The following is a 57,671-nucleotide window of genomic DNA, read 5'->3' on the forward strand; positions in this document are numbered from 1 at the left end:
ACGGATTCTCTTATCACTTTTATTGTGAGTTCTTCGTGGGAGTCTGGGATCACGGCCTCTGATACGTGTGAGAATGGCCCGTGGCCTAGATCATGTAATAATGCGGATACCCTTAGTATGCTTTTTTTATGTTCGTCTAATCCTAGTTGGTCTGCTAGTTGGGATGATAGATGCATGGTTCCGATGGAATGTTCAAAGCGGGTATGGTTTGCACCTGGATATATTAGATTGGTGAAGCCTAATTGTCTTATCCTTCTAAGTCTCTGGACTGGGGGTGTGTCTATTAGTTTGACCTCGAAATCCTCTATTTGAAGGTTGCCATGTATGCTGTCCCTTATAAATTTCATTTCAACCTCCCAGAGTGTGGGGGTGTTTATCCGCCTGAGAGGATAACCCTACTACCTTCCTTTGTATATTCTTCTTTTCTGAATCCTACCTCTTTTTTCGTTCTTTCAATTATCTCACTGAGGGCTTTGAGGGTTTCTTGGCGGTGTGCTCCAGCCACAACAACCATGAATAATGTCTCTGTGGCTTGAAATTCGCCTAGGAAGTGTACGAGTGCAATATCCTTCACTTTATGTTTCCTTTTTATCTCTTCTGCTATTTTCTCTAATTTCTCCTGGGCTTCTTGGGGGTTTTCATGGGATATTTTAAGTTTTTCCACTACTTCTTCTTTCCCTGTTTTCCTCATTATACCCTCAAATGTGAATATGGCCCCGGCCTCTTCGATATAGGGACTCTTTTTCACGTGTTCTATGAGTTGGGGTAGTTTGTATTCATATTTGTCTGTTGTGATCTTCACAAGCATCCTCTAGCACCTCACTTAATTCTTTCCTTGAGAGGTGTTTCAATCTTTCAACACCTTTTATTTCTTTTATGACTTCTGCAACAGCCCCTGGTACGAGTGATTCCCAATCGCTGTCGGTGAGCATCCTCTCCCTGACAGTTGTACCTGAATATTTCTCCCTGGAATATAATGGAGGTGCTGTGACCTGATAGCCAGCCTCCTGGAATAGTCTTTGAACAAGGGGGTTTCCACTATAAACTTTATCAAATGGCGGTGTTAACATTTCAATATGGGCAACCCATACAGCATTACATTCGATATCTTGAACCGGTATAACATAATAGCGTGAAGCTGGTATACCGTTCTCGCTGAGGGCCTTTGTCACCATCATGATTCGTTCACCTGCTGTGAATGGGTCTCTGAGTGAATGGCTCAATTGTGCGCTGCCTATACATATGATGAGTTCATCAACCTCCTCTAAGATCCTCTTTATAACCTCTAGGTGTCCTTTATGGAAAGGTTGCATCCTACCCACGAGTAATCCTCTCATCCCCAACACCCACCCAAACTAGGTCATATAGGATTATTAAGATCTATAACTCAATATATATGTGGGGATTAATCAACTTTATCGACTAATAATTACAAGGTGATCCAAGTTGATAAAGATAGAAAATCTTTCAAAAACTTACAAGTTAGAGACGGGGGAGAATTTCAAAGCACTAGATAACATTAACCTAGAAGTCAAGAAAGGGGAGATTCTTGGGATAATTGGTATGAGTGGAGCAGGTAAAAGCACCCTACTCCGCATACTAAGGGGTGTTGAACCATTCGATCAGGGGACAGTGATACTTGATGATATAAAAGTAACAGCAAATTCCAATCCATACGATTTCACCAAACTTAAAAGGGCCACTGCAATCCACCTCCAAAGAACCTTCGGATTATGGGCCGAGACAGCCATAGAAAATGTTCTAAGGAAATTCTATGGTGCAAAGTATGGTGACGAGTCGCTCACAGACTTTAAAAGAGCCTATGACGAATTCGGCGAAGAAGCCATGAAACTCCTCAAAGTTGTGGGACTCGACCACAAGGCAGACCATTTCGCCCCGGTACTCAGTGGCGGGGAGAAGCAACGTCTCATAATCGCCAGACAACTCGCCAAGAGACCGAAGGTCTTATTATTGGATGAGCCGGCCACAATGTCATGTCCAAAAACCAAACAGGAAATACTAGACGCTATAAAGAAGGTTAACAAGGAACTTGGAATCACAGTAGTTCTCGTATCACACTTGCCAGAAGTCCATGAGTACCTAGCAGACAGGTTAATACTCATGGAAGATGGTAGAATAGTGGATGAAGGAGAACCTAAATGGATCATAAGAAAATTCCTCAAGGATATAGAGCCTCCAGAAAAAATAAAGATTAGGAAATGGGATGAACCAATATTAAAAGTTAGAGATCTCCGTAAAAAATTCGTACTAATAAAAGGTGGAACAGTACTTGAAATGGAGAACATAAACTTCAACGTGAATCGGGGGGAAATAGTATCCATCATAGGACCCAGTGGAGCTGGTAAAACAGTATTATTAAGGATGGTGGGTGGATTAGACTACCCAGAAGATGGAAAAGTGGAATTCAAATTAGACGATGAATGGGTTAACATGCACGAACCAGGTATAAAAAGGATGCGTATACGCAGAAAAATGGGCTTCATGCACCAGGAATTCGCTCTGATACACCATGCAACCATCAGGGACCAAATAGCAGCACGACTGGGCGTAAAAGGTGAAAAGGTTGTGGATGAGGCCAAGAAGAGAGCTGAGAAGATGGGTATAAGTGACAAAGTCCTCGATGTCCTTTATCAATTAACAGACCTCCCAGAGGAAGAGGCTAAACAAAGACTAGAAAAATTAGGACTATCATCAAAAATCCTAGAAAAATTATTCCCCAAATTCCCAGACAAAGAGGTTAAAAAGTATGCGGAACCAGTCTTCGAAGCACTAGACCTATCATTAGACATCCTAGACAGAAAATCTTATGAACTTTCAGGTGGCCAGAAGGTGAGGGCGGCCCTAGCACTTGTAATGGCATCACAACCAGAGGTTCTAATATTGGACGAACCATTCGGGGACCTAGATCCTATAACATTAAGGCTAGTCTCAAATTCCCTTAAAAGGATAAACAGGGAATTCAACACAACAATAATAATGGTAAGCCACCACATCGACTTCATCAAAGAAATAAGTACAAGGGCGGTGATGATAGAAGACGGTAAACTAACAATGGATGGAGAACCCGAAAAATTATGTGAAAAATTTATCGAAAAAAGTAAAGCAGAATACCTGCTAAAGGCACAAACACACATATAATAGGAGGATTTACATTGAAATTTACTGAGTTCCCTATAAAAGATTCTTACAGGCTTTTAGCGCCACGGCCCACAGTTATAATAACAACTGTCAACAAAAAAGGAGAGATAAATGCGGCCCCCTTTTCTTTTGTAATGCCAATATCCATGGACCCGCCAATCATAGCATTTGCTTCAATGCCAGAACACCACACTTCCAAGAATGTTGAAGAAACCGGAGAATTTGTGGTAAACCTCACAAGCCTCAACATATTAGATAAGATGTGGATAACAGGAAAAAGTATACCATATGGTGAAAACGAACTTGAAAGAGCAGGTTTAGACTGGATACCATCAGTTAAAGTTTCGCCTCCACGCATCAAAGAGGCAGCAGCCCACCTAGAATGCGAATTATTAAGGATGAATGAAATAGGAGACCATAACCTTTACACGGGATCAGTAGTCCATGCAAGCATAAAAGAGGGTTCAATAAAAGAAGGTCTGCTCCATGTTGAAGAGGTGAAACCCATACTCCATGTGGGTGGTAACAAGTTTGTAATAGGCGATAGGGTTAAATTCGTCAAATAGGGGTCTATAATGTTTAAACGTATAATGGTGCCGACCGACGGCTCCGAACAAGCCCAGAAAGCCGAAAATATCGCCATAGAACTTGCAGAGAAACTAGATGCTAGGGTCATAGCAGTCCATATCATGGACGAAAAACTCATCTACCCATTCGAAGTCCTAGAAGAAGAAGGAAAAAACATCCTAGCGAAAGTACAGGAAAAGGGGAAAAGAAAGGGCGTCAAAGTAGATGAAATCCTAATATACGGAAATCCAATACATGACATGAAAAAGATCGCAGAAAGAAGCAAAGCCGACCTAATAATAATGGGCCATGGAAAAAGTGGCCTTGAAAAGTTTCTAATGGGTAGTGTAGCGGAGAACACCCTAAAGAATGTTAAAATACCAGTCTTAATAGTTAAATAACACAAATTGAAATGAAAAGTCAAAAGTATCCTACATCGATTAAAAATATTAATAATAAAAGTTTACATATAAAACAATTATATGGTACATATCCTCCTTGTAAGTAGAGATACCCACATCACTGAACTTATAAGATCTTGTGGATATGATCCTATCATAGCAGATAGTGAAGAAGATATTCTCGAAGCTGAATCAAAAGCTGGACTTATTATAATCGACACATCAAAGCCCACAATCAACAAAAGAAAAGCCATCAACTTGGTAAAAAAATCCAATCTACCCATCATACTAGTCACAGAACCTCTAGAGGAGAGGACAACACAAGGTATAAAAGTGGCAGCACATCTCAAAAAACCAATAGATCCACAACAGTTCATAAACGTTGTAAAAACGGGCCTTTTCAAGTATAAAATGGAAAGATTATTTCTGGATAATGAGCAGATATACCAGCATATAATTAACACAAGCTTAGAGGGCATTTGCATTTTCGACAATTCAGGAAACATATTATATTGTAACAAACAACTAGGGAAATTTCTAGAGTGTCAGCCAAGCGAACTTATAGGAAAAAATATTCTAGAAATTGTACACCCAAATGATAAAGTGATCGTCGAAAGAATACTCAATCTCTGCAGAAAAGGGATGCAGGGAAAACAGGAGATACGCTTTATCAAAAACAATGGGAAACCATGCTGGTTATTATTTTCTGGAACACCAATAATAGAAGATTCTGCCTTCAAGGGCGGATTCTGCATGTTCACAGATATAACGGGACAGAAAATACTCGAAGAAGAACTTATAAGGACCACCAAGTTCCTCACACTCCTAAACAAGGTCAACAATTCCATAATAAAATCCAGGAACATAGAAGAAATGATCCAAAGAGTATGCAATATACTCGCTGAATACAGACCATACAAATATATCGGCGTATTAGACAAGGATCATAAGCCAATCCATGAAATCGGAGAAAGACCCGCCAAATTCGAAAACATCCTAAAATTACGTGTAAAGGATAAACTATGGGGTCTGCTCGGCATAAAAGGAAACCTTGAACCTGAAGAACTAGCCATACTAGAGGAGATAGCATCCACACTCTCATTCACAATAGAAAAAATGCTAGCAGAGAAAAAATTAAGAGAAAACGAACTTGAATATAGAGAACTCTTCGAAAGTGCAGGTGACGCGCTATTCATCATGAAAAAGAACACTATAATAACTTGTAACAAGAAAGCCCTCAAACTTTTCCAGGCAAAACCTAAGGATATAATAGGCAAACACCCATGGGAATTATCGCCAAAATACCAAGAAGGCGGAGAAAAGTCAGAAATTAAAGCCAAAAAATTAATAAGAGAGACCATCAGAGAAGGTGAAAGACAATTCATGTGGATTCACAAGAAAAAGACTGGAGAACCATTTTATGCCCATGTATCTCTCACATATCATCCCCACAGAGGCCAAATCATAGCAGCCATACGTGATATAACAGGCCAAGTAGAGATGGAAAAACTTTTAAAAGCAGAGCACCGGAAATTCAAGGATCTTATAAACTCATTACCCGATGCAATTTTTGCAGTGGATAAAAAAGGGCGCATCATAGCATGGAACAAGGAGATAGAGAAGATGACAGGAACCCCCGCAGAGGAGATGCTAGGAAGAGGCGGCCACGCATATAGCATACCATTCTATGGGAAACCCAGACCAGCACTCCTCGACCTACTGTTTCAAGATCTACCAGAGATAGAAAAATTTTATGAAAATGTTAGACGCGAAGGCCACAACATCTACGGTGAAATTTACCTTCCAAACATTTACAATGGACGCGGAGGCCACCTACAACTTAAAGTCTCACCATTATATGACGAAAAAGGCGATATAACAGGGGCAATCGAAATCATAAGGGATATAACTCCCCTCAAAATCACGGAGAGGAAATTAAGAGCAGAACTGATGGTCACAAGTACCATAAGTAGATTATACCCTGTGATAGTATCGCCAAAAGCGACAAAAAAGAAATTGGCCAATAAAATCCTCACAGAACTTTTAAAAATCACAGGAAGCAGTGGGGGGTTCATCACATTCAAGGGTGAAATCCTCGCATCCAAAGGAAAATGTAAAAACCCAGAATCCACACCAATCAGTATAGGAGATGAAATAATCGGCCACATCAGCCTAGAAAAGGACAAAGGCTTTAATAAATTTGATATTAAAGTTATTAAAAGGTTTGTTGAATATTTTGGACTTGCAATTCACCGCATAGAATACGAAAAAAGGCTTATAAAACACCAAGCAAAGCTGAACATACTTAACAAGGTCTTAAAAGCATCAAAAACAGATAAAATAGAAAATTTCCTCACAAGTATACTTGATATCATAATAGATGATCTAAAATTTGAAAGTGGAAGCATCATAGTTAATGGAAAAATAATATACAAGAGAGGATCCATCATACCAAAAAAGGAGATCCCAGAACATACCATCCTTAAAAAGGAGGGTGGAAAGAAAGTCCTCATGATACCTCTAAAGTTCCAAGGGGACATATTTGGTGTGATAGAAGCCTATACTAGCAATAAAACGCCTAAAATGGAATTTATCAGATTATTTGCTGATGAAATAAATGAAGCTATTTCGAAGATAATAACCCAGATGAACCTCCAACAGTCACTCCATGAAAAGGAGGCTCTGCTAAAGGAAGTTCACCATCGCGTGAAAAATAACCTACAAGTCATATCAAGTCTATTATCATTACAGGCTAAATATTGTGGAAATGAGGAAGTGAAAAATATCCTAGCAGACAGCCAAGCAAGGATAAAATCCCTAGCACTAGTACATGAGAAACTTTACAAGACAGAAAACATAACCAATATAAATTCCAAAGACTACCTGGAAAGTCTTGCACGAGACCTTATAAACTTCCAAGCCCCAAGACCAATAAAAATACGCCTAGAAACCGATATAGATGATATACCCCTTGAAATGGACAAGTGCATACCCCTTGGACTCATAACAAACGAACTTGTAATGAACTCCCTAAAACATGCTTTCCCAGAAAAAGAAGGGATAATAACCGTGAAATTTAAATGCCAAGAAAATAAATGCAACCTTGAAATATCAGATAATGGTAAGGGCCTGCCAGAAGATTTTGACATAGAAAGATTATCATCCCTTGGCCTGCAGATCGTTCTAGGCCTTGTAAGACAATTGGATGGAGAACTCAAGATAGAATCAGATGGTGGGACATCATTCATTATGGACTTCCCACTCTAGCCTCCCCCTTAAAGTTTCTAAAAGTATGCTCTTTTCAATTCTTGTAATGAAAACCCTCATCTTTAAAAGCTGATCAGGGTTTGTTGATATGCCATCCACGCCCATTCTTATAAGTTTTTCCACAATATTATAATCTGTTGCAGCATACCCTGCTATACAAGTTTTTATTCCCTCCCTAGAACATATTCTAATAACATTCTCTACGAGTCCAAGAAGGGCCGGATGGGTTAAATCGAATAGTTTTGCAACCCTCACACCCCTCCTGTCCACTGCTAGGGTGCACATGGCAAGATCGCTCATACCAATAGATACAAAATCAAGACCATAACCTATAAATTCCCTAATTTGTAAAGCGGCTGATGGCGTCTCCACTGATAACCCAACTTCAAGGTCACGGTGAGGTTTCAAACCACACTCTTCTAATATTTTCTTAGCGGACAAATATTCGCTCCCATCCCTTACAAAAGGGAACTTGAGGCCAAGGTTGGAATACCCATCATCTATAAGCTCTTTTATCGCCATGAACTCTGCCTTTAGCACTTCAATGTCCCTAAGATCCTTGTATATGCCCCTGAAGCCAAGTAGTGGGTTTGGTTCTTCTGGTTCCACATCCCCCCCTTGGAGGTTCCTTAACTCATCAGTAGGGATGTCAAATGTTCTAAACCATACAGGCTTAGGATAAAAGGATTCGAGGACGAACTCAAGACCCTTTTTCAGAACATCAGTTAACCTACCCTCCTCCAAGAGCCTATAAGGGTGTTTACCTGTTTCTATAACCATATGCTCTATCCTAACAGATCCTATACCATCAGCATAATCTGCTATTCTATCAGCGATTGATGGTATATTCAAGTTCGTCATTAGAGTGGTTGCAGTCTCCTCAAGTGGCAGCTCCTCTATGATTTCCTCCCATTCCATCACACCCTCATAAATGTTACCAGTTTTACCATCAACTGTAACCACCATATCATCCTCTAGGATCTGGGTGGCTTTCTCAGTCCCTACTACACATGGTATTTTCAGTTCTCGGAGTGTGATGGCAACATGACTTGTGAGGCCACCATAGTCTGTTACAACAGCCCCTACCCTTTTTAGTTTTGGGAGCATGTCCCTTGATACTCTTTGCGTTACTATGATCTCCCCACCTTCAATAGACATCATATCCTCGAAGGATTCTATCTTTTTCACCCGTCCACTTCTAATATAAGGGCTGGCCCCTATACCCTTGATGAGTTCCATATTTCCATTTATGTAAATTCTGATAAAAAAGGATATTGTTAATATTCAATGTAGTGGAACTTCTTCTCGATTAGGAAAACTATGAAGAACCCGATGATAGCTATTATAACTGCGAAGATCAACGAAGGTGTTGATTGTATGATGGACATTTTACTATATGGGAGTCTCAGGGTTCCTATCATTAAGCCTACAAGGAATGCCATTGTCACGGCCTCATGGTTCCTGAGGAGATAGTCAAGGAACCTGGAAAAGCTTATGATCCCGATAGCCGCGCCTCCGATGAATGTTATAATATCTGGGATTGAGAACTTGGCAAGAGCTCTGAGCATGTATTCATACTGGTTAAGGAGTAATAACATGAAAGCTCCTGAAATCCCTGGTAGTATCATCGCACATATGGCAATAGCCCCTGAAATGAATATTATGGGTAGGCTATGGTTTGCCTGGATAGGATTTAAGCCCACAAAGAAAAAGGCAAACAAGAATCCCATGATAGCTGAGATGAGATTTTTTAATGAAAAACCATCTATTCTATTGAAGACTAAATAAGCTGAGGCTAATATAAGCCCTAGGAAGAATGAGTAAGTGTATGCCACATAATGGGTTATGAGGAACGATATAATCCTTGATATTGTTAAAATGGCCGTTCCTATCCCGAGAAGGAGTGGTATGAATAATTCGAAGTCTATTTCTTTTTTAGCCAATTTTATGGAAGATTCAAACTCGGCTTTGAGGAGGGGTTTTAGGAATCTGAATCTGATTTTACTTATAGCATGGACTAATCTTTCATATATTCCGGTTATAAGTGCCATTGTCCCCCCTGAGACTCCTGGGATCGTATCAGCTGTGCCCATGAGAAAACCCCTCAAAAATATTCCAATGAAACTTGCAATCCCCATATTTTAACCTCCTCAACATTATAAGGTTACACCATGCCAATAATATGTAGGTAAGCTGCAACCCCCTTTTACAATAATTCTCCACATAATATTATACTTTTTTTTATCCGATCTTTTCGACTTCAAGGAACCTTTCACCTGCAATTCTAACCGTCAAAGCGCCAAGGGGTGCTGTGAATATTATTGACAGTACAGCCATGGCCAATATCAATTCCCCGTGGGCCACCCCCATGGATAATGGTATTGCACCTATGGCGGCTTGTACTGTCGCCTTTGGTATATATGCGAATATGCAGAATATCCTTTCCTTTAAATTTAATTGCGTGCCCAAAAGTGATATGTAGACGCCAAGGCTCCTCCCTAAAAGTCCTATGACAATAATCGCAATACCTATAAAACCGGCTTTTACGAGAAGGTTGAGGTCAACTTGCGCGCCTACAAGGACAAAGAGGAGTATCTCGGCGAATATCCATATTTTATTAAATTTCTTTGACAATTTTAATCCAACTTCAGGCATTTTCTCCAATATTACAAGGCCTATGACCATGACACCTACGAGTGCTGCGATAGGAATGTATGAATTGAGAATGTCTCCCATATTCTTAAGGAGGATTGCTGTCGCAAGGACTATGAGGGTCTTCTCACTATCTCTTATCTTGAATCTCTTGAAAACTTGGATGAGGAGAAAACCCATGACAACTCCTCCCAGTATACCTAAAAGTATAGATAAAGGTACTCCCAAAATTTCCTTCACGATATTTATCTCTTTTCCTGTGTAGATTCCAAGGAATATTGAAAATATTGTTATTGAAATGACATCATCTATTGAAGCTCCTGTGAGGATTAATGTTGGTATGCCTTTGGCTGTTCCCATCCGCCGTTCAATAAATGATAACATTTGAGGGACTATAACTGCCGGAGAGACAGCTGCTATGACAAATCCAAGTATACCAGCTTCTACTAAAGGCAGACCCAATAAAAGGGAAGCTATTATCATTATGGTGAAACCTTCAATGCAATCAGGGATGAAGCTCATCTTAACTGCGGCCATCCCAGCCTTCCTAAGACTTTCAATGTTTATGCCGAAGCCAGCTCTTAACAAGATTATTATGAGGGCTATGATCCTAAGGTCGCCTGAAATGGCTAATATATTCTTCGAAATAAGATTTAAGCCATGGGGGCCTAATAGCATGCCAAGAAGGAGTATTCCTAGAAGTCCTGGTAATTTGATTTTTTCGAATATTCTACCTAAAAGAAGTCCTAGGATGATAATAATAGCTACGCTAAATGCAACATACTCCATTGATAGAACCTCCATGCTCTCTTTTTGAAAGCAGGAGTCATCAGCTAAAAAATAGCAGTTAAAGGTGGACTCCATCACCTTTCTGATACATCATATCTACCATAAGATAATATATAAAGTTTATGGGGGGGATCGTTTCAATTCCCATGGGGGTGAAAATTTTTGGTTGTGGGGGGAACATTTAAATAGGATTTAGGTTCACCTAATACTGAGGTTGTGTGATGATCACCTTAAAAAACCTTAAAACAGGAAAAAAAGCCATAGTACGGGAGATAAGAGGGGGAATTGGCCTACAAAGGCGGCTAGAATCTCTTAACATAAGGGTTGGGAAGAAGATCCGGAAAGTATCATCTTTACCATTCCACGGCCCTATAATCATTGAAGTTGACAGGTGCAAAATAGCCATAGGCCAAGGCATGGCAGGTAAAATCCTAGTGGAGGTAATAGATGAAAATACTCCTCATGGGAAATCCTAACGTTGGCAAAAGTGTTGTCTTTTCAAGATTAACAGGCGCAAATGTTGTAGCATCCAACTATCCAGGCACAACAGTGGAGTACACCCGCGGAACCCTAAAATTAAAAGGAGAAAAAATTGAGGTAATAGACGTCCCAGGCACATACTCTCTCACCCCCTTCTGCAAGGCCGAAGAAGTTGCAAGAGACATGTTCCTCAAAGAAAACCCAGACCTAATATTAAATGTGCTGGATTCAACAAACCTAGAACGCAACCTCTACCTCACACTCCAAATACTGGAAAAAAAGATACCTACAATAATCGTCCTAAACATGTGGGACCTCGCAAAAAGAAAAGGAATCCACTTAAACATTAAAAAACTTGAAAAAAGCTTAGGAGTACCTGTAATACCAGTGACTGCAGTGAGTGGAGAAGGAATAATACAATTAGTAAAATGCATAGAAAAAATCCTAGAAAAAAAAGAAGAATACACCCCGAATATCAAGAAAATGGATGACGAGGAAAAATGGAAATTCATAGGCAAACTACTACTAGATATCCAGAAAATAGAACACAAACACCCATCAATACTAGAAAGACTCGAAGAAGCTTCTGTGCACCCCATTTTTGGCCTTCTAATAGCCTTATTAGTAGCATATCTCACCCTACAATTTATAATAGGAGTCGGCGAACTCCTAACCCAGAAAATCTTCGACCCATTCTTCTACAACTACTACGGACCATTCATAACCAAGAACATAGGATTAAACCTTCCAAGAGGGCCCATCCATGACATACTAATAGGCACAGGCTACAACTACATGGAATCCTTCGGACTCTTAACAACAGGAATCTACGTACCACTAGCAGTCGTACTACCATACGTATCACTCTTCTATCTAGCATTAGGCTTCTTAGAGGATCTCGGATACCTTCCAAGGCTCGCAGTCCTAGCAGATAACATAATGCACAAACTAGGATTGCACGGAGCCTCCATAATTTCACTCATACTAGGCCTCGGATGTAACGTACCCGGAGTCCTTGCCACCAGAATACTAGAAGATGAAAGGGAAAGGTTCATAGCATTAACCCTATTATCAATATCAGTACCATGCATGGCCCAGACAGCAGTAATAATAGGACTACTAGGCCCCTATGGTATAAAATACATTGCAATGGTATACGGGACCCTAATAACAATTTATATAACAGCAGGTTACATTCTAAACAAGATCATGAAAGGGGAAAGTCCAGAAATATTCCTGGAAATACCACCATACAAGATACCCCATGCCGGGACGCTACTTAAAAAAACATGGATACGCATAAGAGGATTCCTACTAGAGGCCATCCCCTTCGTCTTTCTCGGAATACTAATAGTAAACCTATTATATGTTATGGGTATAATGAAAATCTTGACAGGCATCCTTGCACCAATATTCTCAAACATCCTAGGCTTGCCAAGGGAAGCCGCGGCAACACTAATAATAGGATTCTTAAGAAAAGATATCGCCACAGGCTTGCTAGCACCACTCCACCTCAGCCCAGAACAACTAGTAGTTGCCACAACCGTCTTAGCGATTTACTTCCCATGTATTGCAACATTCATAGTCCTCTCAAAAGAGATAGGAATCAAAGGCATGATAAAAATAGGAATATTAATGGTGATCCTAGCATTCCTTGTAGGTGGAACACAACATTTAATCCTACAAAAAATATAATACAATTACAGGGGCCGGTGGTCTAGGGGTTAGGATACCTCGCTCACAACGAGGTGGTCGCGAGTTCGAATCTCGCCCGGCCCACTCATAAACTCTTTTCTATCCTGAAAAGTAAAGGAATAGCTAAAAGTTGCATTATAACAGAAAAAACGACCAAGGCTAACAACGAGATTTCATAGAGTATGCCCATAATGAGGCTGCCAAGGAACCATGAAAAACCAAATAATAAATTGAAGATGCCATAAGCGGATCCCCGCTTATCAGATGGGATTATCCTCGCTATAGCAGCTCTCATAATAGACTCTTGGGCGCCCATGCCAACACCCCATAATATAACACCAAAAACAGCCACCAGAACCCCACCAAGGAATGCCAAAGGAGCGAATAACGAAGATAATATAACAGATACAATCATAACCCTGAAACCATAATAATCGAAAAATTTCCCAAATAATAATGCTGAAAGAGCATCCACAAGCATCGCAAGGGCATACAACACCGGTATCATGAAATCACTAAATAGCATCACATTCTTAAAATGGTATCCAATAAGGGGAAAATCAGCATAACCAGCACCTATAAGACATACAACACCAAGATACAACCAGAAGACCAAACTAGGAGACCTCAAGGGCTCTGCTCTCCCAACCTCCAATTTTTGTGGGCTTGGAAACAGAAAATATGCCACAGTTAATGTTAAAATGGCAAAAACCGCGGGCACTCCAAGGAATATGAAACCTGTCCTATAACCTCCTTTAAAGTATAATACAAGAAAGACCATCAAAGGCCCCAATATAGCCCCTATCTGGTCGAGGGCCTCATGAATGCCAAAACCCCACCCATGACCTACCTGGCTTGTAGCATATGACAACATAACATCCCTAGCCGGTGTCCTGAAACCCTTCCCTATCCTTTCAAGGATTATCAATAGAATCGCTAACTGCCAACTAAAGGCTAATGCAAGCAATGGGACAACCACCAAATTCATAATATAGCCTGTGAATGTGATGAACCAATAACGACGAGTCTTATCAGCAATATACCCTGAGAAAAGTCGTATAATATAACCTGAAAGTTCTCCCAGGCCACTGGCAAAACCTACCATCGTGGCGCTCGCACCTAACATTAAAAGGAATGGTCCTGTTATACCCCTTGCACCCTCATATGTCATATCGGCAAAAAGACTAACCAATCCAAGAAGTATTATAAATTTACCCGCCCTCTTCATAGCTTATCCTCCAAATTTCACTAGCTAACTTTTATATGCCCTTAAAAATTTTAAAAATTTCCCCCAGATACTCCAACATGGTAATCCTCCACGGCCCTTAACACCTCCACATCAAACTTTGGGAAGACGAAAGCCCAAAAAAAAGTTTAGACATTAAGGAGGATGATAAAAATCCATTGTGTAGGGTTCGTTTAAAGGAAGTTCTCAATTATCATTTTCATGTAGGGTTCCTTGATGCTGGAACAAGTGTGTTCATATTAGTAGGACAGCTATTATTCCCGAAAGGAATATTCCATCGAAGGTCCCAGCCCCTCCTATACTTGCTATTGGAGCGCCTAAATCTTTTATTTTATGAAGGTTTAAGATGTCAGCTCCTATCAGGGCCCCCATAGTCCCTGAAATGTATGCGACCACAACTGGATTCTCTCCACCAATGGTTAGTGCTGTTATCGCCGCTGCAAGTGGTGGTATGAAAGCAGGAATAGCTATCCCAAGTCCTTTTATGGGCCGTGCAAATATTTTACATACTATAGTAACTATCATTATCGCGATCATAGAGTTGAATATGAGTTGCGGATTATTAGATAAGCGTAAAAGTTCATATACCACTATTATGATGGGTATTATAGCCCCTCCAAGGTTTACTGCGAGTACTGTTTTTTTCATACCATGGTATGGTATCCTATAATTTATCCCGAAAAATCTTATCTCCCTTATCTCTTCTACTTCACTTATCCACTCTTTTATGGGGATGTTTATACCACTTCCAATCAGTGACAACCAAAAAAGGGAATATGCTAATGCTGGTGGTATTCCAAGGCGTGTGAATGCTATCATCACACTCCCAGCAAAAACTAGGAAAAAGAATGGTAAAAATAATAATAATAGTATGAAAAGGAATAATGATGGGCCCCTATGATGGAACCCATGATATTTGTTCATTGTTTTATTCTCCGTCATGCCCTTTTATTCTACAATTCCATAGATTTTATAATATAGAGGGCCTTGTAAGTGTATTCTAATTCAGATATACCAAGATATGATGATCTCCTGAATCCACCGTCACTGTTTTGTAATGATAATACAAATCTTAAAATATTATCTTTGTTTTCAAATTTAAGGTTTAGTATTTCGCTTATCCTAAAACCTGCATATACTGTTTCTATATATGGTGGGTAGGAGATGGGTGTGAAAGACCATAATCCATTATCTTCACAATCTTTAAGATAATCTCTTATATCCTTTTTATTGGGTTTGTATTTGTGGGCTTTTAAAATTTCAAGGGCATATTGTGTGTTTATTATATCTGATCCATATTTTCCAAAGCCCCCATCAGGATTTTGTTGCGATATGATCCAATCCACGATATCATCTAATATTATATCATGCATTCTAAGCACTGAATCTATATAATAGGTTATTTCGAGTTGGGATCTCTGATAGGTCCCCTCTAATCTCTTGATAAACCTTTCAGGTATCCTATAGTTTCTATCATATTCTTTGAGTATACTGCACCTGTAAAATAATCCTTGGGCGGCGAATGATCCTCTTCTATGGACTTCTTCAAGCCATTTAAGGGTCTTTTCGAAATTCTCCGGTTCCTCGCCGAGTAACTGAAAACTCTTAATGGCATAGTATGTATTCTTCGAATCAGGGAGCCCCTCATATAAAGTATATCCCCCATCCTCGTGACTCCTATCCCTTATAAAATCCAGGACCCTATCCTCCAACCTGGGCACTATGATTCACCCCGGGTCTCAAAGTTACAACAAAAATTCTAATAAGTACACCCTATATATAAGTGGGGTGGATATTCATTACATATGATTCTAACATGGATGATGATTCTATGATCAGGAAATGCAGCGAATGTAAAGGTAAGGGTTACAAGGTTAAAAGTTACAAAATCTGTGAGGCCTGTCACGGTACAGGCTTCCAATCAACCGAGGATATAAGCAAACATATTAAAGGACTCCCCGAAAGTGCAAAACAAAAGTTTCACCTAGAAGATACACAGGAGGTGCCTTGTCCAGTATGTAAAGGCAAAGGAGAAATCGAAGTTAGAGAAAGATGCAGTGCATGTGATGGTAAAGGAGAAATAAACATATGCCCCAAATGTGGTAAAATAATCGAAGGAACAAGCAAATATTGTCCAAACTGCCAGAAAAAAGATAAAGTTTACATATTACATCCGGCCTGCACCATAGAAGACCTTCAAAGGGACAAAATATACAAGGGTAAAATAACAAGAATAGAAGATTATGGTGTCTTTGTAAGTTTGAACAATAAAGTATGGGGGCTGATGCGCGGTCTATTCCCAGATTACAAGATAGGGGACGAAGTACTCGTGAAAGTAGCCCAGATAAACCATTACAAGGGAGAAGTCGACCTCCTACCAGCCTCCATAAGCAGCTCCTATGAAGTTGTTAAAATAAAAAAGGACATTCCAAGAACCAGGATAGCGAAAATTGACAACAAGAGCCTTGGGAAGACCATACGTATCGTTGGAGAGGTCATACAAATCCAACAGACAACAGGGCCCACAATCTTCATAATATCTGATGAGACAGGAACAACCTCAGTAGCTGCATTTGACGAACCAGGTATAAGAGCCTACCCCCACATACAAGTAGGCCACATAGTAGAGGTTATAGGGGAAGTTAACCAACACGGTGGAAGAATACAGATAGAATCAGAAATAATAGAACGCCTTATAGGTAAAGAAGCCTCGGAGGCTCGGAGGTTAATCGATGAGGCCATAGATCAGAGGGCGGAACCCAAGAAGACAGACCTACTCATTGAAAGCGAAATCCTAGAAAGGTTAAGACCCAGGATGATAGAAGCTGCTAAAGCCATAAGAAGGGCCATATTCGATGGTAGATCAATCCTCGTAAGGCATCATGCCGATGCCGATGGTATCTGTGCTGGTGTGGCAATAGAAAAGGCTGTCATACCACTCCTCAAGGAGTTAAATCCGAACATAGAAGCAGAATGGCACTACTTCAAGAGAAAACCGAGCAAAGCCCCATTTTATGAATTAGAAGATGTTGTGAAGGATTTAACATATGCACTTGAAGATATGGAAAGATTCGGGCAAAAACTTCCCCTAATAGTATTATTAGATAATGGGTCCACCGAAGAGGATATACTAGCTCTCTTAAAAGCCAAAATATATGATATCGAAATCGTGGTAATAGACCACCACTATCCCGGAGAAGTAACTGATGGGAGAGTGGAAGTAGATGATTATGTTGATGTACATGTGAATCCCTACCTTGTCGGAGGGGATTCCCAACTTACGGCGGGCGCTCTCTCAGTTGAAATAGCCAAGATGATAAACCCAGAAATAGAAGAACGCATATTGCACCTACCAGGCATAGCAGTGGTAGGAGACCATGCAGATTCCCCGGAAGCAGAAAAATACATAGAACTCGCAAAATCAAAAGGGTACACAAGAGAAGACCTAGAGAAGATCGCAGCTTGCATAGACTTCGAAGCATTCTACCTAAGGTTCATGAATGGCCGGGGGATAATAGACACAATACTAGGCTTGGGAAGCCTCGACAAACATAAAAAACTCGTTGAAGCACTCTACAAAGAATATGAAAAGAGGGTGAAATCACAGCTAAGAGCCGCCCTACCACACGTAAAATCAAAAAAACTGCCAAATGGCATACTACTCAACGTATTAGACGTGGAAAAATACTCCCATCGTTTCACATTCCCAGCCCCAGGTAAAACCTGCGGTTTCGTACATGATTATGTGGTGCAAAAGCACGGAGAAGACAAACCCATAATAACATTAGCCTATGGACCCGATTTTAGCGTGATAAGAGCCACTGATGCAGTCCATGAAAACTTCGGATTCAACCTAAATAAGATAGTATGGGAACTCGCCGAAGAAATACCAGAGGCGGCCATTGACGGTGGCGGCCATGAATGTGCAGGTTCCCTCAAATACGTGGAAGGCCTCTCAAAGAAGGTTCTTGAAAGATTCGCCGAGAAAATAGCAAAACTAGGTAGAAAGTAGCCTATAGTATCTACAATATTCCCTTATTGGACATTCATCATGTCTAGGACTTATGGGCTTGCAAATGTCCTGTCCAAATTGTACGAAAAGATCATTAAGTTCAATCCAATACTCCTTCGGGACTATCTCCCTCAACCTTTTTTCGGTCTCCTCTGGAGTCTTTGTATCAACAAGGCCCAACCTATTACTTATACGGTGAACATGGGTATCAACTGGTATGGCAGCCTTCCCATACGCGTATACAAGTACGCAATTCGCAGTCTTCCTACCCACCCCAGGCAACTCTAATAAATCCTCTAATTTGCTGGGCACTCTACCATTATACTCTTCCAATATAATCCTTGAGACTTCTTTTATTCTTCTAGCCTTCACCCTATAAAATCCAGCCGGCCTTATAAGCTGTTCTATCCTTTCAACTGGCGCCTCTGCAATATCTTTTACTGTTGGATATTCTTGGAATAGTCTATTACTGGCCTCATCAGTATTCTCATCCCTTGTACGCTGCGACAATATGGTCCTTATAAGAACCCTATAAGGGTCTCTATCCTCGAATACGCGCAGATTATAAAACTTTCTAAGAATCTTGATTATCTTAACTATCTTCATGAAATTTTTCCTAAGAGTATTTTAAGACCCTCTAGGAGTCCCGCATTCTCGGTCGCTATTGTGGGTATAACATCAACTCCCCTACTTATTTCAAGGGTGGAATCATCCAAATCCTGTTTATTCGCAAATACAACATAAGGTATATTCGCATCTTCTAATGAGTCCATTATACGCTCTTCTACAGCTGTAACACCCCTACTATTATCAACCACTATTATAGCCCCGTCCAGGCCATTTGCTATTATCTCCAACATGAACCTGAACCTTTCATGACCTGGTGTGGCGAAAAGATGTATCTTTTCACCATCTAAGGTTATGTTACCATAATCAAGGGCTACTGTAATCCCATTGTATTCAACCTTCACGATCTTTTCACATAACTTTTCTAGGGTTGTTGTCTTCCCAGAATCATAATCTCCAAATATTACAATCTTTTTACCCATTTTCGCACACCTCTAATCTGCAACCCAAACTTGCCAGAATATTAATAAAATCTGGAAATGATACCTTATATGCTTCAGCATCTTTTATTCTCAAACCTGCCTTGAGGCCTATGAGTGTGAATGCCATTACAAGACGATGATCACCATGGGAATATACTGTATCCCCAGTTATCTTGCCACCTTTTATGATCATACCATCCCTTTTCTCCTCTACTGGCACTCCCAAGCGTGAAAGTTCCATTGTACAAGTTTTTATTCTGTCAGTCTCTTTGAAACGGGCATGTTCCACTCCATGTATCCTGGTCGTGCCCTCTGCAAGGGCTCCTAGGACGGCCACTGTAGGTAGTAGATCAGGACTATCATGTAAGTCGACCTCTACACCCTGTAGTCTACCATCACATTCTATTTTAACACTCTCTTGTCCCCTATGGATGGTGGCCCCCATATCCTCTAGCACATCCAATATTATTTTATCCCCTTGTTTCGAATCCTTTGGAAGGTTTCTGATTGTGAGTTCCCCGCCAACGGCAGCGACTGCACCCAAGAGATATGATGCAGATGAATAATCACCCTCCACTTGATAATCCTTGCCAGTATACTCTCCAGGTTCAACATAGAATATTCTCTCTTCCGGGTTAAATTCTACCATGACATTAAATTTTCTCATAACATCTAATGTCATATCCACGTATGGTTTTGAAATGAAATCCCCTTCAATTTTAAGTTCCACACCATACTCTGATAATGGCGCCGCTATAAGTATAGAGGATATAAACTGTGAACTCACACCACCAGAGATGCTAGTCTTACCACCCTTAAATCCCCCTTTTACTATGATTGGTGGCCTCCCATTCATCCTAGATGATACCGCTTCAACCCCAAGTGGTCTGAGGGCATCCAAAAGATCCTGCATTGGACGTGAACGAAGAGACTCATCACCAGTAAGGATAGTGTAATTTTCTGCCAATCCAGCGACCGAAGTTAATATACGCAAGCTCGTGCCAGAATTTTTAAGATCTAAAACATCATCCGGCGTGCTTGGCCGCCCATCCACGCCCTCTATTATCCATTCTCCTTTTTTCTCTTCTATTTTGGCCCCGAATTTCTTGCAAGCATGGGCCGAGGCCAGTGTATCCTCGGCTTCTAGTGGATTGTATAGGGTTGATGCGCCCCTTGCAAGTGATGCTATTATGATGCTGCGATGGGTGTAACTCTTAGAGGGTGGTGCATCCACCATACCATAGATCCTAGGGGATTTCCGGATTTTAAGCTCCATATATGGTCACGGTACAATCTCTAATATTATATCATCTAGGTGTATTATCTCCACTTTTTCTCCTGTGGCGCCAAGGGCCTCCTTTTTAATCTTAAAGTATTCTCTTGTTAATTTGTGGCCTTCGATTTCTATCATACCATAAGTTTCTAGCCTTTCATATATTTCCTCTGGGTCCGCGGATTCTATGAATGCTAGTATCTTAGGGGCGTCAGCCCTGAACTTAGGGCCTATCTTCTCCATTACTGGTTTGAGTTCTTTTACATGTTCTTTTATCTTTGGTTTGCCTATTATAAGCTCCAGTTTTTGTATATTCATTGTGCCTTTGATGTCGTTTAGGTAGTCTTTTATTGTATCGTAGAGGTTTTCTGTTGTGTAGATGTTCACTTTTTCTAGTGGAGCGTTCAATGGTATCCTATTGGATGATTTGAACCTCCTTAGGGCGCCTATGATCTCTACTGCAAGGTCCCCTTTGGCTTCTATTTCATCACTGATATATTCCTCCTGGACACTTGGCCACTCTTTTGTATGTATTGATCCAGTGGCTATGTGTTGGTGGATCTCTTCTGTGAAGTGTGGCGCCATTGGAGCTAATAACCTTAATGATGTTTCAAGGACCTTGTTTAATGTCCATTGAGCTGCTCTTTTCGATTCGGGGTCATCATTGGAATATAGGCGGTATTTGACCGCTTCTATGTATTCGTCACAGAATTGGTGCCAGATGAACATTTGTATACTATTTATGGCCTTTGCGAAATTGTAATCTTCAAGGGCCCTTGTAACTTCTTTTATTAGCCTGTTGAGCTTCGATAGTATCCACTGGTCTAGTGGTTTGGGTTTTTCTTTCACATCTTCAAGGTGGAAGCTTATGAACCTGAATGCGTTCCAGAATTTCCTGAGGAACTTATAAGCGTACTTCACATCTTTCCAAGCAAATGGAACATCCGAGCCAGGGACACTATTTGAGGCCCATAATCGGAGTGCGTCAGCACCATAATCTTCTAGGACTTCTTCTGGTGTTATAACATTGCCCCTTGATTTGCTCATTTTATGCCCGTCCTCACCGAACACCATACCATTTATTATGATCTCATGGAATGGTTTTTGGCCTGTGAGGGCCTTACATCTTAGTATGGTGTAGAATGCCCATGTTCGTATTATGTCATGTCCCTGCGGCCTTAAAGTTGCTGGGAATAGCTTTTTATATTCTGGTTTTGGCCAGCCAGCAACTGCTAGTGGCGATATTGAACTGTCCATCCATGTGTCTAGTACATCCTCTTCTCCGATGAATTCTTCGCTGCCGCATTCGCATTTGAAGTCTGGTTTGGTTTGGGTGGGGTCTACTGGTAGCATTTCCTCTGTTGCTAGGTGTGTTTTGCCACATTTTTTACAGTACCATACTGGTATTGGTGTTGCGAATACTCTCTGTCTTGAGATGCACCAGTCCCAGTCCATGGACCCGGTCCAGTTTAATAGTCTTGTCTTCATATGTTCTGGTATCCATTTCATTTCCTCTGCAGCTTCTATGACATCATCTATGAGCTTTTTCACAGCTACGAACCATTGTTTCTTTACTAGGATTTCGATGGGTGTTTTGCACCTCCAGCAGACGCCGAGGTTCTGTTTTATCCTCTCTTGTTTTATAAGGTGGCCCTCGGCTTTGAGGTCTTCTATTATCTTCTCTTTACACTCTTTTATGCTGAGGCCGCTGTATTTGCCTGCTGCTTCTGTCATTTGTCCTTTTTCGTCTATGGCCTCTATTATATCCAGGTTGTGGCGGTTGACCCATGTTACGTCTGTTTTATCACCGAATGTACATATCATAACTGCTCCTGTCCCAAATTCCGGGTCAACGTCCTCGTCCTCTATTATCTCGACCTTGTGGTTGAATATGGGGACTTGGACGCTTTTACCCTTCAGATTAGCGTATCTTTCATCCTCTGGGTGTACTGCGACTGCTACACAAGCTGCTAAAAGTTCAGGTCTTGTAGTGGCTATCTCGAGGTAACCTGAATCTTCTAGTGGGAATTTTAGATAGTTTAGGTTTGTTTCATTTTCTATATATTCTACTTCTGCAAATGCTATGGCTGTCTCGCACCTTGGACACCAATTAACCGGGTGCACACCCCTATAGATCAGACCATCCCTATACATTTTAAGAAATGATAATTGTGTTTTTTTCATGTACTCTGGTGTCATTGTTACGAATTCTGTGCTCCAGTCCTGGCTGAAACCTAATCTTTTCATCTGGCTTTTCATCCGCTTTATGTTCTCTGTTGTGAGTTCTATGCAAAGTTCCCTGAATTCCTCCCTGGGTATGTCACCCTTCCTTATATTATAGGTTTCTTCAACCTTTACTTCGGTTGGGAGCCCATGACAATCCCACCCCTGTGGGAATAACACATCATATCCCCTCATCCTCTTGAAACGGGCGATTATATCCATGTAAACCCAATTCAAGACATGGCCCATGTGTATAGACCCAGTTGGATAAGGTGGTGGTGTGTCAATTATATACTGGGGTCTTGTCTCATCACCCTTAAACTTGTATAATCCTTGTTCTTCCCATTTGTTTTGCCATTTAGTTTCATTCCTATGATCATAATCCTTGGGTATTTCACTGCCCATGTCAATATACCCCCATGGAACCCGGGTAGTATTTTTGGAAAAGTTTTATTAGAATTAGTATACTAAATAATATATCCCTTACTAAATAAGCTAACTTCCCTAATATTTTATGGTGGATATTAATGGAACTTATATGGTTTTATATAGCGGTCTTCCTCGCGATAAGCGACGAGCTGCACACAAGAATACTCTGGACAACCTTCACAGACTTTTATATAATATTAGCCGGTATTATAAGGGAGACCGTCCACTCCAACATACAATTATGGCTCATACACGAAGGCCTAGAAGCATTGTTCCACTTCATAATCCTTTCATTTGTCTTCCTATCAGTTGAAATAGGATTCCTAGCAGCTCTAATACACCTAATAGTAGATGTATATCACCAGATCACAGGCCTAGAACATGGTTGGCTCTACCATAGAGCCCTACACTTCACGATAGAATCATTCTTCTTCATCCTAATATTATCATGAAAGATAATTCCAAATCATTAGGATGACCAGATCATTATGCGATAGCCAAGATGAATGTACAGAAACCCAAAAAGAAGCTGTGAAATACAATGAAGGGCCGCTACTTATAATAGCCGGGCCTGGGACGGGTAAAACTCGTGTAATCATCGAAAAAGTGGCCTATCTTATAAAAAGGGAAAAGGTAGACCCTGAAAGCATACTTGTTATAACATTTACTGAAAAGGCTGCTGAGGAGCTTAAAAATCGTTTAACAAAATGTGTGGGTTTAGATGTTGAAAAAATGCAAGTTTCCACTATCCACTCATTCTGCAGCAAGATATTGCATGAATACAGAGAATATCATGATCTTGGCGCGGATTTTGAAATCCTAAATGAAGAAACTCAATTCATTTTTATAAGAGCCCATTTTACGGAGTTAAAACTCAATATGATATGCACCGCACTAGGATACTTCGTAGCCCCCTATGATATCCTACCCGAAGAAATATACAGGCCACAAGGTTACATCGACGACATATACTTATCTTCACTAATCCTGGGAAAAATAGCAGAAAAAAACGGCTACGAACTCCTAGAAGAATACTGGAGAGGTGAAGAAGACCTCAAATCAGTCATCAGAGAATGTCAAAAACGTTCAAAGAAAATACTGGGTAAAGACACGGAAAAGATACTCTCATATGTCGGACTCGGAAAAACTTTAAATTGATGGGATCCTGCAATGTATAGGATAAAGATAGTAACTGAAAAAATTAAAGGAGCATCCACGGTTAAAGAAGCAGCCCAGATAATATTCGATGAACTTAGAATACTAACAGATAGCAAATATTGCTACGTGACATACATAGACCCAAAAAATGGTGACAGCGTTGCTATAGTATTTTCAAAGGTTACAAGTGAATGTAATTATTACGAGAGTATAGGGGAGGCGCGGTTTAAACGCCCGAAAAATGGAAAGTATGGAGGATTACTAGGATATTCCATGGACACTGGCAAATCATTCTTCACCAACGACCCTGAAAACCACCCAACAGCTCATGGAATACCAGAAGGCCACAAGATCATCCGAAGATTTTTATCAGTGGCCGTGAAATCCAATAATAGGGTTTTGGGCCAGATAGTCCTCGGAAACCCCCAGAGGGATTACACAAGGGATGATCTTAAAGTTTCAATGGAAGTTGGAGAAGCCTATGCTACCATACTCCAAGGGTTTTATGATGGCAGAATACCACTAAAATAGTCTCTAATGTTCTATCATATTTTGGGGTTTTAGTTCTTTTCTGATCCATTCCTGGATATCATCTCTGATTCTGCGTAATGTTTCAATATTTGCATTTTTAGGATCTGGGAATCTGACATGGATGTACTTTTCAGCTTCTGGTAATACTGGACATTTATCTTCACAGAGAGTTACTATTATATCGAATTTTTTTCCTTGAAACTCTTTAAGACTTTTTGGTTTGTGGCCTTTCATGCTTATGCCAATTTCTTCCATAACTTTAACTACAGAAGGGTTTATAGGCTTTGGTTCGGCTCCACCACTATAAACTTCATAATATTCACCATACATGTTCTTGAGGAAGGCTTCAGCCATCTGGGATCTTCCAGAATTATTCCAACAAACAAAAAGCACCTTCTTCACAACTTTACCTCCTACCAGCTCCCAATATCCCCCCTAAGGGAGGACACCTTTATCCTAAAATTTTTTATTTTAAATGATATACCACTTACTTCAGGGCAAAAGGCCGTCAAATTTATCAATGAAAGATCCCCCACACTAATGAAAAATGAAAGCCAAAAATTATTTATTTCATAAACATTCATTTATTGTTCGTTAATGTGGTAGCCAAAAACACACTTATAAATAAAGGGGGGAGGTTCTTTTTGTATTGTCCGAAATGTGGAGCTGAAAATCCTGATACTTCAAATTTTTGTATAAGTTGTGGAGCGCCTTTAAAACCGAAAATAGAGAGTGAAAGTACATTTAAGAGTGGTTTTATAAATAGAATACCTGGTTTTAGGTCGGGCACCCCTTGGAAGATGGTTGTAGCATCTTTTGGATATTTATTGATAACAGTTTTAGCAATTTATGCCATTGGTTGTCTTTTAATTAATGCAGATGCCACTGTGACAGTGAATGCAGCATATACAGCAGATAGTATCACTGGTAATTATTTTCCAACTTATAGTAGGTTTATTATAACGAACGTCACAGTAAAAAATAATGGTAATAATCCTCTAACTATCTCTTCAACCGATTTCAGTTTACTCAGTAACGGTGAATATATAGGTTATTTAAACTTTTATGGCCATGGCACTGATGTACCCGAGAACGTTCAAATACCCCCAGGGGAAAATAAAAGCTTCTTATTAGTCTTCGACGTTGAAGACAAGGACCCTGAAATTCTAGAATATAATAGTTTGTGGGATCCTTTTTCAGAGCCGGAAACCAGTGGCATGGGACCAGTAAATATAATACCCAACCCCAACTCCTATGCAAATTATGAAGTGAAAGGCAAAGTCAACGAGAAATCCTATCAGATGGATGTTAATATTACCTATAAAAGTACAACAAACGGGCAAATAGAAGAAAACATAAAAAGAAGTGGTGAAACAATATGGTTAACTGGATCAGTATACCGAGAGCCTATTCAGAGCCAATCTTGGGCATTTGATCCTGAGACTTTCGAAGATGAAAATGGAACATATTCATCTTACATATTCCTACCTAGAGGCTTCGTAGAAGGGGATTCAGTACCAATTAAAGGATCAGAAGGTGAAAACGTGGGAGAAGAGACCGTAACAGGCTCCAAGACAATAAATATCATGGGTAAAAAGATCGAATGCTGGGTAACCACCGCCAAAGAGGAAGAAGAAGGCATTAAACTTCAAATCACAAGATATTATGATAAGACAACAGGATTATTACTAAAAGAAGTGTATAAAGAGGAAGGCAGCGCCTACGGAGTCAGCTACACAGATTCCAATACCATGCAACTTACCAGTACAAACATCCCATTAATCGGAATTTCTTAAAACGGATCACAAATAATAATGATGGTGACAAGGGCTATTCCCCCAACACAAAGAAAAGCACTCACTCTAATAAAATAAGACATTAAAAGGTGATTTAATTCAAAATATGCGTCCAATCTAGGTTTATCCAAAAGCGAACATTTAAAATATAAAGTTTTTTGACCCCATAATCGATGACCACAAATGGAGGATGACACAGAAGCTATCAAAGCAAATAGCTGATGAAAATGTGGGAAATGGAAATTAGCAGCTAAAACCAGAAAAAGATAATATACCCCAAATACTTGTCAAATCTTCCTTTTTTGTGAAAATGAACCATAAGGGGAGAACTTATATATTTAATATACCCACTTACTATTCCTTGAATTCTTGTAATGCTACTCTCTTCACCCCCAGAATCCAAACAAAAAGAACTTAAACATTCTATGTTAAGTAGAAACTATCCCCACAACATTTTGTAAAAAGTGAAACATCCTATAAGAGCATGAAAAACCCCCCCAAACTGAAGATTGATCCGCCCATAATACTCTCCTTTTATAAAATAACGTGATGTCCCATGAAAAGGAACAAAAAAACAAAAAAGAATGAAACAAAAGGTGTTACAATCATCACAGGAGACCCTAAAAAGGCCATCTGGAAACTCTCAGGCCATCTTATCATAGCAATGCTCCTAATGTCAACCTACAATTTAGTAGATGCCATATGGGTTTCGGGCTTGGGAGGTAACGCTCTCGCGGCTATTGGGTTTGTCACACCCCTTTATATGATACTCGTAGGCTTATCAAATGGTCTTGGAGCCGGCGCAGCATCTTCCATCTCAAGGTGTATAGGGGCCGGTGACAAGAAAAAAATGAACAACAGTGCAATACATGTCATAATAATCACCATCATCATCTCAATTATTATAACGGGAATACTTGAGTTCTTCTTGGTGGATCTGCTTTTAATTTTAGGTTCTAAAGACGCTTTTAACCTTTCTGTTGTATATGGTCGTATAGTCTTCGCTGGTACACTTTTCATGTTATTTAACGGTTCTGCCTATGGGATCTTAAGGGGTGAAGGTGATACCCAACGTACAATGTATGCTATGATAGTCTCATCCATAATCAACATGATACTTGACCCAATACTCATCTACCTACTAGGATTAGGGATTGCTGGTGCGGCTTGGGCGACATTAGCATCACAGTTTATCGTATCAGCCGTCATATTATACTGGTTCTTCCAAAAAAAGGACACATTCACAAGATTATCATGGAAGTATTACAAAGCCGATCTTATGGTTGCGAAATCTATTCTAGAGGTTGCATTGCCTGCCAGTGTAGAATTTCTGGTAATATCTGGTGGTGTTGCAATCTTGAACATAATACTTGTCACAGTGGCTGGGACAGATGCTGTGGCAGTCTATTCTGCTGGTTGGAGGATCGTCATGATAGGACTAGTCCCTATCATATCAATTGGCACAGGTACCATTACAGTTGCTGGTGTGGCATATGGCGCCAGAAAATACGATAATCTCTCAGAAGCCCACGATTATTCCACAAAATTAGGCATCCTCATAGCAACGATCATGAGCATCTTAACATTCATCCTTGCACCATATATTTCAATTATATTCACATATTCCCCGAAGATGAGCCACTTAGCCCCGGTAATAACAGAATTTCTTAGGGTCATGTGCCTATTTTATATTTTCATGCCCCCAGGGCTTATGTCAAATTCAATATTCCAAGGGGTGGGAAAAGGCATGACCTCCCTAATATTAACTGTAATAAGACAATTACTCTTCATAGTCATATTCGCGTATATTCTCGCCATTATTTTTAATTTCGGACAAAGAGGCGCCTGGTGGGGTATAGTCATAGGGGACATTATAGGAAGCTCGATAGCATACTTATGGGCCCGTATTTACATAAACAGACTACAGAGACACCTATAAGACCATCCCCTATTCAGAAAGAAAGTATAAATTAGTAAATTGATGATGGAGAGATCTTTTGCGGATGAAATTCCCAATATTTTATGAAGGAAACGAAAGCACGCATTTATAATAGGACCAATTAATAACTGCATTACTTGGACAAGTCGCCTTTACGTTCTGATAGTTTATAAGGTCCCTCAAAAATTGCATTCCCCCCTTTTTTCGAAATTTAAAGAAAGACCCACCACTACAATTTTTTCAAGCTTTTGGAACTTTTAAATCAAACATTTTTAAATTATTGAAGCCCCATGAAGGCTAAAGTTGTAAGATTTTGAGAAAAAAGGCTACTTCCGGAAAAACAACGAAACATCCATTTTATTGTTTGCAAAGTTTACATTGCCCACATCTCGCAACCCTTTTGAATTGGAACAAATTTTTCCGATTTGTAATAACGATTTCTATTTGAAGAGGTAAAACAAATTGAAAAAACAAGCATGATACAAAAAACCCGTTTAGCAACATTAGACTGTTACTGTATTTTGGTAAGTATTATTAGATAATTTAGATAATCATTCCACCAAATGGAATCATCATCAAATCAAAATCTTAGAGAAGATTTTGTGGGGATTGAAAGTGTGAAAAAGCACGAAATAACAAAATAACGAAAATCCCATCACTTATCCTGCAACTCTTGACGAAAACAAGTCAAGAGTTAGAGTAATAAAAATATATCGAGCAGATGAAAACGGTATCATATTCCACGCCCTAAGTTTCAAGGATCTATACAAACAATTACATAGAAATCCCTACATAGAAATGTGCTTCGTAGATTCCAAAGGGAAAACACAAGTACGAGTAAATGGAAAAGCAGAACCAATAGAAAGCCAAATGTTAAAAGAAGAAATGGTAGAAAAAAGAAGTTTTTTAAAACCATGGATACAAGAAAAAGGATGGAATTTATTAAAAGTTTTCAAGATAACAAATGCTAAAGCCACTGTTTGGACCATAGAAACGAACTTCCAACCAAAAAAATACATCAAATTATAAAGTAGAAAATTAGATATTGAAACCTCTATAATTTTTATTTGTATTTTTGTTGATAAAGCGTTAGCATGCCTGGTCGATCAAAAGTATTCTTAAACATCCTTTCTACTACTTCATTTTCCGCTTTAACTTTTTGCAGTTAATTCTCAATGAAAAAGATCAACACACTGTTCAAATTTTCCTTTTCCAATTTCTATCACACATTCTCACCGATTAATTCCCTCATGAATTTTGCTGTCCATTCAGACCGTTGTGGGTAGCAGTACTCTCTCATTCTATTGGATGTTATAATCGTAACGGGTAAATATGTTCGATAGTTAGGTGAAACTGCGTGCCAATGTTCCTTCCTTTTACACTTATTTCTACCGTGCTCACTTCATGGAAGGCCACAAAAGCTTATGATTATGAATAAATAAATAAAGGGAGTTCACTGCGAAAATGAACTAAATGAAGATTGTCTGATTCATATTATGGCTGTAAACGAAATAAAGTCGATTTGTCGCCTTCTAACTGTCTAACTGAATGATGTTTTGATGAATTCTATTCTTCCTGAAAGTTTAAGATGAGGTCTTCTAATTTTTCACCAGATCATAGAGGTTTGCAGAAGCACGGCTTATTGGTGGAATATGTTAAGTTTAAATAGAGATTAACTCAAATTAATTTTATAATATATAAACTTGATTTTATTTTAGTATTTAATAGTTGCTAATTATGATTAAACAAAAAATTTTATATACAATTTATGATTAACATGTCCGAGTGTACTACATATTAAAAAATGGAGGTTTAGTATGAAAAGGACAGTTGGTTTAATTATGGCCGTCTTTGTAGCAATGGTTATTGCCGGAATGGGACAGACAGCTGCAACCGAGGATATAAGTGTTGGAGAACTACCAAGAGGGGACTCAGGTGACTTTGTCGTAACATCGGCACCCGCAGATGGCGTTTACTACACCATTGATGGTTCCATCCCGACAGCCAATAGTACAAGGTACACATCTCCGATTGTCCTCAACGGGACACTGAACATAAAGTACATGATAATCAAAAACGGCACAGTGAAATACGGCATAATAAACCACGTCCTAACAGGAAACATCACCAATAGAACATACCCCAAACTGATATTCAACCAGACACCAATCATAGAACTTGTAAATGGTACATACTATCAGATAGGCAACGGCAACATAACACTCTACAACGGGACAATTGCCCTGACAGGAAACACAATCCTGAAATACTTCAAAAACAGCACAAACACAACAATGATGGGCATAATCAAAAACACACCTGCAATAGTTGTCAATAAGATCAAATGGATGAAGGTCAAGTTTAAGAGATGGTACAGAAAAGGCGGTAAGTGGAGATACTACTGGACCTACAGATGGGTAAAAAGGATTTACCAGGAACTTCAGGCCACAGCCTGAGTTCCACAAATTTTTTTTAATTTCGGACAAAAAGGTGCCTGGTGGGGTATAGTCATAGGGGACATTATAGGAAGCTCGATAGCATACTTATGGGCCCGTATTTACATAAACAGACTACAAAGACACCTATAAGACCCTCCCCCACCATTCAGGAACATGACTACAAAAAAACTTGATAACTCGGGGATGGTAAAATTAGCAAATGAAAAATCCCCCTCAAACAATTTATCTTCATCCACAATATGGTACCATAAGGCCACCTTTTTATCTAGTTTAATGCGTTCCATACCCCTAGAATATGGATCCTTTAATTAAAAAGAGAATTTACAGAGTGAAGTTGATATTCTTGGGACGTGACAGAAATCTGTGAATACGAAATAGATGAAAGCTTAAAAGAGTGTTACTGGCGGGTAAAACGCCGATATTCCTAAAAAGATAAAAGTCAACACATTAATGAAGACTTCCTGCGAAATTATCTTCATACCCTATTATCGCCTCTTTTTTTGATGGTTATTGAAGGATTATTTAAAAAGTTTAGGTTCTGGGGTTCTAGAATCTAGTTGAGAAGGTGACTGCAAAAAAATAGAATAATAAAATGGAAAAATTAAATCTTTCCAGGCCCTGCAAGGAAATATCCTGCTCCTACTAATGCTACTAGGATTATAACACCAACAATTGCATATACTGGGAGTCCTCTTGGCGTTCCAGCGGTTCCACTAGATTTACTGACTTCATAGACTTTTCCTGTTCCAGGACCTGCATCAGATCCTGCAATTGCACCAGCTGCTCCAACTATCCCCCCCATGGAGCCTGCACTTGCTTGGCTTCCCGTTCCTGGGCTTCCTATGTAACCTGGTGTCGGACCTCCTACATGGCCAACAGAACCTGGAGATCCTGGCTGTCCAGGCACTCCTGGTGTTCCTGGCTGACTTGGGATTCCTGGGGATCCCGTTGGCGCGAATGCACCATTCATTGTAGCACCGTAAAGTCTTGCCTTAACCGCTTCTAAAAGGTTGGGGTTTATGTATTGCATGGCCCATTGCATCATTGCTATGTTTCCACAGCTGCAGTCGCAGCAAGAAACGCCATAATTTGATATTAGAGAAGCCCATGTGTTTGCAACAAGACTTAATGTGCCAGTGTCAGTTTGCCAGTATCCTTTGTGGGCCATTGTAAGAAGCTTACCTGTAATGTCTATCATTGAGTAGGCATTACTGCCTGTTGAAAGCCAATTCGCCACACCAATATTGTATTTATCCTTTATGTAAATGTCGACTATGTTGTTCCACATTTCATTGGTAATTGCGTCTGTTCTTAGCACTTTCCAGCCTACCATGTTATCTATGAACTGACCGGAAATATATGATGCTCCTGCCGGTCCTTGGGCCATCATTTCTTTGATCCATTGTGGGTTAAAGAGTTTTGTTTGGAGGTCGCGGTTTATGAATTTTGCTAATGTTTCTACTGCTGGTTTGGAGGCTTCTATCTGATTTAGTATGAATAGCTGTGGTGTTTTGCCCCTTATTTTTTCTACCGCGATGCTGAAACCCCCTAGGAATTCATAGTTGTGGTCTAGGTCGAGTATTCCTCTCACGTTTGTTGATCTCGAATGATAGATTCCTTGGACGTCTGCGAGTCTCATTTGGAATACTTCTCCTAATGGTGTTCCTTGTTCGTCTTCTCTGTAGGCGTATTGCATGTCATGTATGTAATAATCTGCAAGTTCGAGACGATCATTCCATGTCCATGCTAGTTGTGGCCCTTCACGCACGCTTTTGGCTCCCCATTCTCCTATTGGCGGCCCGAATATTCGTGTTATGGCCATTTTACTTGCTTCATCTGCTGGTACTCCTGCTTCTAATAGTTTTCTGGTGTCCTCTAACCAATGCTGGGCAATATAGTTCATTTCTAATGGTTCATCTCCGGGGTTGAATAAGCCCGCCTTTTTTATTGTTTCCATTGAGGCGTCCAGTGCCATTTTCAGTTCTTTTGCCATGGTTTCGTTGGCTATTTTGGCAAGTAGAGTGTTATAGGATGTTGCGAGGGCTGTTCTGAATGCTCTGTCGAGTAGTTGAACGCATTGTGGGAATATCTCCCTGAATATTCCTGATATTGTTACGATTGTATCTATTCGGGGTCTTCCGAGTTCTTTTAGTGGTATGGCTTTAATGCCAATGACATTTCCACTGTGTTGTGCTTGTTGTTGATATATTGGTTCGAGTCCGAGTAGGTGGAGTATGAATCCTATGGTTCCTCCGTTGTCTCTTTGAGTTTCTGTAGCCCATAATATTACTCCAAGTTGTTCTGGTGTTGTTTCATAGGCCTTCAGCGCTTCTTCGGCCATCTTTTTGCCGTTGAGATATGCGTCCCAGTATGGGAGTTTTTGCGGATCTAAGCCGTAAAGGTTTCCTCCTGTTGGTAGCGCATCCGGTGTTCTCACAGGATCGTTACCAAGGCTTGGAGGTATGTATCCACCGTTTAATGCTCTTATAAGCATTTCACGTTCTCTCTTTGGGCTTATACTTATATTATGGGTGTATTCGTATATTTTCTGCAATCCTTGGGTTTCAGTTTCTGTGAGATTTCTTCCGATGGTTTTTTGTATTTCTTCTATCACCTTTTCTGGTTCCGTTCCCGTGTAGAATTTTTCTATGATATCTGTTAGGTTCAGTGGGAGTGTTTGGATGGCTTTGGCTGGACTGATGAACTGGTTCTGGCCTATCCCTATGCAATTTATTTTCTCCGCCATTGTAGTGGCAAGGGCTGTAACCTGTTCTAATGTCCAGTCTCTTCCAAAAACATGTAATCCTAATGGTGTAGTGGTACTTTGAAGTTCTATGATGTAGTCATGGAGGCTGTCAACCATTTCTTCGGGTGAACCATTGAGGTCTATGAAAGTGTTCAATTGAAGTTTCAATGCAAATTCTTTTATCATTTCAAAGAGCTGTTGTTTCTGTGTTTCTTCCGTGCTTGCCATGTATCTTTCTGTTAATGCTTTAAGCGCTAAAAGATCATCGTTTAAAGTGTTGAGTGCAAATGGTTGGGTTAAGTGGCTGATAATAACTGCTAATCCTCTCCTTTTGGCGTGTAATGCTTCACCAACACCATCCATGGTATAAATGTAAATTGATGGCATAGCCCCTATGCAAATGTCCGGATAATCTGCGCTGGAAAGTGCTAAATCTTTTCCAGGTAACCATTCATACGTCCCATGTCTTCCAAGGTGTATTACCGCGTCCGCCTTGAATTCTTCTTGTAAGTACGCATAGAATGCGAGATACTGATATGGTGGCGGTACAACAATACTATGATATAAAATACTGGCGTCTGTGTAGCCTCTTTGAGGTTGAGGACCTAAGAAGATGTTGCCCAGTATCATCCCTGGTATTATGAAGTATTTTGTGCCATTCTTTTCTATTGTCATAATATTTCCTGGTGGAGGTCCCCATCCTGAAAGTCCAGGAATCCTTAATGTTATGAAGGAATTCTTGATAGCTTGTAGTTCGCCTAATTTGTCATTGCCCTGTAATATGTCCTTCAGAACCTCGTATGCTTTTTCTAAGAGTATTGTCGCATTCGATAATTGTTCCTTGGTTAGTGTTGATTTCATTTGATCAATGGTTGAAACCATTTTCTTGTACCAATTGTCAATTATAGTATTTGCAGTGTCTATGAATTCTGCTGTTCTGCTTTTTGTGAGTATTTCCTTTGCTATGCATTCTATGTAACCAAATGGTCCTTCTTCCATTTCCTTTCTGGTGATTTCTGGCAATTTTTGGTACCAGGCCATGAATTTGTCAACAGGATATAATGTTGCGTTTTCTGCGAGTTTTTCTAATTCTCCTGGGGCCCATGCTGCAATGTTTACACCTTTTGTTATGAGCATTTCAACAAGTTCATCAAGGCTTGTTGGTATCCCTGTTATGTTGTATCCATTTTCTTTTAGTAGGTTAAGGATTGTGAGTATGGATTCTGGCCCGTTGAGTGAATCTGCACTTGCAATATTCTGTTTTCCTGGCGGATAATTATAGTAGATTAATGCAACCTTCTTTTGGGAATTTGGAAGGTATCTGAGTTTTATCCAATTCTTCACAGTCTCTGCGAGTCTAGCTCCTCTTTCTTCTATGGGTTTGGTTAAGGATAAAGCGAGACCGGTATCTGGACATGTTATAGTTTCTGTTGTGGCCACTATTATCGGCGCTATTTGGCCTTGGGTTTCTTTGAGGGCTATGGTATTGGCCGTGGACCAGTCGCCACCTTCTGATATATTCCATGTGTTTTCGTTTTTGGAGGATGTTATAGGTTGGAATACCAATATGTTATATGTTTCAAGGAGTTTATCGATGGCTAGTCTGGAAGTTTCTCCTCCGACAAGCCATGTGAAATTTATTATCACGTCAACGCGACTTTTATTTGTTTTATTGTCAATGAAATATTCGTTCACGCCTTGGAGCGTGTTCACGCCACTTACAGGGTTTCCTTGGGCAAATAGTACCATGACATTGAATCCGCGATTTTCCAGCTCTTCTATGAGTTTATCGAATAATTTTAAGTCTCCTTTTTCCCATGTGGTTGACATCCATGCTACTATACCAACTCCTGGCACTTCAGGTTTAAAATATAGGTTGCTGTATTCTGTGAAGTTTGTGTAAAGCTTGCCATCTCTATAAAGTGCGTATTGTGATACTGGTACTGGTTTATTGTATGTGAACCCTTTTTCTGGGTATACTGTTGCCAGTATGTAACGGAACATCTGTTCGCGATTTTCGATGGATGCTGTTTCTGTACACCAATATTTACGCACTTCAAGTAGTGAATATAAACTGGGATATGTTCGTTGAAGGCCTGCGATAAGTTGTAGTGGAGTGCTCGAATAACTTATTGCTGTGTAAATTTGTTGTATTTGTTGATCTGTAAGTGCTGTTCCGTTCCTATCCACGAATCTTGTGCCATTTATGTTCGTGAGGCGCACAATCGGGAAGCAATAGTATGGAGCAGGTTCTGCTATCACCGTTTTCCCTTGGAGCTTGCCTGTGGCATTCAAATTTAAGATTGTATCTGATAATGCCCCTTGTTGAAGATTATTAAGGTAGATTATATGACTCCATTCTATGAGCTTTGGTATTTCACTAAGGTTCTGGTTCGCTTGTGAAACGCTCCTGATCTGGAATTTCACATTGGGATAATCCTTGGATACTCTTTCTGCAGGTATTTGGTATTGTCCAGCGCTAGTATCCCAAGATATCACTAAAAAATGTACTTCAGTCGAATTAGTGTCATTTGTTGCGTTATCAGCTGCAGATACTGTCCCAGTCAAAACTAATAAAACTATAGATGCCAAGACTAGAATCACTTGTCTGTCCACTTTCCTTCACCTCCTTTCTAACTCTCGTTAAAATTGAAAACATAATTATCATATAAAATTATTTATTACAAAACATCCAAGAATCCAAATATAAGTAATAACATATGGGAATATAATACTCCCATATGGAAAACTAAAAAAATCCTTAAAAATGAAATCGACATATTACCGATACCATTCCTAGAAATGGGAAACTGAGTCGCATTGAACTTCCTAAATGAACTCTACAAAAATAGGAGAAAGTCACAGTTTTCAACTGATTGTTGAAAAAATCCACATCAAAGAAGTCTTAAAAGACACCACCTGCTTTAGAATCTTCTCTTGAACCTGTGAACCAAAAAAAAGAAAACGGCCAGAAAAACCACTATGAGAATTATTTGAAGTTGATCTATCATCCCCCCTGATAATGGCTTTCAGTACTGTGCCATCTAAGATCTGCCTTTAAGCCCCTTTGAAATTCATGTGATCATGGAAAATCTGAAAAACCCCGGCTTTTTATTTGATCCCATAAAAAGTCGCTTAATAATAATCTATTTTGAGCCGATAGTTTCTTTTATCCCCCTGGAAAATGAAAAAACGAGCTACAATTAAATTTGTAATATTTGAAGCAAAATAATAAGCCCGCTAAAAGAAGTGAAAAGTAAACCCCATGCAGATTTTTATCATGTGAAATTTTGCATCCCCCTACTTATGAAATTTTTTCAGCAGTTTTTTCAGATAATAACTACTGTATATAACTCCCGCAGGATTGTGAGAAAGTATTCTATCTTTAACAATTAATGTTGTTGTTGCAGCATCTGAATATTTCTGGAAAAGAATATCATGTCCAATGCATAAACCCACAATAATGTTTAATTCTGTCCCGGCCTCGTTTAAAATTTTTGCTTGTCCTATTGGATTGCACATAGCCTCCCTTGTATCCTTTCTGATCTTCTTTAATCTAAATACGCTCTTATCTATTCCGCAAACCTTGCAACAAACTGAATGAACAATAAAGTATTGAGATAAGATTTCATCCAATACCTTTGCTTCTCTTTCCAGGCCAATACAGAAAGCAATACCTAAATTTTTATAATCCATGAGCTTACAGAATTCTATAATCTCTTCTAACCTTGTCTTTTCCATGTAATAGGTAGATTCTAAATGAGAAGATATTCTACTTATTTTTAAGTTTTCCCCTTTATATTCTTTCATTACTTCTTTTTCTATATTCTTTTCACAATTTTTTCCTGTGCGGCAAAGCTTTTCATCACAAAGAGAACATTTCATGACTAACACCCAGACAATTTAAGCTATATGAACCAATTTTAATTAAAATGTTAAAAATAAGCGCAATTTTTTATGCAACATAATGGACTGGCAGGACATTGGCAATTTCGTTATATTTACCTATAACGAAGTAACACTTTTTTGTCAAACACATTAAAGAAAAAGTTCCATCCAAATAAAATAAAAATAATAAAATGAAGAATGTTCTAGTCCTCGGGCATTTCTATTTCTAGGTGTGCGAGGCTCCTTGCGATGACTATGGTTGCAATAACAGCAAGTATGGTGACAATAATTGCATAGACAAACAACCCAGTAAGAGCATTCCCAGCCTTAAAAAACAATTGTATTAATGCTTTGATGGCCTCATTCCATGCTAGAGCTGCTATAAGTCCAAAAGCTGTTGTTATAAGAGTCGCCATTGTCTTAATAATCTCTTTTTTTATTTCACTCATCTAATCACCCCCCTCAATTTTAAACGCTTGGAGCATATCTCCCAATAATAAATTCAGATTTTCAAGAATAAATACTTTTAAAAAATACGCTCTCTAAAAACTTTTAAAAGTCATCTACAAAGTTTTATTCATCCACAAAAAATGTGATGATCAATATAATAGGTAGAAAACATTCCAATAAGACTATAAGTGTGTAAATTTCAACCTTACAACAATACACATTGAATTAATAAAATTTTGACCTGTATTTGGAATATAAGAGAAATTTATGCTACGCAATACTAAAATTAATATCAAAATAAAAAGATAAATAATAATACCTTAAATTATAAGTAGGTGCTTTTTTCATGAGGAGAACAGGTCATGCTAATTTGCCACTTCATGGTGGACATGCTCCAAGATGGCTCTTTAAACGGATGGTGAGACTCGCCAAGGCCATAACCTCTATCATAATAGACGAATATGGTACCCAAGAATTCCTATCACGAATTTCTGATCCATTCTGGTTCCAATCCTTTTCGTGTATCCTAGGCTTTGACTGGCACTCTTCCGGAACCACCACAACTACCTGCGCAGCCCTAAAACATGCCATCAACCCAATGGAACATGGCATTTTAGTGGCCGGCGGAAAAGGTAAAGCCTCAAGGAAAACACCCATCGAATTAAGAGGTGCTGAAAAATTCTTTAACCTCGAAGCCCAGGATTTGATACGTACAAGTCGTCTAGTGGCAAAAGTCGACAACACATGCATACAAGACTCATACCAATTATACCATCATACCTTCATAGTAGACGAAAACGGAGAATGGAGCGTAATCCAACAAGGATTCAACAAGAAGAGAAGATATGCACGACGCTATCACTGGTCAAGCCAAAAACTAGACGATTTTGTTGAAAACCCCCACACAGGTATCACAAGTTCTATCAGGGAAGGAAAAGTTCTGAACATGACAGCCACTAAGAGCAGAAATGCAAGAAACATAAGCTTAGAAATAGTATGTGATGGCCCAGAACACTTAAAAAGATACATTACAGGGCAAACAACACTCTACAATTATAGTATACTCGAAATGCCACCAAACCATGAAATACGGCGGATAAACCTATCAGAAGCAGACTTTCAAATATTACAAAGGGCCTATGAAATACAACCAGAAAATTACGAAACCCTTATCCTGATTAGGGGTATGGGTCCCAAGAAGATAAGGGCTTTGGCACTCCTTTCAGACCTTATATATGGTGAGCCTCCAAGTTGGGAGGATCCTGTAAAGTACACCTTCGCCCATGGTGGCAAGGACGGCCACCCATACCCAGTAGAAAAGAAAGTATATGATAATACGATTCAATTCCTCGAGGAAGCGGTTAATGAATCAAAATTAGACAAGGAGGATAAACTGCGAGCGCTCAAATCCCTAGAATATTTCATATCCAAAGGATCAGCATGAATCCTAAGTTCCTGCTTCTTCAATGTAATGAGACTTATAAGCTAGGGGGATCTATCAGATAAAGGGAGGATGATTTGGATGGGGACAAGTATAAAATTGATTTTTTATTTCATCCTTGGTGGTGTTGTTGTAAGTTTAACCACATACTTCGGAAGTAAAGAGAAGGGCGTTTTAGCGGCTTTTATTGCCATGTTCCCATCTGTAACAGTTCTCACATTGTCCACGATTTATCTGGAGGCTGGTATGCGACCTGTACTATCATATCTTAAAGGTTTGCTCCTTCTAACCCCTATTTGGATTTTATACCTTATTTGCCTGGTTTATATGGTTCCTAGGCATGGTTTCTGGCCAGCTTTAGCCTCTGGAGTGGCCCTATATCTTATCCTAGCCTGGCTGATAACATTCGGATTCTAAGGAGTTATACTCCACCTACTTCTAAAAGTTCGAAAAATTCTTTTATGATCTCCCTTGTTATAGGGTCTATACTTTTTGTAGGACCCGTTTGGGGTTTGTATATCCGGGCTTCATCTCTCTTGGATGCGTTTATGACTATTTTTTCCTCCCCCCAGTGGCGTGATGGGTCTATAACCAAAATATCAAGTTTCTCATAATATTCAATGTTCACGAAACCGCCGCATCTCCCAGGATATATTATGGTGGTCCTTAGTGGAACTTCTACTATTCTGCATGCCTCTAGAAAATCAGTGAAAGGTTCACCTTCCCTTATAGCCTTCCGGACGGCCTTTATTATTTTGGTTTTCATGTGACTTTTACCTCATTTCATGAATCATATTTCTTTTTGCATTTTATAGAGTAGAATTTTTTGCATTTTATTAAAACCACACAAATTGTATTACTATTTCCCATTCTTATATTTAAACTGTTAATACTTTGTTGGGTGTTTATATACATCATCTCCTTAATATCCTAATGGTGATGCTCATGAAATTTTCAGTGTTCCCTTTTACGGCCATTGTTGGACAAGACCATCTCAAAATGGCCCTTATACTAAACGCAATTGACCCTACAATAGGTGGAGTGCTAATAAAAGGTGATAAAGGCACTGGGAAATCCACTGCCGTAAGGGCATTCGCAGAACTACTACCAGCAAGAGAAGTAGTTGATGGCTGCCCATTCAACTGCAACCCAAAGGAACATTTTCTCTGCCAAGAATGTAAAACAATCCTCGAATATGAAGGCCACTTACCCACAACAAAAAGGAGAATGTCAATAGTCGAACTCCCGGTCTCGGCCACAGAAGACATGGTAGTAGGATCACTAGACATCAAAAAAGCCCTGCAAGAAGGTGTGAAAGCCCTCGAACCTGGTATACTAGCACGAGCAAATGGTAACATACTCTACATCGACGAAGTAAACCTCCTAGACGACCATGTTGTGAATGTTTTGTTGGATGCAGCCGCAATGGGGGTTAACATTATCGAAAGGGAAGGAGTTTCGGTTTCCCACCCCTCAAGGTTCATATTGGTTGGTACAATGAACCCAGAGGAAGGAGACCTAAGACCACAGATACTTGACAGGTTCGGGCTCTGTGTAGAGGTTAAGGCCTTAACAGATCCCCAAGAAAGGCTCAAAATAATAAAGTATAGGATGGAATTTGATGAAAACCCAATAAAGTTCCAAGAAAAGTTCCAGAAAAAACAAAAAAAGCTACAAAAGAAGATAATAGCGGCTAAAAATTGGAAAAAGAAGCCAAAAAAGCAATAAAAAACATCCTAGAAGATAGAACACCAGAATATCTGCCAAAAGATTACATAAAATGGGTGGAAAAACTTTCAAAGTCCATTGATTTCTCATCAGAGAGCACTTCACTCATAAAAGCCCTAAATGCCGAATACATAAGACCAAACAGAGGAAGCGACCCTATAAAAGATCCCGAAACATACCCAACAGGTTATAGTATGTTCGCATTCGACCCAATGAAAATACCAACAGTATTATCAGAAAAAAGGGGCCGAAAGGCCGCGCAATTCCTAATCAAAGAATACCTTCAAGAATATAAAGAATACCCAGAAACTATAGGGATAATATTATGGGGATTTGAAACACTAAAAACCGGCGGAGACACAATATCAATGATACTAGAACTCCTAGGACTCCGTATAACAAGAAAATACGGTCCTTGGGTCAAAAAGTTCGAGGTAATCCCATTAGAAGAACTTGGAAGACCCAGAATTGACGTTTTAGTGAACATTTGCGGAATATTCAGGGACACACTAGGCACCCAAATAGACCTACTAAACAGAGCATTCAAAAAGGTGGCAGAACTCAAAGAGCCAGAAGACATGAACTACATAAGAAAACATTACCTCAAAGACGGATCCCTCGCAAGGATATTCGGGCCTTCACCAAGTGAATATGCCACTAACTTGCCACAGCTCATTGAAAACAGTTCCTGGGACAGGGAAGAAGAACTAACAGATGCTTACAGGGATTGCATGTCCTATGCATATCTTCCAGATGGTATAAAAAAAGAAAATAAAACCTTGCAAAAACTCTTGGCCCGTGTCGACATCGTAACCCAAGAAAGAGATAACATTGAATATGAGGTTACAGACCTCGACCATTACTATGAATTCCTCGGAGGACTTTCAAGTTCCGTCAAAGCACTTAAAGGGGAGGAAGCAAGTATAAAAGTCATAGATTCGACCGAAGAAGAAATATACGTTGAAGACCTTGAAAAGACAATTGAAAGGGCCGCCAGAACCCGCATACTCAACCCCAAATGGTTAAACGGCATGCTAAAACATGACTTCCACGGTGCAAAACACATAAAGGACAGAATCGAAAATCTACTTGGATTTTCAGCCACCACACAAAAAGTCGAAAACTGGGTATATGAAAACGTAGCAGATAGACTAATACTTGACCCTCAGATGAGAAAAAGACTACTAGAAAACAATCCATTCGCCACCATAGAAATAGGTGAAATATTACTTGAAACTGAGAGAAGAGGTTATTGGAAAACCTCAAAAGAAAAAATCCAAAAAATAAAAGAAATAATACTCTCAATAGAATACGAACTTGAGTAAACCCATACAAAAGATAGGCTTCTATCATTCAAAAAAGACTAGAGGCCTCTTGAACAGCCTACACCCCCCCATTTAGGGCTACATTACAACCAAATTTCAATTTATAGTCTCCCCATTAAGAACATTTTTTTACTCCCCAAAGATATTAAGATTTAACCAATCACTACCATATCATCCTTTGAAAGGGGGATCTTCCGACCGCAGAAAAAAAAGATGAATATTAAGGATTATCCTCATATATTATATAAGAGTATGAATAGTATGTAGAGTAGCATCCTCCCCACTTTTCTAGCTGGATAAGGTCTCGGATCATCAAGGGGGGATGAAATTTTCAATGGTATTAGAAGAGGATGTTGAAATGACATTTAAATGTATTACAGCACGCATAGCAGGAAAATTGGCTCTTTCCATGGTCAAATTTGGAAAGGGTATGGGTAGGAGTTTCCCAGGTTATTTATTCCTTAAAATAGGTGGACTTGATTGTCTAAGAGAACTTTCAAAAAGGTCAAGGATCGGTAACATACTCATAACCGGGACGAATGGTAAAACAACCACCACAAAAATGTTATGCTTACTCTTAAAAAAGGATTCTTCAGTCTCATGCAACTTTGACAGTAACACGATAAATGCTGTTGCAACAGGACTTTTAAAAAAAGAATCTGACCTGGGAGTGTTTGAATATGGTATCAGAACGTCTAAATATTCGGTTCCAGATACAGTCTGTGAATACGTGGATCCCATTGGTGTTATTTACACAACAATCTCTAGGGAGCATTCAATGGTCGCCGGGGAGAAAAACCCATTCAAAGAATACTTCAAAGCCAAAAAATTGCTTTCAGCCCCAATGAAAAAAGGTGTTATAATCTGTAATGCTGATGACCCAAGAACGGCCTCCATTGGAATGGAAAAAGAAAAAGACGTCCAAGTAACCTATTATGGTTTTGAAGTGGGCTTGGAGGATGAAACACCACTAAGCGCACCAGTCCATTGTCCTATATGCGACGAAAAACTAGAATACTCAAAAAGGTACCTGAACCATCGGGGAATATACAAGTGCAAATGTGGATTTTCAAGGCCAGAACCACACGTCAAATTAACAAGATTATCCAAAAAGGGCAAAAAATGGGAAATAGAAATTACCAGTGAAACACACAATTATACAAGCCAAAAAATGATATCATCAAAATTTAAATTAGAAGTTCCAAATTTTGGCATGCACAATTTCTACAATTTCCTCTGCGCCTCCGCAGCCTATATAACATTCACACCCCACCCAGAAAATATAAAAGAAACAATAATAAAAACGGCCCTGGAACTTGAAAAGTTCACCTTGCCACCTGGAAGATTCGAAATCTTCAAATTAGATGACAAGACCGTGGGGATAGGCCAGGGAGACAATGGGGATGCGCTAAAAGCCAATCTCCAAGTTCATCCATCAGATGAGATGACACTTATCTATACAACACCAGACAAAGACGAAGATGAAATATTCCAGGATCACCTAAGAGTTATCAAATCCGCAGAGCCTAGGAAAGTCCATGTTTTCCCTGGGAGAGAATCAACCTCCGCCGCGAGAAACTATTATAAGACCATTAAAGAATATTTCGACGCCAGTTTCCACCCGATTTCAAACAAGGACATGGACAAGAAAATAGATGAAATCCTCAAAATCATAAATGAGTCATCTACAGAATCCATCATGGTCAGCGGTTGCGGACCAGAACACCTACTCTGGGAGCGATTAAAATCAAAATTTAAATCAACCTTTACTTAAGGCTGCGGCCTTAAATTTGTTAAAAAAAAGCTTTATTGAAGGTTTATTGTTGGGCGGAGTAATATCTCTAGATGCTTATAAAAATGTGTTCTATCAACTATTTCTTTGAGTGAATGTTCTTTCAGTTTTAGTGACGCTGTAGAAGCTCCATTACATTTAAGGTCGCATCCTTCACATCCGAAACTTGTAGGATCTGGGAACAGAAAATAACATGGTAATTTCATGTCAACATTCAATTCTTTGACTGTTAATCCCTTGTTGACCAATTCCTTTAATTCTTCTTTCATTTGTGGATGCTTCACAAAAATGTCATATAATATTTTTCCTATTTTTGTCATGCTTTTCACCCTTCCAGCTAATTATGGTGGAAAATCCGTTATAAATCCCAATCATTTATTATATTCCACATTACATATAAACATGTCCTCAGTTTTCCTCAACAGAAAATTGGAGAAAAGCAAGATATTTCTTCGATTTATAATAGCGAATATTAGCACGCTCACGTTCCATAAGGGGTGCCAGTATACGAGGCAAATCATCTTACGCGATTGGTAAATAAAATAATTTTATCCACATTCAATTTTCTATAATCTAAAATAATCATGAATTTCGCCCTCTTTTTTAATCCCAAAAACCTATAATGTTTCTAATTCCAATAGAGTATTTGCAAACAAGAAAGGATAAATATATATTAGCCTAAATCCAAATTGGCTAATAATATAAGCCAGTTAGATAAAACTTATTATGGTATACCCGACTACCAGTATTTCCTTTGAAAGGAGGCATGGAACATTGAAAATATTCATCACTTGTGCACTTCCATATGCAAATGGTCCAACGCACCTCGGACATCTAAGATCAACATATATACCAGCAGATATATACGCCCGCTACAATAGGATGAAAGGAAGGAAAGTCCTATTCGTATGTGCAACAGATGAACACGGGACACCAATAGCTGTCAAAGCCGAGAAAGAATCAAAAGACCCACTAGATGTGGCGACCCATTATTATAAGATGATCCGCCGGGATCTTGAAGCATGTGACATATCATTTGATAATTTTTCACGTACAAGCAATCCCTTACATCATAAGATAGCCCAGAAGTTTTTCCTAAAGCTCTATGAAAAAGATTTCATCTATGAAAAGGATATAAAACAATTATATTGTAGTGAATGTCAACGTTTTCTCCCTGACAGGTACGTTGAAGGTGAATGTCCATACTGCGGGGCAGAGGGGGCTCGGGGAGATCACTGCGAAGCCTGCGGCAGACACCTTGAACCCCTACAATTAGTCAACCCCAAGTGCATGATATGCAGCTCAGAACCAGAAGTTAGAAAATCTAGACATTATTTTTTCAGGTTAAGCAAATTCCAAGATAAGATTCTCAAATGGATAAAAGCAAATAAGAACCTACCTGCAAATGTTAGAAACTATGCATTACAATGGGTCAAAGAAGGCCTAAAAGATTGGATACTCACAAGGGACATGGAATGGGGCATACCAGTCCCTCTCAAAGAAGCCAAGGGGAAAATAATCTACGTTTGGGGGGAAGCATTCCTAGGCTATATTTCATCAGCAGTTGAATGGAGCGAAAAAACAGGCAAAGACTGGAAAGAGTATTGGGATGACACAGTAGTACACTTCATAGGCAAGGATATAATCTATCATCATGCGATTTTCTGGCCTGCACTCCTAATGGCATATGGTTGCAAACTCCCAGACAATATAATAGCAGGAGAATACCTTTCACTCGAAGGTAAGAAGATGTCCACGAGCAAAAATTGGGTTATCTGGACATCAGAATTCTTGGAAAGGTTTGAAAGCGACATCCTAAGATATTATCTTACAATAAACGCTCCCTTGACAAGAGATACTGATTTCTCATGGGAAGACTTCCAAAGAAGGGTGAATGACGAACTAGCAGATATACTAGGTAACTTTCTACATCGTACATTCTCATTTACCAACAGGTTTTACAATAGTAGGATACCTGAAGCCAACCTAGAAGATGAAGACATCAAAATCATAGAGGATATAAAGAAGGCTAAAGAAGACATTGAAAATGCTATCGAAAGATTCAATTTCAGGGAAGGACTTGTAAAGATAATAGGCTTAGCAAAGAAGGGTAACAAATACTTCAACGACCAGGAGCCATGGAAGACCATCAAAGAAGACCCTGATAGGGCTGCTGCCTGTATATTCACTTGTAACCAATTAGCCAAGGCGATAGGCTCGTTCTTAAAACCATACATGCCCAGGAAATCCGCCAAGATACTAGAGATACTCAATTTAGAGGATGCTTCATGGGAGGACGCCACCACCCCAATAAAAGCCGGCCATGAAATCAGAAAAGCCAGACCATTATTTGCCAAGATCCAAGAAAAAGTCATAGAAGAGGAAAAGCGCAAACTCCACCAGAAAACAAAAACCCGGGAAAATGTTAGCATAGAGGATTTCGAAAAATTAGACCTCAGAGTAGGGAGGATATTAAAAGCTTCCAAAATAAAAGGCTCAGACAAACTATTAAAATTGAAAGTTGATTTAAATGATAAGAAAATCCAAGTAGTGGCTGGCATAGGATCAAAATATTCACCGAGTGAACTCCCAGGAAAAAAAGTTATAGTACTAGCCAATATAAGACCTACAAGATTATTCGGCACGAAATCTGAGGGCATGATACTCGCAACAGAAGAAAAAATGGGACTACTAACAGTAGAAGATGGTAAAATAGGTGAAAGAATAAAATAAACCCCCCAAAGATAAGTTTGTATCGTTGATGAAAATGGAGGAACCAGCCCTCATAGCAAAATCTGAAAAATTCCTAGAAAGTATAAAAATCCAGAAGATAAACCCAGACGATCTTATAGACCCCAAACGTTTCATCGAAACATACACCCATTTAAGATCCAATCTAAAAAAACTCCAAAAAATAAAAAAGAAGATGGAACTAAAAGGATTCAAAACACCATACCGTTCAATGGCGATATATGGCCCTCCACTAAAGGGGGAATTGAAAGCAGAGGACCTCCATGACATAAAAAGACAAACACGATATTTTAGGATGAAAGCTTCGCTTAAAAAGAACATCCTGGACAGGGTAAATTCTGCGATAGCATCCCATAGGATAGCATTAGGCCATCTAGAAGAACACGGCACTTTAACTTGTGAAATATGCAGAAAAACTTTCAGGCTTGGCGAATTATCAGAAGATGAATTTAAAGAATGTGAATGTGGCTCCAGCCTCCAAGTAAAATTCGAAGAGGGAAATATAAAACGCCTTGAAATAATACCATATCTTCCACTTTCAGGAGACTATATGGTCAAGATTTCCCAATTGACCCCATGGGCCAGGGAGTCCTTCAAAGAGATTATAAGACTCCTAAAGAATGAGAGAAGTGGAACCATAACCTCGGCGACCATGATCATTAAGGTCCAAGAATCCGGGCGCTGGGTCAGAAAAAAGATGACTATCGAAGACATCGACCACGTCGACTATGAAGAGAAATTAAAACAAGAATACGGACCCCATGCGAGGATAGAATTCATACAATTTCACCGCAGAAAATCCACAATAATCAATGATAGACACATTAGAACAGCGCTGGCACTAGGCTATTCCGGGTTTATCCAAGATTTTCTGGCTAAAATAGAAGATGAAATCCTTAAAAAAAGATTAAAAAAACCTCATATAATTAAAAGATATGATGAAATACATGAAGAGGCTGGGAAATATTCGCCACCATTTGTAAGAGAAGGCAAAGAGCTTGAAGAAATCCGAAAAAGAAGACTTGAAGACCTTCTTATCCAAGAAGGTCTGGCAGATGAAAATGGAAATCTGAAACCAGATCTTCAATCGGACCTAGAAATGAGAGAGAAAATAATGAATATTTTCTCAAGAATCCCCACAACCCTAATATTATGGGATATAGCACGTTATTATCTTACAACATCCCATGACAGGAGAAGTAAGTATGCAGGCCCATTCCCAGGTTTAGGCCCAGTTTTGGACCGTAAACAGGTTAAAGCATTCAACAAGATGGACAGTGAAGCTGTTAAACTCCTCAGAGAACATGGTGAGAAAATATTCTATATAAAAAATCTCCAAAAATTATTATTAAGAAAATTTGAGATAGAAGAAAAAATAAAAGGCTTACACATGAAAATTAATCCAAAGGCCTTTGGAGCCGCTCTAATCAACTTAGAATCTGGTATAGATGAGAAAACATGTGCTAGTATATTTTCTGTGACATTAGACGAGTTAAAAAGAGAAAAGGAGAATATAAAGGCTCTTAGAAAACCTGCAGACAAGGCTAGGCTCTTCATGGAAATGATTAAATAAAAAACGCCCTTAAAATTGCTACAAAATACGATGGATCCTACCTATTATTAAAATAAGAAGAAAGTGATCATATTGGCTAGAAAAATACATATAAACCAGCCATTAACCTCACGTAGAATAATAGAAGTCCTTGAAAAAAACCCTGACCTTGAAAAGATCACATGCCCACCCAGTCTATATGATAGAATTTCCCCAAAGTACCTCAAAGCCCTCAAAAAATTAGGAATAAAAGTAGAACCTAAAAGAAGGCGTAAATATGCTGAAAAGGACGTGAAAATGATCAGGAAACTTATAAGCGAAGGTAAAACCCCAAAAGAAATAGCAAGTATAACAAAGATACCCATCAAAACCATATACTACCTCAAAGGGGACATGAAACTCAAAAGGGGCCCAAAGCCCAAATATGATAAAATCACAAGAAGGCGCGTGCAGAAAATGGCAAAAAAGGGTATGCCCGCGAAAAAAATAGCTGAAAAATTTAATATACCCTTAAGGACAGTCTATTATATAATCAAAAAGGGGTGATCCCAGTTGCTACCAGTTGAATTTAACACTATCATAACAGTATCTATTATTTGTTTCACAGTGGCATTTTCATCAACCTATTTTGTAATGCCAAGATTAATAAAAAAGCTAAGGAATGCTAACATAGTCGGGAAAGACATCCACAAGATCTCTAAGCCAATGGTCGCTGAAATGGGTGGTATCGGAATACTATTCGGGTTTATAATAGGAATGTTCATAGCAATTTGCACATTCCCAAAACTCCACTATGAACTCATAGTAACCCTACTTGTTATTATACTAGTCGGCCTTGTGGGCATGGTAGACGACCTTGTAAGACTCTCATCAAAAGAAAAACTATTCCTCCTATTCTTGGCAGGACTCCCACTTATATGGGTAGCCCCTCCTAACGTAGGTATACTATATCTTATAAGTATGCCAATAGCAGTTTCCATCGCCTCAAACCTCACCAACATGCTAGCTGGTTTGAATGGGATCGAATCAGGACTAGGATCTATAGCCATGATATCACTCACAGCATCCTGTATAATAATGGGAAAATATGATGTTTCACTTATTACGATGACAATGTTAGGTTCTCTTTTGGCCTTTTTAATATACAATCGGTACCCTTCGCGTGTATTCCCAGGAGATGTTGGTACACTTATAATAGGGGCATGTATAGCTGCTGTGGCATTCATAGGACGTATAAAGAGCATAGCATTCATCGTATTATTACCGAATATAATAGATTCCATTTTAAAATTCTATAGCGCGGGTGTAATGGAGAGGCATCAACACACTCCTACAATGGTGACAGAAGATGGTAAACTTGTAGTCCCACCAGGAGGGTTCAATTCGCTTATAAGATGGATCCTTAGAAGGCCCATGAAGGAAAAACATGTTGTACTCATCGTATGGTTTATAGGAATATTATTCGGTTCCCTTGGGATACTATTAGCCTTTATATTACCCCTTGACCCGATATAGTAACCTACAAATATCCACAACAACTTTAGAAGCCTTAGAATCGTCTGAATCCCTAAATAATTCAATTGCACTTTTAAAATTCTCTAAAGCCTCTTCTTCGTTTCCTTTGATGAAATATATGACGCCTAGGAAAACATTCACAATCCCAAGTGACATCTTATCATCTCTTTTATCGAATATCTCCGCAGCCCGTTCAAAATAATTGAATGCATCATCATAATTCTTATCTTCGAATGAACGGCTTCCAAGGCTTAGGAGGATGGAAGCTTCACCCAATTCATCATTTATTGCCGTAGCTATATCCAGAGCCTCTTTTAATTCTTCAATGGTACCCCCAGGGGGTTCATATACTGATTCTAGACGTCCAAGTAGTGTTCTCAACTTTGGTAGTATCTTGTCAATATCAACTTCTAACTTTTCAGGTTCAGGAACCTTAGAGGTTTCCTCAAGTTTTTTATGCAATTCAGCCATTTCTATGGCTTCTTTCATCTTCTCGACTTCGCTTATCTTCTCTTTCATCTCGGCTTTGCGGGGTGATTTAATTGAAGAATAAACTTTGAATGCCTCCTTAAAATATTCAATAGCAATACCCATCTCTCTCTTATCTAGGTAAACATCACCCATAAAATCGAGTACAATAGCTTCAAGTTCTTTATCATCCAGTTCAACAGCTACTTTAAACGCTTTTTCAAGATATTCCATAGCATTTTCATGTTCACCCTTATCAAGGTAATATCCTGCTATTGATAACAAAATATCGAACTCTTCCTCCCATAATTCCCGGAGACGGTGGATATAATCCTCTAATGACCTTCTCCTTTCAAATAGGTCAAATAAACCCAATATTAATATCATTCTACTTTCCAACATGTAATCCCTTATCTGTTATGGTGTATTGGGCAGATTTTTTACCTGCTGAAGATTCTATCTTGATTTTTTCCCCATCTAAACATAATTTTAAATCAGCTAAATCCATCAAAGAAGTTTCAATCTGAGGTTCAACAGTCCCTGTTGTATGCACCACAACCCCCACACCCCTAGCTTCACTTATACGACTCTTATAAGCTTTAACAAGCCTTAACACTAAACTTGGAGGGTTAAATGCGAATATCATTGTAAGAGAGTCCAATATAGCCCTAAACTTGGATGATTTCCTAAATAATGAACGTGTACCCACACCAACTTTCACCATAAAATCAGTAAGATTTTGGACTGATGAAAACTTTAATGTCTCTGAATCTTCAACCTTAACACCAGCCAACCGGGTTAAAAGATCTATTATGTAAACATCACCATTTTGAATATATGGTCGCAGAAACCAATTAAATTCCATCATCCTCTGCTCAAGTTGCCTTGAACCATAATCAGCAACTATATACAAGCATGGTTCGCCACCTTCAAGGCCCGAATAAAGAAACTGATAGCAGAATATGGACTTACCTACTTTAGGGGGGCCATAAAGTAATATAAGATTCCCAGGTGCCACATCCTCAAGAAGATCATCCAAAACATTCGCTTCCTGGCCCTTCATGAATATCACACAAATTTAGTCAACTATTATACCCCTAGAGGTTATATCATAATGGGCTTTTACCTTACCACTTCCGATCATGGCCTCTATGGTGAGTTTCTCCCCATCAAGGTGAATTATATTATCTACTATGGCTTTTAACATGTTCTCGACCCTGGAAGAAGCTGAACCTTCAGTGTAAGTTACAATTGCTGTTCCTCCACTCTCTTTTATACGCATTATATAGACTGTGAGCACCCTTACAATCAAAACTTCGTCATTGAATGCCATGAGGGTTGTTAACGAATCAAGAACTGATCTGTAACGGGGCGAGTTTGATGTTATCTGGCGTATGGCCATTCCCAATTTTACCATGATATCTGTGGGATTATGTACAGATGATAAAAAATAGTTAGGTTTACTTTCAACTTCCACGCCTGCAATTGTTGATATGGCATCTATGAAATAAAAACTTTCATTTTCTATGTATTCAGAGAGGTTCCAACCGAAATTGGCTATATTTCTTTCAATGTCCTTCAGGCCATAATCTGTGCTGATATAAAGGCATGGTTCATTATTAAGAAGGCCCTCATATGCAAATTGATAAGAGAATACAGATTTCCCAACCTTTGGAGGACCGTAGACGAGTGTAACAGTGTTCTCTGCAAATGATCCGCTTCCTTCACTTACAAGTTCATCTAAACCGGGAATACCTGATGGGATCCTTATAATCAATTTAATCACCATAGAGTAATCCTAGGAGGGCGTCAAGGGCATCAGTGACTCCTTTCCCTTCTGTTACTATCGCTGGTATGATGGGGATGTCCTTGCCAAGTTTCATCTTTTCACGTATTTCTTCGGGTGAAAGTGCCCCTGGCAAGTCTTGTTTATTCGCGACTAAAACTTTTGGTATCGCCTCTGCTTTTGCCTTCCTTATCATTTCTTTGGCCCTTGCAAATGTTTGTGGGGCTGTTGAGTCAACGATTATAAAAGCACCAACTGATTCCCTGCCTAGAACATCTAATAGTAAGTCAAATCGTTCCTGGCCTGGTGTGCCGAATACATCAGCTATAAAACCTTTATATTCAAGATGTCCTATATCTAATGCTATCGTGGTTGGAAAAGCCGATAAAGCCTTCCTATCAACTGAAACAGACTTCTTTGATATTTTCTTCACGAAAGTCGATTTACCTGCATTGTATGGGCCGGTGACTAATATCTTCGGTATGTATACTTTAACTCCTCCTGGTTGCACCACAAAGAATAGTACCATAGTATCTGATGGTTTGGACCATGAAGAATGGGCTACCATGAAACCTTGGCCTATTATAACCCTTTCTTCTATTGTTTTGATCTCAACTACACAATCCATGGATTTTTTAAGATTTTGGATTAAATCGTGGTTATAATCCCATTTTGTGAAGAGATAAATTAGGCTAGTATTATATTTTTTGCCATGTGAATTCCATTTTTTTATGATGTTTATTGTCTCATTTTCTCCAAGATAATCTATCAGGGTTGAAAGGTTATTTATGATACCTATACCATCGGGCACGTCCTCTATAGCTTCTAGTATCACTTCTTCTATCTGTGAATAGTCCTCGATGGAATATTTGGCATCTGATGGTAATCCTATGAACGGTGAAGTTCCATCAACAAAGAAAGCTTGGGTATCTTTTAAGAATTTTTCAAGGTCCCAACCATAGGATTTGAACTCATATATTATCGTTTCAGGTTCGGCTACATTCGTGAATATGAAACCCTTATCTCCATCTCTTAATCTCCCATTTAGCATCTGATAGCCAAATGCTTCATAATCCACTCCAGGAACGGCGGAGAACATTAGAGAGGCGTTATCGATTATACCGCCACCGAGTATGTCGTCAAGTTTAGGGATGTAAGTCTTTTTCATCTTCACATCTCCTTGAGTATTTCTTCAACCTGACTTGCCCTAGTTTCCATTTCAACGAGTAAAAGACCCAATTGGGCGTTTGGTTCTGCGAGTGCCGTTAATATAGCCTTCTCACCCGCAGGTTTTAAGATTATTATACCCTTCTCGGTCCTTACGGTGATCTCATCCACCGCACCAGTGTTCATCTGGCTAGAAGCAGCTTCTGCAGCTCCCATGATAGTGGAACATAAAGCTGAGAAGATTCTCGCATCCACGTCTGGGGGTGTGCGTGCATTTATAAGAAGACCTTCCTTGGACACTATCCCTGATGCTCTTATCTGTCCAACTTGCATAAAACTCGAAAGAACATCATCTAATTTTTCTTTTTTTGTTTTAGTCATAGATCCACCCAACAAGAAATTTATTATCTACTTATATATAACCTCATATGTGAAATCCCCCACACACTGAGGGGTTCTATACTTACCCCATTCTGAAATATAATAAATTGTTTATAATCTTATCATACTAGTGGTTTTCGATTTTTTTATACCCATTTCACATCTGATGTTGTGAACATGTAATTGTATGAGAAGGCTGGATTATAAAAACCATTAGTCATATTCTCTGTTTTAAATGTTGAACAAATGTTTCTCCGCATGTAATAATTTATCCTGTCTCCTAAAGAATTTCTACAATCTTCTGGGATTTCCCTTTTTAGATGAGCATATACTATAAGCCTAATTTTATATTTTCCATAAGTTTCATTATATCCCTCTTTTATAGCCTCCATTTTAATTATCTGGACAGAAGACGGTTGTAAAAGGATATTCTTCCTTGTCGTATATTCATGATAAGCATCCCAGGAATAAAGTGCAAGTTCATCCATGTTAGCTCCTTGGATAGCACCATCCCTTGCAGCTGCAAGAGCAATATCCAATTCCAGATTATCAATTAAAAAATAGGATACCAGAAAAAGTGTTGGAATAATAAAACCCAAAATAAGAATATACTCCCCTGTTATCTGGCCTCTATCCATCCTACCTTTCCTCTGTTATCATTATAATAATCCTATGGTCCTTTTTAAAATTCTTAATCTTGTAAGTGAAGCCAGGTCTCAATATGATATTTCTGGGATTCCCATTATGATCAACTATCACACAAGGGTAAATTGAGGACATACCATACCTCCCATTAACCATGCCATACACTCCACTAGAGTTGACCCATAACTGATAACGTGAACCATGGATACTATCAGGGGCCGCGAAGATCACCTCATGTCCTGGGCCACCAGCCAATACAAGATTAACCTTACCAGCCAATTCGTCCATTAAAACCCTTAAATCAGTTAAAATTCTTTCCTCGTTAGCATAATCTATCCTATAGGAGGCCATACTCATCAAATATAATATTATAAAGGACAAGTAAAGGAATGAGATCAAGAAATCCGTTGTAAAAATTCCTCTTTCACATTCTATCATAGAACCACCCTCTAGTATGATAAAATTATAAAATGTTAATATAATTTTTCCTTATGATTTTATAATAGAGTCTCCTAGAATATATCATAGCGGGGAGTGAAAATGTATAAGATAGTATTATTTAGTGGAGGCCCTTACAGATTCGAGGAATTCGAAGAATATGTGGAGGATATTGGAGGTCTAGTGCTTAAAAAGGATCGTTTTAATGTGAGCAGAGGAGAATACTTCCTAGCAGAGGAAATTAAAGCTCTAACAATAATACCCGAAGAAGAAGAGGAACAACTAAAGACGATCGTAAATAGGATAAAAGGGTTCATCCAAGAATTACCATTTGACGAGAACAAAAAAAGGAAAATACTACTATGCATACTCCTACATGACTCATTGACTAGGAACCCCCAATGGATGGAAAAAGAGGAAATAGAAGAAAAACTAGTATGCCCTTGTGAAATTAAATTTTGTGAAAATTCGCCAGAATGCTTCATTGACTTGCCAGAGGTCCTAGATGCAATGGTGGAAATGGAACTATTAGAAAAGAGAGATAATAAAGGCACAGCCGAATATAGGATAATCATCTAAAGTTCAATAGGGGAGGCCTGATAAAAGTTGAACACAAATTCATTGATAATAGTTGGGATAATACTCATAATCCTTGGTATTTTCCTAGTATTCGCTGGTAGCATCATAAGCATATTTAAGACAAAGGAAGGTGCAGAGGTTAAAACAGGTGGAGTTATAATGATAGGACCCATCCCCATAATATTCGGAAGTGACAGGGGGATGGCTATCATAGGCTTCCTAATGGCCATAATCTTAATGATAGTGGCTTACATACTATTTTATAGGAGTATAATTTAACATTAGGGGGTTTTTATGAAGGGGAAGGTGTTTTTTATTGGTGGAGGGCCTGGAGATCCAGAACTTTTAACTTTAAAGGCTGTTAAGATAATTAAAAATTCTGATATTATAATATATGCAGGTTCCCTTGTGAACAAGAAGATTCTAGATTTTGCGCCTGATTCTAGTGAGATCTATGATAGCTCATCTATGACATTAGATGAGATAATAGATATCATGGTGGATGGTGCTGCTTCTGGGAAGATTATTGCCAGGATACATACTGGTGACCCTTCAATTTATGGGGCTATAATGGAGCAGATGAGGGAACTTAAAAAGAGAAGAATTCCCTTCGAGATTATACCAGGGGTGAGTTCACTTTTCGCTGCTGCAGCCGCTTTAAAAACAGAATTAACTGTGCCCGGGGTTTCTCAGACTGTTATAATCACAAGACCTTCTGGTAGGACGCCAGTACCCCCCAAAGAGGATCTAGGAGGTCTTGCAAGTCATAATTCTACTATGTGTATATTCCTTGGGGTTCATAAAATTGAGGAAGTTGTTAAAAGTTTAAGAGAACATTATAGGGATGATACACCAGTAGCAGTGGTTAAAAGGGCTTCATGGGATGATGAGGAGATAATAAGGGGTAAACTCTCTGATATAAAAGATAAAGTAAAGAAAAGTAATATTCAGAAGACCGCTATCATCATAGTAGGTGATGTTCTCGAACCTGGAGATTTTGAAACTTCGAAACTATATGATCCTACCTTCAGCCATGGATATCGTATAGCCTAGATTATTATAAGTTCAAGGTGTTCCATCTTCCCACAATTTCGAAATCTAGATGTGAGTTCTTTTATTTTTTCGGCTTCACCTTCTAGGATGAAGATTTCAAGGCAATTCTTGTTTTTCAAGTGACTGTGGATCTGTGTATTTATGATGCTCTCATAGTCATGTTTGATCTCGTTAACCTTATCTTCAACTTCCCTTTTGTGTATTAAGAAAAGCACGCCATTAACTTCGCCTTTTATATCCATTTGTTTCCTTTTCTCATCTATTAACATCCTAGCGGCTGTTCTTATAATATCTGAGCGGCTTGAAAATCCCATCTCATCCTTCAAGGCGTCTATTTCCTCTAGGAGTTTTTCGTTTATCGAAATGCTGATCACGCTCATAACCAAAATTATTTTAATAAACCTTTAAAAAAATTATCATAAAAATTATTAAACTATTTTTGTATTATTAATAAATTTTTTAAGGGTGAAACCAATAAAAGTCTAGCGATGAAAAAAACCAGAATATCCATCCTACTGATAATTGCCATCATAATATGCGCCTTATTATATACAACAAGTAGAACGGAAGAAACAAGCTCCGAAGAAAAAATAGTCGTGGCAGCCTCAATAATGCCCCAAAAAGAATTCATAGAAGCAGTAGGCGGAGACAAAGTAGAAGTTATAGTAATGGTACCTCCAAGAGCAGACCCACACACATACGAACCCCAACCAGGCCAATTAAGAGAATTATCAAAGGCAAAAATCTACTTCCAAATAGGCTCAGGTATAGAATTCGAAAAAACATGGATGACAAGACTAAAAGAACTAAACCCAAACATGAAGATAGTAAATTGCTCAAA

54 protein-coding genes, 1 tRNA gene and 1 riboswitch (2 of these 56 cut by a window edge) are annotated in these 57,671 nt (G+C 39.1%); of the genes, 28 read left to right on the forward strand and 27 right to left on the reverse strand.

From position 1 onward, the window contains the following. The 3 genes in view from QFX38_06225 to QFX38_06235 are tightly spaced (at most 26 nt apart) and all read right to left on the reverse strand, a layout consistent with a single transcriptional unit that may run on beyond the window. A protein-coding gene (locus tag QFX38_06225; GenBank protein ID MDI9624465.1) for an HD domain-containing protein crosses the window boundary here: on the reverse strand, nucleotides 1-347 show its beginning. Its footprint begins 859 nt before the window's first position; the window shows 347 of its 1,206 coding nt (coding positions 1-347); its start codon is at nucleotides 345-347; its stop codon lies off the left edge, out of view. A gap of 26 nt (nucleotides 348-373) precedes the next feature. Further along, nucleotides 374-808, reverse strand: coding sequence for a molybdenum cofactor biosynthesis protein MoaE (locus tag QFX38_06230; protein ID MDI9624466.1), 435 nt, complete (start codon nucleotides 806-808; stop codon nucleotides 374-376). After that, nucleotides 777-1,337 carry a nicotinamide-nucleotide adenylyltransferase gene (locus QFX38_06235; GenBank protein MDI9624467.1) on the reverse strand — a complete coding sequence of 187 codons (561 nt, stop codon included), beginning with the start codon at nucleotides 1,335-1,337 and terminating at the stop codon, nucleotides 777-779. Before QFX38_06235 ends, QFX38_06230 begins: the two co-directional genes overlap by 32 nt. A gap of 109 nt (nucleotides 1,338-1,446) precedes the next feature. Between QFX38_06235 and QFX38_06240 the strand changes: the two genes are divergently transcribed. The 4 genes from QFX38_06240 to QFX38_06255 all read left to right on the forward strand — a co-directional run bounded on the left by QFX38_06240 (nucleotide 1,447) and on the right by QFX38_06255 (nucleotide 7,394). Continuing rightward, nucleotides 1,447-3,159 (forward strand): ATP-binding cassette domain-containing protein, encoded by a 1,713-nt coding sequence (locus tag QFX38_06240; GenBank protein ID MDI9624468.1) that lies wholly within the window; start codon nucleotides 1,447-1,449, stop codon nucleotides 3,157-3,159. A 14-nt stretch (nucleotides 3,160-3,173) separates the two neighbouring features. Then, complete coding sequence (locus QFX38_06245) at nucleotides 3,174-3,725, forward strand: flavin reductase family protein (protein ID MDI9624469.1); 552 nt, start codon at nucleotides 3,174-3,176, stop codon at nucleotides 3,723-3,725. 9 nt (nucleotides 3,726-3,734) lie between these two features. Next, entirely contained in the window at nucleotides 3,735-4,127 is a 393-nt protein-coding gene (locus tag QFX38_06250; protein ID MDI9624470.1) for a universal stress protein, read from the forward strand. 81 nt (nucleotides 4,128-4,208) lie between these two features. Further along, nucleotides 4,209-7,394 (forward strand): PAS domain S-box protein, encoded by a 3,186-nt coding sequence (locus tag QFX38_06255; GenBank protein ID MDI9624471.1) that lies wholly within the window; start codon nucleotides 4,209-4,211, stop codon nucleotides 7,392-7,394. Here the strand turns inward: QFX38_06255 and QFX38_06260 are convergent. The 3 genes from QFX38_06260 to QFX38_06270 form a co-directional block, all read right to left on the reverse strand. Further along, nucleotides 7,368-8,633: a PEP-utilizing enzyme gene (locus QFX38_06260; protein ID MDI9624472.1), complete on the reverse strand. Its 1,266-nt coding sequence runs from the start codon at nucleotides 8,631-8,633 to the stop codon at nucleotides 7,368-7,370. The two genes, QFX38_06255 and QFX38_06260, sit on opposite strands and share 27 nt — an antisense overlap. A gap of 38 nt (nucleotides 8,634-8,671) precedes the next feature. Continuing rightward, nucleotides 8,672-9,487 (reverse strand): DUF368 domain-containing protein, encoded by an 816-nt coding sequence (locus QFX38_06265; GenBank protein ID MDI9624473.1) that lies wholly within the window; start codon nucleotides 9,485-9,487, stop codon nucleotides 8,672-8,674. A 148-nt stretch (nucleotides 9,488-9,635) separates the two neighbouring features. Continuing rightward, the gene (locus QFX38_06270) at nucleotides 9,636-10,835 is read right to left on the reverse strand and encodes a cation:proton antiporter (protein ID MDI9624474.1); all 1,200 of its coding nucleotides are present in this window, start codon (nucleotides 10,833-10,835) and stop codon (nucleotides 9,636-9,638) included. A 24-nt stretch (nucleotides 10,836-10,859) separates the two neighbouring features. Next, nucleotides 10,860-10,923: riboswitch (Fluoride riboswitch) on the reverse strand. A gap of 133 nt (nucleotides 10,924-11,056) precedes the next feature. Here QFX38_06270 and QFX38_06275 point away from each other — a divergent pair. From QFX38_06275 to QFX38_06285, 3 genes are all read left to right on the forward strand, one after another. Beyond that, entirely contained in the window at nucleotides 11,057-11,311 is a 255-nt protein-coding gene (locus QFX38_06275) for a FeoA family protein (protein ID MDI9624475.1), read from the forward strand. Beyond that, nucleotides 11,283-13,010: a ferrous iron transporter B gene (locus tag QFX38_06280; protein MDI9624476.1), complete on the forward strand. Its 1,728-nt coding sequence runs from the start codon at nucleotides 11,283-11,285 to the stop codon at nucleotides 13,008-13,010. The genes QFX38_06275 and QFX38_06280 overlap by 29 nt, the downstream gene beginning before the upstream one ends. 11 nt (nucleotides 13,011-13,021) lie before the next feature. Beyond that, nucleotides 13,022-13,094 (forward strand) — tRNA-Val (locus tag QFX38_06285). 1 nt (nucleotide 13,095) lies between these two features. On the opposite strand, the gene QFX38_06290 is transcribed toward QFX38_06285, so the two are convergent. From QFX38_06290 to QFX38_06300, 3 genes are all read right to left on the reverse strand, one after another. Then, entirely contained in the window at nucleotides 13,096-14,238 is a 1,143-nt protein-coding gene (locus QFX38_06290; GenBank protein MDI9624477.1) for an MFS transporter, read from the reverse strand. Between the two features lie 252 nt (nucleotides 14,239-14,490). After that, nucleotides 14,491-15,180 (reverse strand): DUF1614 domain-containing protein, encoded by a 690-nt coding sequence (locus QFX38_06295; protein MDI9624478.1) that lies wholly within the window; start codon nucleotides 15,178-15,180, stop codon nucleotides 14,491-14,493. Between the two features lie 29 nt (nucleotides 15,181-15,209). After that, a complete protein-coding gene (locus QFX38_06300) occupies nucleotides 15,210-15,977 on the reverse strand; it encodes a prenyltransferase/squalene oxidase repeat-containing protein (protein MDI9624479.1) in 768 nt (255 codons plus the stop codon). A gap of 110 nt (nucleotides 15,978-16,087) precedes the next feature. Here QFX38_06300 and QFX38_06305 point away from each other — a divergent pair, with 110 nt between their 5' ends. Continuing rightward, nucleotides 16,088-18,268, forward strand: a complete 2,181-nt coding sequence (locus QFX38_06305; protein ID MDI9624480.1) for a DHH family phosphoesterase — start codon at nucleotides 16,088-16,090, stop codon at nucleotides 18,266-18,268. Here QFX38_06305 and nth read toward each other — a convergent pair. Genes nth through QFX38_06325 form a run of 4 tightly spaced genes read right to left on the reverse strand, consistent with a single transcriptional unit; the run spans nucleotide 18,254 to nucleotide 23,218 of the window. Further along, nucleotides 18,254-18,874, reverse strand: coding sequence for an endonuclease III (nth, locus tag QFX38_06310; protein ID MDI9624481.1), 621 nt, complete (start codon nucleotides 18,872-18,874; stop codon nucleotides 18,254-18,256). The genes QFX38_06305 and nth overlap by 15 nt on opposite strands. After that, nucleotides 18,871-19,317 carry a GTP-binding protein gene (locus QFX38_06315; protein ID MDI9624482.1) on the reverse strand — a complete coding sequence of 149 codons (447 nt, stop codon included), beginning with the start codon at nucleotides 19,315-19,317 and terminating at the stop codon, nucleotides 18,871-18,873. The genes nth and QFX38_06315 overlap by 4 nt, the downstream gene beginning before the upstream one ends. Continuing rightward, the gene (gene aroA / locus QFX38_06320; GenBank protein ID MDI9624483.1) at nucleotides 19,310-20,593 is read right to left on the reverse strand and encodes a 3-phosphoshikimate 1-carboxyvinyltransferase; all 1,284 of its coding nucleotides are present in this window, start codon (nucleotides 20,591-20,593) and stop codon (nucleotides 19,310-19,312) included. Before aroA ends, QFX38_06315 begins: the two co-directional genes overlap by 8 nt. Nucleotides 20,594-20,599: 6 nt before the next feature. Continuing rightward, nucleotides 20,600-23,218 carry a valine--tRNA ligase gene (locus tag QFX38_06325; GenBank protein ID MDI9624484.1) on the reverse strand — a complete coding sequence of 873 codons (2,619 nt, stop codon included), beginning with the start codon at nucleotides 23,216-23,218 and terminating at the stop codon, nucleotides 20,600-20,602. Between the two features lie 122 nt (nucleotides 23,219-23,340). Here QFX38_06325 and QFX38_06330 point away from each other — a divergent pair, with 122 nt between their 5' ends. From QFX38_06330 to QFX38_06340, 3 genes are read left to right on the forward strand one after another with little or no spacing between them, the layout of a single operon-like run. Then, nucleotides 23,341-23,694 (forward strand): hypothetical protein, encoded by a 354-nt coding sequence (locus QFX38_06330; protein MDI9624485.1) that lies wholly within the window; start codon nucleotides 23,341-23,343, stop codon nucleotides 23,692-23,694. A 22-nt stretch (nucleotides 23,695-23,716) separates the two neighbouring features. Further along, on the forward strand, nucleotides 23,717-24,400 hold the full coding sequence (locus tag QFX38_06335; protein ID MDI9624486.1) for a UvrD-helicase domain-containing protein: 684 nt from the start codon (nucleotides 23,717-23,719) through the stop codon (nucleotides 24,398-24,400). 12 nt (nucleotides 24,401-24,412) lie between these two features. Continuing rightward, nucleotides 24,413-24,931 (forward strand): GAF domain-containing protein, encoded by a 519-nt coding sequence (locus tag QFX38_06340; GenBank protein ID MDI9624487.1) that lies wholly within the window; start codon nucleotides 24,413-24,415, stop codon nucleotides 24,929-24,931. A gap of 3 nt (nucleotides 24,932-24,934) precedes the next feature. On the opposite strand, the gene QFX38_06345 is transcribed toward QFX38_06340, so the two are convergent. Next, entirely contained in the window at nucleotides 24,935-25,333 is a 399-nt protein-coding gene (locus QFX38_06345; protein MDI9624488.1) for an arsenate reductase ArsC, read from the reverse strand. 425 nt (nucleotides 25,334-25,758) lie between these two features. Here QFX38_06345 and QFX38_06350 point away from each other — a divergent pair, with 425 nt between their 5' ends. The 4 genes from QFX38_06350 to QFX38_06365 all read left to right on the forward strand — a co-directional run bounded on the left by QFX38_06350 (nucleotide 25,759) and on the right by QFX38_06365 (nucleotide 31,122). After that, nucleotides 25,759-26,727: a DUF4352 domain-containing protein gene (locus QFX38_06350; GenBank protein MDI9624489.1), complete on the forward strand. Its 969-nt coding sequence runs from the start codon at nucleotides 25,759-25,761 to the stop codon at nucleotides 26,725-26,727. A gap of 556 nt (nucleotides 26,728-27,283) precedes the next feature. Next, the gene (locus QFX38_06355) at nucleotides 27,284-28,666 is read left to right on the forward strand and encodes an MATE family efflux transporter (protein ID MDI9624490.1); all 1,383 of its coding nucleotides are present in this window, start codon (nucleotides 27,284-27,286) and stop codon (nucleotides 28,664-28,666) included. Between the two features lie 654 nt (nucleotides 28,667-29,320). Continuing rightward, nucleotides 29,321-29,695 (forward strand): pyridoxamine 5'-phosphate oxidase family protein, encoded by a 375-nt coding sequence (locus QFX38_06360; protein ID MDI9624491.1) that lies wholly within the window; start codon nucleotides 29,321-29,323, stop codon nucleotides 29,693-29,695. An 830-nt stretch (nucleotides 29,696-30,525) separates the two neighbouring features. Continuing rightward, complete coding sequence (locus tag QFX38_06365; protein MDI9624492.1) at nucleotides 30,526-31,122, forward strand: chitobiase/beta-hexosaminidase C-terminal domain-containing protein; 597 nt, start codon at nucleotides 30,526-30,528, stop codon at nucleotides 31,120-31,122. A gap of 604 nt (nucleotides 31,123-31,726) precedes the next feature. Here the strand turns inward: QFX38_06365 and QFX38_06370 are convergent. The 3 genes from QFX38_06370 to QFX38_06380 form a co-directional block, all read right to left on the reverse strand. After that, a complete protein-coding gene (locus QFX38_06370; GenBank protein ID MDI9624493.1) occupies nucleotides 31,727-36,487 on the reverse strand; it encodes a cobaltochelatase subunit CobN in 4,761 nt (1,586 codons plus the stop codon). A 684-nt stretch (nucleotides 36,488-37,171) separates the two neighbouring features. Then, a complete protein-coding gene (locus tag QFX38_06375) occupies nucleotides 37,172-37,756 on the reverse strand; it encodes a DUF1847 domain-containing protein (GenBank protein ID MDI9624494.1) in 585 nt (194 codons plus the stop codon). A gap of 206 nt (nucleotides 37,757-37,962) precedes the next feature. Next, nucleotides 37,963-38,208, reverse strand: coding sequence for a DUF5654 family protein (locus tag QFX38_06380; GenBank protein MDI9624495.1), 246 nt, complete (start codon nucleotides 38,206-38,208; stop codon nucleotides 37,963-37,965). A 347-nt stretch (nucleotides 38,209-38,555) separates the two neighbouring features. Between QFX38_06380 and QFX38_06385 the strand changes: the two genes are divergently transcribed. Both QFX38_06385 and QFX38_06390 read left to right on the forward strand, forming a co-directional pair. After that, nucleotides 38,556-39,653 (forward strand): DUF763 domain-containing protein, encoded by a 1,098-nt coding sequence (locus tag QFX38_06385; protein ID MDI9624496.1) that lies wholly within the window; start codon nucleotides 38,556-38,558, stop codon nucleotides 39,651-39,653. A gap of 78 nt (nucleotides 39,654-39,731) precedes the next feature. Continuing rightward, nucleotides 39,732-40,067 carry a DUF3147 domain-containing protein gene (locus QFX38_06390; GenBank protein MDI9624497.1) on the forward strand — a complete coding sequence of 112 codons (336 nt, stop codon included), beginning with the start codon at nucleotides 39,732-39,734 and terminating at the stop codon, nucleotides 40,065-40,067. 4 nt (nucleotides 40,068-40,071) lie between these two features. Here QFX38_06390 and QFX38_06395 read toward each other — a convergent pair whose 3' ends face one another. Beyond that, nucleotides 40,072-40,416 (reverse strand): hypothetical protein, encoded by a 345-nt coding sequence (locus QFX38_06395; GenBank protein MDI9624498.1) that lies wholly within the window; start codon nucleotides 40,414-40,416, stop codon nucleotides 40,072-40,074. Between the two features lie 179 nt (nucleotides 40,417-40,595). On the opposite strand from QFX38_06395, the gene QFX38_06400 reads away from it, so the two are divergent. The 3 genes from QFX38_06400 to QFX38_06410 all read left to right on the forward strand — a co-directional run bounded on the left by QFX38_06400 (nucleotide 40,596) and on the right by QFX38_06410 (nucleotide 44,477). Beyond that, the gene (locus QFX38_06400) at nucleotides 40,596-41,378 is read left to right on the forward strand and encodes an AAA family ATPase (GenBank protein ID MDI9624499.1); all 783 of its coding nucleotides are present in this window, start codon (nucleotides 40,596-40,598) and stop codon (nucleotides 41,376-41,378) included. Next, nucleotides 41,351-42,703, forward strand: a complete 1,353-nt coding sequence (locus QFX38_06405; GenBank protein MDI9624500.1) for a cobaltochelatase subunit CobN — start codon at nucleotides 41,351-41,353, stop codon at nucleotides 42,701-42,703. The genes QFX38_06400 and QFX38_06405 overlap by 28 nt, the downstream gene beginning before the upstream one ends. A 322-nt stretch (nucleotides 42,704-43,025) precedes the next feature. Next, a complete protein-coding gene (locus QFX38_06410) occupies nucleotides 43,026-44,477 on the forward strand; it encodes a Mur ligase family protein (GenBank protein ID MDI9624501.1) in 1,452 nt (483 codons plus the stop codon). Between the two features lie 32 nt (nucleotides 44,478-44,509). Here QFX38_06410 and QFX38_06415 read toward each other — a convergent pair whose 3' ends face one another. Continuing rightward, complete coding sequence (locus QFX38_06415; GenBank protein MDI9624502.1) at nucleotides 44,510-44,815, reverse strand: hypothetical protein; 306 nt, start codon at nucleotides 44,813-44,815, stop codon at nucleotides 44,510-44,512. A 454-nt stretch (nucleotides 44,816-45,269) separates the two neighbouring features. Here QFX38_06415 and metG point away from each other — a divergent pair, with 454 nt between their 5' ends. From metG to QFX38_06435, 4 genes are all read left to right on the forward strand, one after another. Continuing rightward, nucleotides 45,270-47,228, forward strand: coding sequence for a methionine--tRNA ligase (gene metG, locus QFX38_06420; GenBank protein MDI9624503.1), 1,959 nt, complete (start codon nucleotides 45,270-45,272; stop codon nucleotides 47,226-47,228). A gap of 28 nt (nucleotides 47,229-47,256) precedes the next feature. Beyond that, complete coding sequence (locus QFX38_06425) at nucleotides 47,257-48,819, forward strand: DUF530 domain-containing protein (protein MDI9624504.1); 1,563 nt, start codon at nucleotides 47,257-47,259, stop codon at nucleotides 48,817-48,819. 72 nt (nucleotides 48,820-48,891) lie between these two features. Then, on the forward strand, nucleotides 48,892-49,344 hold the full coding sequence (locus tag QFX38_06430) for a helix-turn-helix domain-containing protein (GenBank protein MDI9624505.1): 453 nt from the start codon (nucleotides 48,892-48,894) through the stop codon (nucleotides 49,342-49,344). A gap of 87 nt (nucleotides 49,345-49,431) precedes the next feature. Continuing rightward, nucleotides 49,432-50,313: a multidrug transporter gene (locus QFX38_06435; GenBank protein ID MDI9624506.1), complete on the forward strand. Its 882-nt coding sequence runs from the start codon at nucleotides 49,432-49,434 to the stop codon at nucleotides 50,311-50,313. Here the strand turns inward: QFX38_06435 and QFX38_06440 are convergent. The 7 genes from QFX38_06440 to QFX38_06470 form a co-directional block, all read right to left on the reverse strand. Then, nucleotides 50,293-51,180 carry a tetratricopeptide repeat protein gene (locus QFX38_06440; GenBank protein MDI9624507.1) on the reverse strand — a complete coding sequence of 296 codons (888 nt, stop codon included), beginning with the start codon at nucleotides 51,178-51,180 and terminating at the stop codon, nucleotides 50,293-50,295. The genes QFX38_06435 and QFX38_06440 overlap by 21 nt on opposite strands. Further along, nucleotides 51,170-51,844, reverse strand: a complete 675-nt coding sequence (locus QFX38_06445) for an RAD55 family ATPase (GenBank protein ID MDI9624508.1) — start codon at nucleotides 51,842-51,844, stop codon at nucleotides 51,170-51,172. Before QFX38_06445 ends, QFX38_06440 begins: the two co-directional genes overlap by 11 nt. 15 nt (nucleotides 51,845-51,859) lie before the next feature. Next, on the reverse strand, nucleotides 51,860-52,567 hold the full coding sequence (locus tag QFX38_06450) for an RAD55 family ATPase (GenBank protein MDI9624509.1): 708 nt from the start codon (nucleotides 52,565-52,567) through the stop codon (nucleotides 51,860-51,862). Beyond that, a complete protein-coding gene (locus tag QFX38_06455; GenBank protein MDI9624510.1) occupies nucleotides 52,560-53,735 on the reverse strand; it encodes a GTP-binding protein in 1,176 nt (391 codons plus the stop codon). Before QFX38_06455 ends, QFX38_06450 begins: the two co-directional genes overlap by 8 nt. 2 nt (nucleotides 53,736-53,737) lie before the next feature. Then, a complete protein-coding gene (locus QFX38_06460) occupies nucleotides 53,738-54,115 on the reverse strand; it encodes a roadblock/LC7 domain-containing protein (GenBank protein MDI9624511.1) in 378 nt (125 codons plus the stop codon). A 146-nt stretch (nucleotides 54,116-54,261) separates the two neighbouring features. Beyond that, nucleotides 54,262-54,654 (reverse strand): hypothetical protein, encoded by a 393-nt coding sequence (locus QFX38_06465; GenBank protein ID MDI9624512.1) that lies wholly within the window; start codon nucleotides 54,652-54,654, stop codon nucleotides 54,262-54,264. Between the two features lie 100 nt (nucleotides 54,655-54,754). After that, nucleotides 54,755-55,198: a hypothetical protein gene (locus tag QFX38_06470; protein ID MDI9624513.1), complete on the reverse strand. Its 444-nt coding sequence runs from the start codon at nucleotides 55,196-55,198 to the stop codon at nucleotides 54,755-54,757. 102 nt (nucleotides 55,199-55,300) lie between these two features. Between QFX38_06470 and QFX38_06475 the strand changes: the two genes are divergently transcribed. Genes QFX38_06475 through cobM form a run of 3 tightly spaced genes read left to right on the forward strand, consistent with a single transcriptional unit; the run spans nucleotide 55,301 to nucleotide 56,830 of the window. Continuing rightward, entirely contained in the window at nucleotides 55,301-55,777 is a 477-nt protein-coding gene (locus QFX38_06475) for a methyl-coenzyme M reductase family protein (GenBank protein MDI9624514.1), read from the forward strand. A gap of 27 nt (nucleotides 55,778-55,804) precedes the next feature. After that, nucleotides 55,805-56,056 (forward strand): TIGR00304 family protein, encoded by a 252-nt coding sequence (locus QFX38_06480; GenBank protein ID MDI9624515.1) that lies wholly within the window; start codon nucleotides 55,805-55,807, stop codon nucleotides 56,054-56,056. Nucleotides 56,057-56,071: 15 nt separating this feature from the next. Then, a complete protein-coding gene (cobM, locus tag QFX38_06485) occupies nucleotides 56,072-56,830 on the forward strand; it encodes a precorrin-4 C(11)-methyltransferase (GenBank protein ID MDI9624516.1) in 759 nt (252 codons plus the stop codon). Here cobM and QFX38_06490 read toward each other — a convergent pair. Next, nucleotides 56,827-57,210, reverse strand: a complete 384-nt coding sequence (locus QFX38_06490) for a CopG family ribbon-helix-helix protein (GenBank protein MDI9624517.1) — start codon at nucleotides 57,208-57,210, stop codon at nucleotides 56,827-56,829. The two genes, cobM and QFX38_06490, sit on opposite strands and share 4 nt — an antisense overlap. 108 nt (nucleotides 57,211-57,318) lie before the next feature. On the opposite strand from QFX38_06490, the gene QFX38_06495 reads away from it, so the two are divergent. Further along, nucleotides 57,319-57,671, forward strand: the 5' end (the start) of a protein-coding gene (locus QFX38_06495) for a zinc ABC transporter substrate-binding protein (protein MDI9624518.1). Its footprint extends 502 nt past the window's final position; only the first 353 of its 855 coding nucleotides appear in the window; it begins with the start codon at nucleotides 57,319-57,321; its stop codon lies off the right edge, out of view.

Source organism: Methanothermobacter sp. (assembly GCA_030055615.1).
Lineage (GTDB): Archaea > Methanobacteriota > Methanobacteria > Methanobacteriales > DSM-23052 > Methanothermobacter_A.

Excerpts from the sequence above, each read along its gene's own strand:
- QFX38_06230 (MDI9624466.1), bottom strand. The coding sequence starts at position 808 with ATGCTTGTGAAGATCACAACAGACAAATATGAATACAAACTACCCCAA.
- QFX38_06235 (MDI9624467.1), bottom strand. The coding sequence starts at position 1,337 with ATGAGAGGATTACTCGTGGGTAGGATGCAACCTTTCCATAAAGGACAC.
- QFX38_06250 (MDI9624470.1), top strand. The coding sequence starts at position 3,735 with ATGTTTAAACGTATAATGGTGCCGACCGACGGCTCCGAACAAGCCCAG.
- QFX38_06255 (MDI9624471.1), top strand. The coding sequence starts at position 4,209 with ATGGTACATATCCTCCTTGTAAGTAGAGATACCCACATCACTGAACTT.
- QFX38_06260 (MDI9624472.1), bottom strand. The coding sequence starts at position 8,633 with ATGGAACTCATCAAGGGTATAGGGGCCAGCCCTTATATTAGAAGTGGA.
- QFX38_06265 (MDI9624473.1), bottom strand. The coding sequence starts at position 9,487 with ATGGGCACAGCTGATACGATCCCAGGAGTCTCAGGGGGGACAATGGCA.
- QFX38_06270 (MDI9624474.1), bottom strand. The coding sequence starts at position 10,835 with ATGGAGTATGTTGCATTTAGCGTAGCTATTATTATCATCCTAGGACTT.
- QFX38_06275 (MDI9624475.1), top strand. The coding sequence starts at position 11,057 with ATGATCACCTTAAAAAACCTTAAAACAGGAAAAAAAGCCATAGTACGG.
- QFX38_06280 (MDI9624476.1), top strand. The coding sequence starts at position 11,283 with ATGAAAATACTCCTCATGGGAAATCCTAACGTTGGCAAAAGTGTTGTC.
- QFX38_06290 (MDI9624477.1), bottom strand. The coding sequence starts at position 14,238 with ATGAAGAGGGCGGGTAAATTTATAATACTTCTTGGATTGGTTAGTCTT.
- QFX38_06295 (MDI9624478.1), bottom strand. The coding sequence starts at position 15,180 with ATGAACAAATATCATGGGTTCCATCATAGGGGCCCATCATTATTCCTT.
- QFX38_06305 (MDI9624480.1), top strand. The coding sequence starts at position 16,088 with ATGATCAGGAAATGCAGCGAATGTAAAGGTAAGGGTTACAAGGTTAAA.
- nth (MDI9624481.1), bottom strand. The coding sequence starts at position 18,874 with ATGAAGATAGTTAAGATAATCAAGATTCTTAGAAAGTTTTATAATCTG.
- QFX38_06315 (MDI9624482.1), bottom strand. The coding sequence starts at position 19,317 with ATGGGTAAAAAGATTGTAATATTTGGAGATTATGATTCTGGGAAGACA.
- aroA (MDI9624483.1), bottom strand. The coding sequence starts at position 20,593 with ATGGAGCTTAAAATCCGGAAATCCCCTAGGATCTATGGTATGGTGGAT.
- QFX38_06325 (MDI9624484.1), bottom strand. The coding sequence starts at position 23,218 with ATGGGCAGTGAAATACCCAAGGATTATGATCATAGGAATGAAACTAAA.
- QFX38_06330 (MDI9624485.1), top strand. The coding sequence starts at position 23,341 with ATGGAACTTATATGGTTTTATATAGCGGTCTTCCTCGCGATAAGCGAC.
- QFX38_06335 (MDI9624486.1), top strand. The coding sequence starts at position 23,717 with ATGACCAGATCATTATGCGATAGCCAAGATGAATGTACAGAAACCCAA.
- QFX38_06340 (MDI9624487.1), top strand. The coding sequence starts at position 24,413 with ATGTATAGGATAAAGATAGTAACTGAAAAAATTAAAGGAGCATCCACG.
- QFX38_06355 (MDI9624490.1), top strand. The coding sequence starts at position 27,284 with ATGAAAAGGAACAAAAAAACAAAAAAGAATGAAACAAAAGGTGTTACA.
- QFX38_06365 (MDI9624492.1), top strand. The coding sequence starts at position 30,526 with ATGGTTATTGCCGGAATGGGACAGACAGCTGCAACCGAGGATATAAGT.
- QFX38_06375 (MDI9624494.1), bottom strand. The coding sequence starts at position 37,756 with ATGAAATGTTCTCTTTGTGATGAAAAGCTTTGCCGCACAGGAAAAAAT.
- QFX38_06380 (MDI9624495.1), bottom strand. The coding sequence starts at position 38,208 with ATGAGTGAAATAAAAAAAGAGATTATTAAGACAATGGCGACTCTTATA.
- QFX38_06385 (MDI9624496.1), top strand. The coding sequence starts at position 38,556 with ATGAGGAGAACAGGTCATGCTAATTTGCCACTTCATGGTGGACATGCT.
- QFX38_06390 (MDI9624497.1), top strand. The coding sequence starts at position 39,732 with ATGGGGACAAGTATAAAATTGATTTTTTATTTCATCCTTGGTGGTGTT.
- QFX38_06395 (MDI9624498.1), bottom strand. The coding sequence starts at position 40,416 with ATGAAAACCAAAATAATAAAGGCCGTCCGGAAGGCTATAAGGGAAGGT.
- QFX38_06400 (MDI9624499.1), top strand. The coding sequence starts at position 40,596 with ATGAAATTTTCAGTGTTCCCTTTTACGGCCATTGTTGGACAAGACCAT.
- QFX38_06410 (MDI9624501.1), top strand. The coding sequence starts at position 43,026 with ATGAAATTTTCAATGGTATTAGAAGAGGATGTTGAAATGACATTTAAA.
- QFX38_06415 (MDI9624502.1), bottom strand. The coding sequence starts at position 44,815 with ATGACAAAAATAGGAAAAATATTATATGACATTTTTGTGAAGCATCCA.
- QFX38_06425 (MDI9624504.1), top strand. The coding sequence starts at position 47,257 with ATGAAAATGGAGGAACCAGCCCTCATAGCAAAATCTGAAAAATTCCTA.
- QFX38_06435 (MDI9624506.1), top strand. The coding sequence starts at position 49,432 with ATGCCAAGATTAATAAAAAAGCTAAGGAATGCTAACATAGTCGGGAAA.
- QFX38_06445 (MDI9624508.1), bottom strand. The coding sequence starts at position 51,844 with ATGAAGGGCCAGGAAGCGAATGTTTTGGATGATCTTCTTGAGGATGTG.
- QFX38_06455 (MDI9624510.1), bottom strand. The coding sequence starts at position 53,735 with ATGAAAAAGACTTACATCCCTAAACTTGACGACATACTCGGTGGCGGT.
- QFX38_06460 (MDI9624511.1), bottom strand. The coding sequence starts at position 54,115 with ATGACTAAAACAAAAAAAGAAAAATTAGATGATGTTCTTTCGAGTTTT.
- QFX38_06470 (MDI9624513.1), bottom strand. The coding sequence starts at position 55,198 with ATGATAGAATGTGAAAGAGGAATTTTTACAACGGATTTCTTGATCTCA.
- QFX38_06475 (MDI9624514.1), top strand. The coding sequence starts at position 55,301 with ATGTATAAGATAGTATTATTTAGTGGAGGCCCTTACAGATTCGAGGAA.
- cobM (MDI9624516.1), top strand. The coding sequence starts at position 56,072 with ATGAAGGGGAAGGTGTTTTTTATTGGTGGAGGGCCTGGAGATCCAGAA.
- QFX38_06490 (MDI9624517.1), bottom strand. The coding sequence starts at position 57,210 with ATGAGCGTGATCAGCATTTCGATAAACGAAAAACTCCTAGAGGAAATA.